This is a genomic window from Vibrio sp. 970, from assembly GCF_033339075.1.
In genome coordinates this window covers 288,357-346,027 of sequence record NZ_JAWOTW010000004.1, presented here as the reverse complement: position 1 = coordinate 346,027, position 57,671 = coordinate 288,357, and the positions used below count along the sequence as shown (strand labels likewise).

Below are 57,671 nucleotides of genomic sequence, written 5' to 3'. Positions count from 1 at the left end.
CTCTATTCGTTGAGGTGTCAATTCATATTCGCTATACAGTAAATCTTCGACAAGAAGATCATCTTCAAACGCTTCGGTATGCTGGTAGTTGGCGAGGGAATCAACGCGGGTCGAGTATGGAACTTGCCACGCCTCGTCAGTGATCTGCTGAATAAGAGATAATGTGCTAGGAGTAAAAACAGTGCCGCTCTTTGGCGCTATAACCAAAGCAAGACTGTCAGATTTTGCAAAGGTGGTTTGAATTTCATCAAACGCAAGTAACTGCTCATTTGTTCCATCAAAGAAGATGTCGTAATCTCCTCTAAAGTAAAGATTTTTTCCTCCAATAGTTGCTATGACAATCAATAAAACGGTAGCAAGCATCACCAATACACTGTAATTCGTTGGTAGCTTACCCCACCCTGAACGGGCGTATTGTTGAACGTTGTGATGTGGCATCACACTCTCCTTTTGTGACGTTTCGTCAAATTTAAAAACTAAAAAAACAGCAAATGCTGTAAATAACCAGACAAACTCGACATGCAAACTTTAGATCGAATGAATTTGGCTACATAAGTTAGTTTTTAGTAACTTCCTATGCTTCTCGTGATCATTGGCTGAACGCCAACCTTCGAGATTTAATGACGATTCGTCACAATAGTGCGATAAAAAAGCCAACCATAACGTCAGATTGGCCTTTCCAGTTTATTAGCGATTCACTGACTCTAAATAAGCAAGCTCTTCACTAAATAATTCCTGCTCCACTCGACGCCAGGTTTTACGGTAGTCCCATTCTGTAGATAAAGGCGACCAACCTAAACCATCAAGTAACATATTCGCATTGTGCAGTACTGAGAATGGGTCCTGAATTCGCTGAATACATCGACTGTTCGATGCATTTTGCGCCAAAGCGTTTGAACCGAATGCAATAGACCAGTTGGCGAATACAATAGCATCAGAACCAATTGCGGGAGAAAACTTAAGATCACCACATTCTACCGCATTGTTCACCAGCGCATCAGCACCATCTATTACTTGTTCTTCCAAGTTATTCAGTTCATTCACACGTTTAGGCGAAGCCTTCTCTAGAACCCAAGGCGTCTTTGCAACAATCGCACAGGTTGATAGTACTGGCTCCATACGAGCGTAAATACGATAACCTACATGCATCGCAATGATTTTTTCTCTGGTATTACCATTAAATTTGGCGGTACGTTCGAAAAATATTGCTTCGCTTTTCAGCGAATGAATACAAAGCGCAAGAATCACATCTTCTTTGCTGCAAAAATGATTGTAGATCGTCCCTTTAGAATAAGGGCTTGACGCTGTAAGCTTGTCCATCGTTAAGTTGGCAAAGCCTTGCTCTTGAACTAAAGACTTAGCCAATTGAATAAGCTCTATCTCACGATCAGCAATCGCCTGTTGCTTTTTTGTTAGCCCTGAAGACACACGACATCCGTCTTGCTTGCTATATTTTTTACAGCGAAAGTTAAACATAATCCTTTGATCCGTATACCAACACACTCCCAATAATTGTAACACGATTCTTTAATACAGGAACGCAACCAAAGTTGACGAACCGTCATAAATGACACTTCGTCATAATAGATCAAAAAACAAACATTTCAAGTATGAATTTATAATTAGAAGATAAATAGCTACCAATTATGCATACCCAAGTAGCTACTGGATGCTTGGTTCAACGAGAATGGTTTCTTTGTAGAGGAAGCGAGAGAGGCTTTGGGAGGAACAACGAAGGAAATCAGCATGTTAAAAATAACGAAAGTAGATGCTGAACAGGTATTATTCGAAATAAGCCCAAAACACTTTAAGTCTGAATTAAGAGCAAACACCGCTGAATGCCCTACTTACAAAGTATTTGCTGTCTTAGGCTTTTTCTTTTGCAACGCCCTTTCAGAAACTCTCTTCAAAAAAGGCTCAAAATCTATATCGATAGGCTTGGCTTATCACCTGCAGCTGCGATGGCATAACGAATATCATCAATAAATCGCCCCTCTGTCTCAATAATGCCGTCAGAGAATGTGACTGGCTGATGTGGCCCAGCAAGTAGAACAATATTAGTAAAATCAGAGACATTAAAGTTCTCTGCTACAACATTTTTGGAATGAAAATCGATGACGGTCTTTGCGACTTGATCTTCCAGTAACAAAAGCTGTTCTTCGGTAATTTTCATACGCGCCAAAGCAACGCGAACACACTTATCGTGGGTAGTCGTCTGCTCTTTTATGATTTCTGTATATTTGTCGTTGAGCTTGGAGTTCTCTGCATAGCTATAATATAAAGGCCCGTGCAGCGTTATATTTTTATCTTCATCAACGTAAACGAGATCCAACAACTCTAATGCTTTTAAGTAATCGGACATGCTCTGCTCAGACAAGTCATACTTTTTCTTTAAAATAGAATAGCCGTCTTTACCTCGTAACATTCTCAATTCACGATAAAAGTCGTAAAGGTGAGGGAATTGAAAGAATACTTCATCCTGTGTGCGACTAAAGTAATCCTCGTCTTCACCTTGCAATTGATTTGCGAGCTTTTGTAGTTCATCTAACGTGCAATCAACCGCTCTACAATATTCCAGCAACTTATCTAAAGCGAGATTCGTGCTTGTAAGATGTCTCTTAAAGGTAGATAGTGGCATACCCATTTTCTCAGATAGCTCTCGATATGTTAGCCCTTTTGTTTTAATCGCTTGGCGTAATGCGGCTAGCAAGTATTCGGGAGTCAGATCTCTCATCTACAATTCCTTTTGGCAATGTTACAGCTGTATAGTATTTGTAACAATTTAGAACCGCTTGGCAAGGTATAGGTTCATATTTTTATAAGAAAAACATGAATTAATATACCGAAAAGAGAATTCACACAACAAATGAAAAATTCAATATGAATTCAATTTCATTATAGATATAAAATAATATGCAAAATAAAAGTGAAGCAATTACTCTAAATCATCGTGATTAATTTTAATAGTAACGTAAAGTTGAGAATATAAACCTATTCTCTCTACAAAAATCTAGAATAATTAACCTAAAAGGAACAGAACGGTAAATGCATAATAATTCACCGATCTCTATTAGCATTTTTGCAATGCTATTCAAGTAGACTAGTCCGCTAGTTTCACTGCAGTACCAAATGCCAAAATTTCCGAAGAACCATCTACGATTGAGCTTGTGGTAAATCGAATCCCTACTATTGCATCGGCACCTTTAGATTCAGCGTCCGCCACCATGCGCTGTATAGCAATATCACGCGCGTCGGTCATCATTTCCGTGTAACCACGAATTTCGCCGCCAACAATGCTCTTGATACCCGCCATGAGGTCACGGCCAATATGCTTTGATTGAACAACATTACCAGTTACAACCCCTCTGATTTCAGAGATCTGCTTGCCAGGAATGCTTTCGGTCGTTGTGTAGATCATTTTTAATCCCTTATAAACGTAAAAATTTATACCCAAGCTACCTTATAACTAACATAAGATGCTAACCAATAAATTGAGAAGACTGATAAACAATACTCTAAATAGCCAAGCTAAAAGTCATTTGGGTATAAATTTTAGCAATAAAAAAGGAGAGCTAATGCTCTCCTTCTCTTAATCCTAAACTGCTAATTAAAGAGCAGCTTTCGCTTTTTCAACTAGAACTGCAAATGCAGCTTTGTCGAATACTGCGATGTCCGCAAGGATCTTACGGTCGATCTCGATAGATGCTTTCTTCAGACCGTTGATGAAACGGCTGTAAGATAGACCATTTTGACGAGATGCCGCATTGATACGTGCAATCCATAGTTGACGGAATTGACGTTTCTTAGCGCGACGGTCACGGTAAGCGTATTGACCAGCTTTAGTAACTGCTTGGAAAGCTACGCGGTAAACACGTGAACGCGCACCGTAGTAACCTTTAGCTTGTTTTAGAACTTTCTTATGACGTGCACGAGCTTGTACACCACGTTTTACGCGAGGCATTATGCTTCTCCTAAACTAAACGATTGATAACTAAAAAGAATTAAGCGTATGGCAACATACGGATTACTGCAGCCACTTCACATTTTGGAAGGATTGCATTCGGACGTAGTTGACGCTTGTTCTTAGTAGTACGCTTAGTCAGGATGTGACGTTTTGTAGCGTGCTTGTACTTAATACCACCAGCAGTTTTCTTAAAACGCTTAGCAGCACCTTTGTTGGTTTTCATCTTAGGCATGATGAATAACTCCGCATTGAGTAGGTTTAATAAACAACGTAATTAGGGCGAACAAAACCCAGCCATATGCCTTTATATAAAGGAAAGCGGCTAGGTTTTAATTACTTGATGAGCCGTTAATTACTTCTTTTTAGGGGCTAGCACCATGATCATCTGGCGACCTTCAATCTTCTTAGGGAAAGATTCAACTACAGCAATTTCTGCAGTATCTTCCTTAAGACGATTTAGAACGTCAACACCGATGTCTTGGTGTGCCATCTCTCGGCCACGGAAGCGAATTGTTACTTTCACTTTGTTGCCTTCTTCAAGGAAACGCGTCAGGTTGCGTAGTTTTACCTGATAGTCTCCAATATCAGTTCCAGGACGGAATTTTACTTCCTTGATCTGGACCTGCTTTTGCTTCTTCTTCTGCTCTTTAGCAGTTTTGCTCTTCTCGAAGAGGAACTTACCATAGTCCATCACACGACAAACAGGTGGCTCGGCGTTAGGACTGATCTCAACGAGATCCATACCAGCTTCTTCAGCAGCTGCAATGGCTTCTTGAATCGATACAACACCAACTGATTCACCGTCAGCGCCTGTTAGTCGAACTTCACGAATACCACGAATTTCACCGTTGATACGGTGCGGGTTTTGTTTTACCGGCTGTTGGCCACGTCTTCCGCCTTTAATAGCTTATTCCTCCAGATTGAGCTTACGGCTAGAGATCTCGTCTTGGATGTATGCAATAAAATCATCCACTTTAAATTTACCAAGATCTTTACCTTTACGAGTACGCACTGCAATTTCGCCAGCTTCCATTTCTTGGTCACCAACAACAAGCATATACGGTACACGCTTCAAAGTATGTTCGCGGATTTTAAAGCCAATCTTCTCATTTCTCAAGTCCGCTTTAGCTCTAATTCCACTTTTTTGTAGTTTTTGTACTATTTCTTGAACATAACCTGACTGTTTATCAGTAATGTTCATAAGAACTGCTTGTTCTGGCGCCAACCAAGTTGGGAAGAAACCAGCATATTCTTCGATAAGGATACCGATGAAGCGCTCTAGTGAACCTAGAATCGCACGGTGAATCATTACCGGTACAAGACGTTCATTGTTTTCACCTACATAAGTTGCACCTAAGCGACCTGGTAGGTTGAAGTCTAGCTGGACAGTACCACACTGCCACGCACGGTCTAGACAATCGTATAGTGTGAATTCAATCTTAGGACCGTAGAACGCACCCTCGCCTTCTTGAATTTCGTATGGAATATCCATCGATTCAAGAGACTGCTTCAATGCTTCTTCAGATTGATCCCAGATTTCATCTGAACCTACACGTTTCTCTGGACGAGTAGACAGTTTCACTACGATGTTGTCGAAACCAAATGTTTGGTACGTATCGTACACCATCTTGATACAGTTTGTTACTTCTTCTTGAATTTGGCTCTCAGTACAGAAAATGTGAGCGTCATCCTGAGTAAAGCCACGTACACGCATAATACCGTGTAGTGCACCAGATGGTTCGTTACGGTGACATGAGCCAAACTCAGCCATACGTAGCGGTAGGTCGCGGTACGATTTTAGACCTTGGTTGAAGATCTGTACGTGACCTGGACAGTTCATTGGCTTAATTGCGTATTCACGGTTCTCAGAAGAAGTTGTGAACATTGCATCAGCGTATTTATCCCAGTGACCTGAGCGTTCCCAAAGAACACGGTCCATCATAAGTGGACCTTTCACTTCTTGGTAACCGTACTCATCTAGCTTAGCGCGGATGAATACTTCTAGATCACGGAAGATAGACCAACCATTGTGATGCCAGAACACCATACCCGGTGCTTCTTGCTGCATGTGGAATAGGTCTAGTTGCTTACCAATCTTACGGTGATCACGCTTCGCCGCTTCTTCTAGGCGAGTTAGGTGCGCTTTCAGTGCTTTCTTGTCGTGGAAAGCCGTACCGTAGATACGTTGAAGCATTTTGTTGTCGCTGTTACCACGCCAGTAAGCACCTGCAACATTCAGCAAAGTGAAGTGTTGACAGAAGCTCATGTTAGGAACGTGAGGACCACGACACATGTCGATGTATTCTTCATGGTGGTAAAGGCCTGGACGATCATCACGAGATACGTTTTCGTCTAGGATTTCCACTTTGTATGGTTCGCCACGTGATTCAAACGTATCACGCGCTTCCTGCCAGCTTACTTTTTTCTTAACCACTTCGTACTTGGTTTTCGCTAGCTCTTTCATACGCTTTTCAATCTTTTCAAGATCTTCTTGCGTTAGAGATTCGTCTAAGTCGATATCGTAGTAGAAGCCATTGTCGATGGTTGGACCGATCGCCATTTTAGCTTGAGGGTAAAGCTGCTTAAGAGCGTGACCAAGAAGGTGAGCACAAGAGTGACGAACGATTTCTAGACCGTCTACTTCATCTTTAACTGTGATGATTTCAAGGCTTGCGTCTTCTTCAATTAGATCACACGCATCAACGCGGTTACCGTTTACACGACCAGCGATAGTTGCTTTTGCAAGACCAGGACCGATCGATTGCGCAACTTCCATAGTAGAAACTGGGTTGTCAAATTGACGCTGACTGCCGTCAGGAAGAGTAATAATAGGCATGCTATGTCCTTTACAGTGGTGTTGCACACCAAGCAACACATGTTATTCAAATTAGAAGCTATTTGTTGAAAATAGTTGAGAGTCAATAAAGGCCTCTCGGTAACACGAATACCGGACCGTTATCGAAAATGGGATTGTACCTAGCTCACATTTAGAATGCAAAGCGCGATTTTGTTTTGTCATAAGAACTTAACCGCAGACCCGTCACTACAATCTGATCATGCTTTTTTTAAGAGACCGCATAGCTGATGAATGGAATTGCCCCTCAATGAACTTACACAACAAATTACAATATCCCCTATTACGTGTGAACCGATACAAAGCCTAACACGCTGGGCGAGAGCTCAACGTGCGATTTAGGTATATAGTTGTTTTATAGAGTAGTTTGTATGTAGGTATTCATCATGGTCTATTTCAAATCGCGCTTTATGGTGCTTCTAAGCACCTCGATATGTTCTTTGCAAGCCTTCGCATCAAATGACTTATATGGCCCGCTGCGTTCTTACGCACAATCCCCAATGCAAGTGGTTAGTCACACCAACATACTGCGTTCAGGACATAGTCTGCCCTATGGTTTTGTCGAAGCCTATGGTTCAGGAACCGTGGCAAGTGTTTGGGCTCATACTGATGAATACGCACTGGATTATTACCACAATCAAATCGAATTAGGCAGCAAATGGCAAGTCAGCAACCGTTGGCAGTGGGAGCTCAACTATCGATGGGTCTTTGCCGCTGACAACCATTTAGATGGACTGACGAAAAGCTTCCATAAACTTTTCGGTATCGGACAAAATGGGCGGGATAAAGTAGACAGAGATCGTTTTTACATTTCAATGCCGCAATATGATGTGCTTGAAGATGATTTCGAAGGACAAACACTGGCCAATAACCTATCTACTTACTTACAGTATCAAGTGTTCCAAAATGAACATCACGGCCTATCGATTGGCGGCAGTTTGTATTTTAACGATGTGGCTCACGGCACTTTTCAAGGCAGCAGTTTCGAGCAAGGCTTCCAATTAAACTACAGCTACTTAAGTGATGCTCATGCATTTTATTCGATGATTGGCATGACTTTTCGTTCGGATGACCGTGCCTTGCTCGATCTGCCTTATCGACATAATACGATTGCCATTGCAGGTGGGTACCGTTATGCCTTAGAAGATAACCATCACCTGATGTTGGAATATCATTGGTATCAAGGCTCAACAGAAGGACCCACAGAGTTTGCTGATGCCTCTAATGAACTGGTATTAGGCTATCGATATCTAATGGAAAACTCCGCGCTTGAGTTTTTAGCCGTAGAGAACGCACGAAACATGGATAACAGTACCGATATCGCTTTCACAATAGGATATCGGTACATATTCTCATCAAGTTGATGAGAACTATAGATTTAGCGTTGGTGCAACCGCGGCAGCGACTTGAGCATCGGTTGCATTGATCGGCAACGTAAACGAGCGATATTGGTCACCAGCCAAACTGAGCGAACGGTCAATCTCTGCCAAACAATGCATGACCTGCCCTTCCAGAATAAAAGAGAGCTCAATTTCTTTTGATGAGATAAAGCCGTTGTTACGGAACTCTAGCTCTTGATAAATACCAGAGCGAGAGGCAAACGAGCCACCGCGCAAAAAGCCTTTTTCAACATCGGCTTTAACCATAGTGAAGCCAGCTTGCTCGATCGCTTGAATAACCCGAGATGCTACTGGTAGTGGTTTCACTTCAATATAGTCACGGTCACGCGGGTCAATCGCAAAATCAATATCTAACGTCGTCTCGACCCAAACATGACATTGATTCTTAAGTGCGCTAACCGCAGTAATTGGCGTTTCATCATGCAGTTTTAGCTCAAACGGAACCTGCTTTTCTTCATTAGGTTGAATCACAAAAGGGTCAACTGCTTTCAATTGATCGATAGTGAAGGTTTGATAACTTACGCTATCATCCACTTCGACTTTCATTTCCGTGTTCAATTTAATCGTAATAGCATCAATTTGTTGTTCGACGTCTCCACCTTTGATATGAACCTGCCCTTTCAGCGTCGCTCCTTGAAACACGCTCATTTCGTCCAAAATGGTATCTACTTTTGCAGAGCCGATCCCCAGTGATGCTTTCAATTTTTTAAACATATTTTTCCTTTTTTAGCGACTTTTCTTCTAATAATCGTTTGTTTACACAATTGTTTTCTGCTGTGCAAGCAATAGACCACAAGAAAATGTTTGAATTCAATCATCAAGCCAAATAATGCTCAGCAGCAAGAGTCATTCAGCCCTGCTATAGGATTGTTCGGTCACTAAGCGGTACATTCGTCGAGAAATGTTTGCAATTTGTACCTAAATTAAGCAGTATTTGTATAGTCAAATAAAGGGAAATCATTATGTCTGCACCACTCTACATTCAAATTAAACAATTTATCCTGGATAAAATTGATGCTGGAGAGTGGGTAGTTGGTCATCGCATCGCCACCGAGATTGAGCTTACCGAGCAATTTGGTGTCAGTAGAATGACAGTGAACAAAGCAATTCGGGATTTAGTAAATGAGGGCCGATTACAACGTCGCCCACGCTTAGGCACGTTCGTGTGTGATCCTGGTGAAAAGTCAGAATCTCCCCTGCTAGACATTCGAAACATTGCCGAAGAAGTCAGCGATAGAGGGCGAAAGTATGGCAGTAAAGTGCTCAAACAGATTGCCATAAAAGCAGATGACAACATTGCGACAAAACTCGGCGTTATGCTAGGCACGACAGTGTTTTACAGTGAAATTATTCACTATGAAGACCAAACGCCGATTCAATTGGAGCTCCGCTGGGTGAATAGCCAATATGCCCCGAGTTATTTAAATCAAGACTTCACACAAATCACTCCAAATCAATACCTGTCAGATAATTGCCCACTCAGCGCGATAGAACATACTGTAGAGGCAATTGTGCCTGAAAGCCGTATTAAGCAAGACTTAAAAATGCAAGCCAATGAACCTTGCCTTCTCTTGAATCGCAGAACGTGGAGCCAAGATAAGTTAGTCAGTACCGCCCTACTTTATCACCCTGGTAACAAATATAAGCTGAGCTCAAAAGTGCTCATTTAAGGACAAGATTTATCCTCTAGATCTACGTTTTGATCACATTTTAGCAACATCAATCTTGTCAGTGTTCTTATTTTGCTCTATTTATTTGTATATACATTTAATGATACAAATAAACACAGGGACACAAACATGGATTTGCTGATTGAAAACGCACGTCTAGTTACCATGCAATCGGGAGAATGCGGATACCTTCCAACGCCTCCAGCGCGCATTGGTATTAAATCTGGAAAAATCGTTGCGATCAGTACTTGTGCCATTGGTGAAGACGCACCGCAAACCGAGTCTCTGCTGTCTGCCCAACATTACGCTCAGAGTATCGACCTTCAAGGCAAGTTAGTTCTGCCAGGTTTGATCGACTGCCACACTCATCTTATTTACGCGGGCAATCGTGCCAACGAATTTGAAATGCGCTTAAACGGCGTGCCATATCAAGAAATTTCCAAACAAGGCGGTGGGATACTTTCAACGGTGCATGCGACGCGTTCAGCAACCGAAGCGCAATTAGTTGAGTTAGCGTTGCCACGTTTAGACGGGCTACTCGCGAGCGGCGTCACTTCTGTCGAAGTGAAATCAGGCTACGGATTGACACTGAATGATGAAATAAAAATGCTCCGTGCAGCCAAAATGCTTGAACAAGAGCGCAAAGTTAAAATCACCACTACACTTCTCGCCGCTCACGCCATTCCGCCAGAGTTCCAAGGTCGTGCAGATGATTATATTGAGCACATTTGTCAGGACATAATCCCTGTTGTCGCAAAGGAAGAATTAGCTACGAGTGTCGATGTTTTTTGTGAATCGATTGGTTTCAATCTTGAACAAACAGAAAAAGTGTTTGTAGCTGCAAAACGCCACGGCTTAAAGGTTAAAGGGCATACTGAGCAACTTTCTAATCTCGGTGGTACAGCCCTCACTGCGCAATACAACGGTCTGTCAGCGGATCACATCGAGTTTTTAGATGAGCAAGGTGTTAAAGCACTTGCTCGATCAAACACCGTCGCCACTCTATTGCCTGGCGCTTTTTATTTTCTAAGAGAAACTCAGTTACCACCGATTGAGTTGTTGAGAGAGCATAACGTGCCGATGGCAATTGCTACGGACGTCAACCCAGGTACATCACCATTTTCTGATCTCACACTCATGCTGAATATGGCGTGCACGCTATTTCGCCTTACACCGCAAGAAGCATTGCGTGGTGTAACGCAACATGCAGCCAAAGCTCTGGGTTATCAAAACTCACGTGGCGAAATCAAAGTAGGGTTTGATGCGGACTTCTCTATCTGGGATATCGAAAGCCCTGCGGATTTAAGCTATCAAGTCGGAGCAAAACGTCTGGTAGGTCGTATAGTAAATGGTGAATACATTTCACACGGAGGCCAATAATATGTCTCAATTCGACCTACACTCTCCCCTATTTCATTGGCAAGGCCGTCATGATGCCGAGGACGGCAAGCTTGGTCAGCGAATTCATCACGTTGTTCAACGCCAAAAAGCAGATGAGTTGCGTGCCGTTGCGCATGGCGTCTCATTACTCGGTTTTGCTACCGACGCTGGCGTTGCGAGAAACAAAGGACGCATTGGCGCGAAAAAAGCGCCAGACTTAATCCGACGAGCACTCGCTAATTTAGCATGGCACCAAGACGCCCCACTATATGACTTAGGTACTGTGGTGTGTGAAGACGACTTACTGGAAGAGAGCCAAGCTCTATGTGCAGCAACCATTTCAAGCGCACTGCCCCATACGCCAGTCATCGTGCTAGGTGGTGGGCATGAGATTGCGTGGGCCTCGTTTTCCGGCTTAGCGGAATATTTTAAAGCGCACCATCCAGAGAAGAAGCCTAAAATCGGCATTATTAATTTCGATGCGCATTTCGATTTGCGCGCATTTGAGAGCAACCTCACCGACATAAGACCAAGCTCTGGCACCCCCTTCAACCAAATTCATCATTTTTGCCAACGTAACGATTGGGACTTTCATTACGCTTGTATTGGTGTAAGCCGTAGTAGCAACACTAAAGCGCTATTTGAAAAAGCAGATGCGTTAAATGTTTGGTATGTAGAGGACAATCAGCTCTGCTACTTAAACCACAGTTATCACTTAACTCAGCTTCAGCATTTTATTGACGACTGTGACTACCTCTATTTGACCATTGATCTGGATGTATTTCCTGCCGCAACCGCACCTGGAGTCAGCGCACCAGCAGCTCGGGGAGTGAGTTACGACACTATTGCACCCTTTTTAGATCGAATTCTTCATTACAAAAATAAGTTAATGCTGGCTGATATCGCCGAATACAACCCAAATTATGACGTCGATAGTCAAACAGCACGATTAGCTGCCCGTTTGTGTTGGGATATCGCCAACGCAATGGCGGAAAAACAGCACAAACCATAATGCATCCCAGATGCCACTGATTATTACGACCAAGCAAGTACTTGGTCATCACGAGAAACTAAAGGAGTCTGAAATGACACAGCGCCAGGGACAAGATCCACGACTTGATACAAGCAGAACAATTCGTGCACCTCACGGAGATAAACTGCGCGCAAAATCTTGGCTAACCGAAGCCCCTCTTCGTATGCTGATGAACAACCTTGATCCTGATGTTGCAGAACATCCACATTCACTGGTTGTATATGGCGGCATTGGCCGAGCAGCGCGAAACTGGGAATGTTACGACAAGATTGTTGAAGTACTTGAAAGACTCGAAGATGACCAAACGCTTTTAGTTCAATCAGGCAAGCCTGTTGGTGTTTTCCCTACTCATAAAAATGCTCCACGCGTGCTTATCGCAAACTCAAACCTTGTTCCGCATTGGGCAAACTGGGAACACTTCAACGAGCTCGATAAACAAGGCTTGATGATGTACGGCCAAATGACCGCTGGCAGCTGGATATACATTGGCTCGCAAGGTATCGTACAAGGCACATACGAAACGTTCGTATCTGTTGCAAAAAAACACTTTGACGGTGAAGCAAAGGGCCGTTGGATTCTAACAGGTGGTCTCGGTGGCATGGGTGGTGCTCAACCTCTCGCTGGTACAATGGCGGGCTTCTCCATGATTGCAGTAGAGTGTGATGAGTCACGTATCGATTACCGCCTACGTACAGGCTATGTCGATAAGAAAGCGACTTCTTTAGATGAAGCGCTAGCTATCATTAAAGAGTCAGACACACCAGTATCGGTTGGTCTACTAGGTAATGCAGCAGACGTTTTCTCTGAGCTGGTAGAACGTAATATCACGCCTGATGTAGTAACAGACCAAACGTCTGCACACGACCCGCTCAATGGCTATTTACCACAAGGCTGGAGCATGTCTCACGCAGCAGAAATGCGTTTGCAAGATGAAGCAATGGTCGTAAAAGCAGCGAAAAAATCCATGGCTGTGCAAGTTCAAGCGATGTTAGAGCTGCAAAATCGCGGCGCCGCAACACTCGACTACGGTAACAACATCCGCCAGATGGCCTTGGAAGAAGGCGTAGAAAACGCATTTGATTTCCCTGGCTTCGTTCCAGCCTACATTCGTCCTCTATTCTGTGAAGGTATCGGTCCTTTCCGTTGGGCTGCTCTCTCTGGCGATCCTGAGGACATTTATAAAACCGACCAAAAAGTAAAAGAGCTAATTCCAGATAATCCGCACTTACATAACTGGCTAGATATGGCTCGCGAACGCATCCAGTTCCAAGGTTTACCTGCGCGTATTTGCTGGGTTGGTCTTAAAGATCGTGAGCGTCTTGGTCAAGCATTCAACGAAATGGTGAAAAATGGCGAACTTAAAGCGCCCGTTGTCATTGGTCGAGATCACTTAGACTCTGGCTCTGTAGCAAGCCCGAACCGTGAAACCGAAGGTATGATGGACGGTTCTGACGCCGTATCAGACTGGCCATTATTAAACGCGCTACTCAACACGGCGGGCGGCGCAACTTGGGTTTCACTGCACCACGGCGGTGGCGTAGGTATGGGCTTCTCGCAACACTCAGGTATGGTTATCTGCTGTGACGGCAGTGAAGATGCCTCACAACGTATTGCCCGCGTGCTGCATAACGACCCAGCAACAGGCGTGATGCGTCATGCTGATGCGGGATACGATATCGCTAAACAATGTGCAGCAGAGCAAGGGCTAGATTTGCCAATGCTCAACGAAGAACTGAAGAAGCTCAAGTAAGGATGAAAGAGATGTTAAATTTAGCGCTAAAGCCAGGTCATATTAGCTTAAACGAACTACGCCAAGTGAGCCGTTCACCAGTCAACCTTACTTTGGATCCTGAAGCCATTCCGGCCATTGAAGAAAGCACACAGGTCGTAGACCGAGTCATCGCGGAAGATCGAACGGTTTACGGAATTAACACTGGTTTTGGGCTATTGGCTAACACACGAATAGCACCAGAAGATTTAGAAACACTGCAACGCAGTATCGTTCTCTCTCATGCGGCAGGTATCGGTGAGTTTATGTCAGATGAAACGGTTCGTCTGATGATGGTATTAAAAATCAATAGTCTGTCTCGTGGCTTTTCTGGGATTCGCCTAAAAGTCATTAATATGCTGACCGACCTAGTCAACGCACAAGTTTACCCTTGCGTACCTAAAAAGGGCTCTGTTGGCGCATCAGGTGACTTAGCTCCTCTAGCCCATATGAGCACAGTATTACTGGGAGAAGGACAAGCTCGCCACAACGGTAATATCATTTCCGGGCAAGAAGCTTTAAAAATCGCAGGTCTAGAGCCTATCACTCTGGCGCCAAAAGAAGGCTTAGCGCTACTAAATGGGACTCAGGCATCCACAGCGTTCGCATTGGAAGGCCTGTTTATCGCGGAAGACCTTTTCGCGTCAGCAACCGTTTGTGGTGCAATGTCTGTTGAAGCCGCTCTCGGCAGCCGACGTCCATTCGATCCGCGCATTCACCGTGTACGTGGTCATCGCAGCCAAATGGACGCAGCACTCGCATACCGTCATTTGTTAGACACATCGAGTGAAATAGGTGATTCGCACACTAACTGTGAAAAAGTACAAGACCCGTATTCTTTGCGCTGTCAGCCTCAAGTGATGGGTGCGTGTTTACAGCAAATCCGCAATGCGGCGGAAGTACTACAAGTAGAAGCGAATTCCGTATCAGATAACCCGTTGGTGTTTGCTGAAGATGGTGACATCATCTCTGGCGGTAACTTCCACGCGGAGCCTGTTGCAATGGCAGCCGACAACCTAGCACTTGCGATTGCCGAGATCGGCAGCTTGTCTGAACGTCGTATGGCATTACTTATCGATAGCGCGCTATCAAAACTGCCACCGTTCTTAGTCGACAATGGTGGTGTGAACTCTGGTTTCATGATTGCTCAGGTTACCTCCGCTGCGTTAGCAAGTGAAAACAAAACACTCGCTCACCCAGCGTCAGTAGACAGCTTGCCAACATCTGCAAACCAAGAAGATCACGTCTCAATGGCAACATTCGCGGCTCGCAGATTGAAAGAAATGGGCGAAAACACTCGCGGTATTCTGGCTGTCGAATACCTCTCAGCAGCACAAGGCCTAGACTTTAGAGCGCCAAACAAGTCCTCTGAGCGTATTGAGATTGCGAAACAAATGTTGCGTGAAAAAGTATCGTTCTACGATAAAGATCGCTACTTTGCTCCAGACATTGAACAGGCAAATACTCTGCTTAAGCTGGCTATTCACAACACGCTCATGCCAGAGAGCTTGTTACCAAGTGTTCAATAACCAAGCATAACTGGATTTCATCGAATAAACAGATAATGACTTGAAGGCTCTACGTTCTGCGTGGAGCCTTTTTATATACGATTAAACATATTGATGGCACTATTTATGAACGCCTGTCTACTTTGATGGCTATACTTTACAAGATAGGCGAGCGAAAAGGTCGTTGTTTATTGTTTTCACAAATAAAAGCGTTGCTAAAGTATGCGTTTTTAACGGTTTATCCGCCGAAATAGTGTCTTATTGTTAGGATACGGTGAAGTTTTCACTGGATGGACCATTGCTACGCAGATATTCGCATATAATCCCACACAGTTTTGGTTACTACGTAAAAATTATGTTTCTAACACCTTATTTTTCAAACACTAATCACCAGTTTCAGTTCACTCGCGAACAAGCAAGCCACTTTGCAAAACGTGTCGCAGGTGACTACAACCCAATTCATGATGAAGACAACAAACGCTTTTGTGTCCCTGGGGATTTACTTTTCGCTGTGCTTCTCAGTAAAGAAGGCGTTAGCCAAAAGATGCGTTTTAACTTCTCTGGCATGGTAAACGATGGTGTAGCACTTCATATTGAAAATAAGTGTGACAAAGAAAGCGCTGTTGTTGACGAGGCAGGTAAAGAATACTTACACATGTCCCGTGAAGGTGAAACTAACCACGATCCGGCATTTATTGAGCATGTAGTGACAAATTACGTGCAATTTTCTGGTATGAACTTCCCTCACATCATGGTTCCTCTTATGGAAGAGAAGCAAATGATGATCAACTGCCAGCGTCCATTAGTTATTTATGAAAGCATGGAAGTCGAATTTTCACGCTTAGACCTTACGCATCCAGAGGTGGATTTCACTGGCGCAACATTCGACGTAGAAGGAAAACGAGGTGTAGTCACCTTAAACTTTGCGTTTAAAGAAGACGGTGAAGTCGTTGGTAAAGGTATTAAGCGCATGGTTGCAAGTGGCTTGAAGCCATATGACCAAGAAGCGGTTGATGACCTTGTACGCCGCTTTAATGAACGTAAGGATGCATTCCTAGCAAAGTTCGTTAAGGCAGCCTAGTAGACTGCCCTATCAGAAGCGCACAAAAAACGTGTTTACTAAAAGAAAGCCCAACGTCGACCGTTGGGCTTTCTTTTTATGTCTCATCCAAACAAAACTAAACGCAATGCTTAGAGCCAACGACGAACATGGTTTTTATAATCCACATACTCTTCACCAAACAATCGCTCTAAAACGCGTTCCTCAGGCTTGATTTGAAACCGATTCATATAACTGACAAATATCACGCCACAAAGCACCACACTCAAGTGCTGCCACCACAAACCAGTTGCTATGATTAGAAGCAATAATGCCATGTACATAGGGTTGCGTGAAAAGGCAAACACACCAGTTCTTACAACAGAAGATGCCGCTTCAGGTTTTACTGGGTTCACTGTGGTTTTTACTTTGCGAAATTCATACACGCCAGCAATGCCCATGTAGCCAGACAACAAAGTTAATACACCTACTACAAATTCAACAAAGGGTACTCGAATGTTCATGCTCGGCGTCAAAACTTTAAGTCCGTACATCAAAAGTATGACTAGCAAAAACACCACAACAGGTGGGACTTTGAGTTCAAGTTTTCTCAAGATTCATATCCTTTGAAAGGGTCTAAATACGGTTTCTAAAAAGCCCAGTAAAACTGGGCTTGATCTAGTCCGATTACAACAAAGTTAACAATGCCTGAACGGGATGCTTGGGCTTCGTTCCTTCAAAGCGTTTCACTTGGCTGCGGCAAGAATAGCCTGTAATCAAACATCTCTCGTTATCCAACTTATCTAAGCTTGGCTTCCAGCTTAAATTGTAAATATCTTTCGACATCGACAACTTATCAACCTCATGACCAAACGTACCCGCCATACCACAACAACCAACAGGTACCGTATTCAAAACTGCACCAAAGTGAGCAAAAATAGCGCCCCACTCTTTTTCCGCATTTGGCATTTTGGTTTTCTCAGTACAGTGCGCAAACAGATACCAAGGTTCCTGCGCCTTATGCTCTCCGCTTTCAAACGCTTCTAGTCTTGGGTAAAGCCATTCGTGGGCTGTTAGTACATCGAAATTACCTCGCTTACTGCCAAGCACTTCAGCGTATTCATCTCGATAACACAGCACCAAAGCAGGATCGACGCCAACTAATGGAATATCCAGATCCGCTACCATCGCCAAGAACTTCGCTGTGTCGGCTGCTGTGTCCTTAAACTGACGTAAAAACCCTTTAATGTGTTGTGCTTTACCATTCGGCTTAAACGGCAGAAGCACCGGATTCATACCCAGCTTTTTCAATAACTTAACGAAGTCTTCAACGACATCAGCGTCGTAGTAACTAGTGAATGGGTCTTGAACAATTAAAACATGCTTGCTCTTTTCAGACGAAGACAAACCACTGAGCGCTTGCAGATCATAAGGCGTTGTCAGCGACTCTACTCGTTGTTTCAAGGTGGGTACTGATAACAACGGCGCATCGACATACCCGACCGTAGATGCCGTTAAACTTTTCACCCACGACTGCTTCAAAACACCATTTACGACACCTGGCGCTTTTGCCATCATCGGCAGCATAGTCTCAATGTTCGCAACCAGATAGTCTTTTGCAGGACGTTGATAACGAGAGTGATAGATGTTTAAAAAGCGTGAGCGAAAACTCGGAACATCGACTTTAATCGGACACTGGCTCGCACATGCTTTACACGCCAAACAACCATTCATCGCTTCATACACTTCGTGGGAGAAATCGTATTCGTGACGACGATTGATAGAATGACGTACACGGTCAATCATGGTTTTGATTGATGTTCTGTTTTCTAGCGTTTGCTTTTCTAAGTCAAGGATATCAATGCCTTGTTCAGTGAGCTGACGCAACCACTCGCGAACCAAACCCGCACGACCTTTCGGTGAATGACGACGATCGGCTGTTACTTTCATCGATGGACACATTGGCGAGCTAGTATCGTAGTTAAAACACAAACCGTTACCGTTACATTCCATCGCTTGTTTAAAGCTGTCACGTACTTGAACGTCAATCTGACGGTCATAGTAACCACGTTTGGTATCGGTAACTTTGACAAGCTCTGCATCACTATCCAGCGGTGTACAGATTTTGCCCGGGTTCATTTTGTTGTGTGGATCGAATGCCGCTTTCACACGTCTCAGTTCAGTAAACAACTCGTCGCCGAAAAACTCAGGGCCATATTCTGAACGGAAACCTTTGCCGTGTTCACCCCACATCAAACCACCGTATTTCGCCACCAGCTTGACCACTTCATCAGACACTTCGTGCATCAATGCTTCTTGGTGCGGGTCACACAAATCCAACGCAGGACGTACGTGAAGCACCCCAGCATCGACGTGACCAAACATGCCGTAATTCAGAGACTTGCTGTCTAACAGCTCTCGAAACTCTACAATAAAGTCCGCCAGGTTTTCTGGTGGCACACAGGTATCTTCAGCGAATGCGACCGGTTTAGCACGACCTTTTGCTGCGCCTAACAAACCCACCGCTTTTTTACGCATGTTGTAAATACGCCCAATGCTCGCTACATCATTACAAACTTGGTAGCCGATAATGCCCGCTTCTTCTGTTTCCAACATGGTATCGAGCTTGGCGGTCAACGCTGCAACCTGAGCAGCAACTTCCTCTTCGTCCTGACCTGCGTATTCCACCATATTGATGCCAAGCATCTCTTTATTTGGAACATCGGTAAGTAAATCGCTCACGGTGTGCCAAACGATATCTTGCTTCGCGAGATTAAGCACTTTTGAGTCAACGGTTTCTACAGACAGCGCTTTCGCCTCTACCATAAACGGTGCATTACGCAGTGCAGAATCAAAGCTGTTGTATTTAACGTTAACCAAAGTACGTGCTTTCGGAATTGGCGTCAGGTTAAGCTTTGCTTCGGTAATAAATGCCAATGAACCTTCCGCGCCGCACAGTACTCGTGTGATATCGAAACGGTCGTCGTCTTCATTCAAGGCATTTTTTAAATCGTAGCCCGTTAAAAATCGGTTAAGAGGAGGAAACTTATCTACGATCTGCTGGCGTTTTTCACGACATACGGATTCCGTTACTCGTAGCGCCTTGGCAGCAAACTCGCCTTCTTTTGGGTAGCCGTTGGACAGATCTGATTCTAAAACTGAGCCATCAGCAAACACCGCTTGTAGCGACAAAACATGATCGGATGTTTTCCCGTATTTCAGAGAACCTTGACCAGAAGCATCGGTGTTGACCATGCCGCCAATCGTTGCACGGTTACTGGTAGATAAGTCTGGAGAGAAGAAGTAGCCATAAGGGCGAACTGCGTCATTTAACTGGTCTTTCACTACACCAGTTTGTACACGAACCCAGCCTTCTTTCTCATTAATCTCAAGCACTTTGTTCATGTGGCGAGACATATCCACCACAATACCTTTGGTTAGCGACTGACCATTGGTCCCCGTGCCGCCACCACGAGGTGAAAAGGTAATTCGTTCGTACTTTTCTTTATTGCTCAGTTTCCCGAGGAGAGAAACATCTTCTGTCGTTTTGGGATGAACGACAGACTGAGGAAGTTGCTGGTAAACACTGTTGTCAGTGGCAACCGCTAGTCGACTTGAATATTGGCTTTCGATATCACCAGTGAATCCGGCGTGCTCAAGCTCTTTCAGAAAACTAAGAACAAGAGGATCGACATCAGTTTGCGAGTGTAATCTTGGTAACATTTGCTTCCTGCCCCTACGACGCTGATCCGATCAGCTGCGGGTTGTGTAATCATTTGCTCACTTCTCATACAAATTGGCGCTAAGCGAAAAAACACCACAAAAGAGTTAGTGAAGTAATATTCTTTGAATTTCGTCACTTTACAACATTTAAAAAGACGAGCAAATCAGAATCTCGATACAATAATTAAACTTATGCTTTATTTTTTCACGCTTGATGCCTTACATTGGGGAACGAATCGCGTTTCTAGATGAGTTTTCAGAATGAAAAAAAATAAAATTGTGACCACTGAAGATATCCTTCTCAAACTTTGCCAGTCTGTTTCTGGCGTACTTACTTCGGCGACATCTTCTCAAGTAAATTATTCAGCAATGGTGCAAAAAATCCACAAGACTAGCCTCAAACCAGATTTTGGCTGTTTTGTTCTGTTTGATGGCGGATTTACCGGGCTAGTTGTGATTAATTTTACGGCAAAAGCCGCACTGGAGATCTACACCAACTACATGCGTAATATGGGCATGCCAGAAGAAGAACTGGCAATATCTCATACTTCTGACGAGGTAGGCGATGTTCTGGGTGAACTCATGAATCAACTGGTCGGAGACTTCACTAATAAAATTCGTAAAGACCTGCAAACGAACATCACACAAAACCAACCAAAAATGCTGGCGCTGAATAAGCAAGTTATCTTACAAGTTGATACCAACCTTGACCGCCCTCAAGCGCGCAGAGTGACGTTCTCCACCGAAAACAACAATATTTTCTATCTCGAGCTAGCAATGGATAAAACTGAGTTCATCCAACTGGAAGAGTTTGAAGTTGCTGAAGACGAAAACCCAGACGACATTTTAGAGGCAACACGTAAACAGTTGGCTGAGAAAGAATCTAAATCGTTGGGATCAAACGATGATGCCGATGACTTGCTCAACCAGCTCGGGTTGTAATTCTAACGAATCTTAATGAAGAATGGCTTCTTAGACACAAGTACGGCTTCATACTGATTACGACGAACTAAAACGCCAGCCTCGCTTAATGCGAGGCTTCTTTTTATGTGCAGAAATTATCTTCAGTCCCACCTTGTATTTCGTTTTTATGTCAAAAAAGGTAATATATCTGACTTCATAAATTTTCTGCTTTCGTTACTGGTTGTCGATGGATAAACAAAAAGCTCTGAAAAAAATCGCCAAGTGCTTAGAACTGGGCAATTCCGCTAATGTTAATGAGGCTGCCAATGCTATCAAAATGGCACATCGCCTCATGCTTAAATATGGTCTCGATAAAGACGATATTGAGTTCATCAGAATGGGAAAAACACAATCTTCTCATCTGCTACCAGCGAACATCAGTTCTACCATATTGCGAGTGATTCGCGGCATTAACACAAAATTCGGTGTCGAAGCAGTATTGTTGAATCACAAAGGGCTCAAACGTGTCGAATTTATCGGTGAAGCAGATCGCGCTATTTTTGCTGCATTTGCTTTCGATATTGTTTATCGCGAGATGAACGAAAGTACCGGACAATTCCGAAACAGCTTTGCTGGCACCGGCACCTCTTCTCAGGAAGTGACTCGCCGTGTGAACTCATTTGTATCTGGCTGGGTGGAAGGCGCGATTGAAAAATTGCCAATTATTTCTCCAGATGAAGAGTCGGCCAATAAAATTAATGACTATATTGATAAAGAATTCCAAAACATTGACCGCGAAACGTTCAAGAAGCAATTGAAAGAAGCGATGAAAAACCTAACTGAAGACTACGAAGTGGGCTTAAAGAAAGGTAGAAAGGTTTCAGTTAACCGTGGAGTGGGCGGCGAACAAGCACGCAAAATGTTGGGCGATTCATCGAAATAGCCAGAATAGTAAAGGATTCACATAAGCACCCATGACTTCGATGTCTATAGGGCTTACTTTGAGAGCTTTGGCAGTATTGATAGGAATTTTCTTACAGAAACTCTTATCAATCTTACTTTCTCATAACAAATATTAATGCTTGTTTATTCATAATTCGCATCCCATTATGAGGCATGGTTTCGCCTCAGTTTTATACGGAGATTTTCCCTTGAAAAAGATGCCTATTGCACTAGCTCTAGTGCTAGCTCTTACTGGCTGTCAAGCCACTCAACGCCAAAATGCAACAACGGGTGAATACGAAACTAACTCCACCACGCAAGGCGCGCTTATTGGTGCGATCGCTGGCGCAGCAATCGGCCTAGCAACGGGTGATGATGCTAAAGAACGTCGTCAGCATGCACTCATTGGTGCAGCCGCAGGCGGAGCGACTGGCGCTGGCGTTGGTTACTACTTTGACCAACAAGAAGCGGAATTACGTCGCGCTTTGCTAAACTCTGGCGTACAAGTTCAGCGTGTTGGTGAAAATCAGCTTTTACTGCGTATGGAAAACGGTATCGGCTTCTCTTCAAGCTCTTACCAGCTTGATGCTAGTATCCATAACACTCTACGCGGTGTTGCTCGCATCCTAGTTGAGTACCCAGATACCAGTCTCGTTATTGACGGTTACACGGATAGCACAGGTAGTGAGTCATACAACCAAACGTTGTCAGAGCGCCGTGCAGAGTCCGTACGTCAATTCCTAGTATCTCAAAACGTTGCACCTGGTCGTGCAATTGCACGCGGCTACGGCGAACGTAACCCAATTTGCTCAAACCAAACTTCTGAAGGTCGTGCGTGCAACCGTCGTGTTGAAATCCAGATCTTGCCACTGAAGTAATTTGGTTGCACCATAACGGTAATAATAAAAAATTACCGGAGCAGGCCTAACCATTATCGTTAGGCCTGACATATTAATGTCTGTCAAAACGTCTGCCCTACTCTGCTTATTTAGCCTCAGCTTTTCTGGCTACTCACTTGCCTCTCAAGCTCCAAATGACCCCATCGAACAATACGAGTACGCACAACAATTATTGGCATCAAACGAAGCTGAAGCCTCACCAGAAACGCGCTACTGGCTAGAGCAATCCGCCAACCAAGGTTACCTCCCTGCACAAAAACAGCTCGCGAACGACTTTGCTAAAGGGATAAATGGCGAAAAAAATGAAACACAAGCGTTATATTGGCTAACCTCTATCGCACTCAATGACCCAACCGATCGTGGCTTTCTTCTCGCCGATTTTATTCAGCGCAATCCAGATAAGGTCACAACTTCTCAATTGACTGAAGCCTTGTATCAAATGGCTTCTCAGCATAATCCAGCAGCAGAACAAGCTTATAATCAACTGTTAGAGCAGCGCTTCAACCAACTGCGAGCTAAACAAGTCTCGCAAATAAAGTCGCTCGATAAAAAGGCTGAGCAAGCACAGGAAGAGAAAAGCACAGTTGCAAACCCCAAAGTAGAACACTCGCAGTTTTTATGGCTGATCTGGCTAGCGGCGATACTCATCATCAGCGGCTTAAGTTTTCTCGTAATCAAGAAACTTAAGCAGAATAGAAAAGCGCTTGAAGCCAAAGAGGAAAGCCAAAATCAACGAATGGCGAAAAAAATAAAAGAGCTAGAGTTTACGAACAAGCAACTGAAACGCCAGCTAGAGAAAGTATTCAAAGAGTTTAAGAAATCCAAAACCCAGGCAGAGAACCATAAGCTAAGCGTCGCGTGTGCTATGTTTGGCTACACACCACAACACATCCCTGATTTACAAGCAATCAAGCTACGCTATAGACAGCTATCAAAGCTTTATCATCCTGACACAAGAGGCAGTGAAGAAGAAATGAAGCGACTCAATCATGCCTTTAAGCTCGTCTCACAAAATGTTACAAAACAGTAAAAATAGGTCAGGATACTTTGGCTAGCATGCTTTTAGACCTATATAATCAAGCGCCGCAATCGATCTCCCTCTCAAACAAATTAACAGACATTTAACTTAAGTCGCGCTTTTATGCGATAATGCCCGGCGCAAAATAACACCTAACGACTCAAATTAATCTAGGTGGGGAGAAAATCAATGTTCACTGAAGAAGGCACCTGTGATTGGTGTAAAAAACCTAGCCTTGTAACTCGTCACGATTATTTAGATGGCAAGCACCACTACTCATGTAAAGCTTGCTACGATATGGCGAAAATCGACGTGCGCCTATTTAACCAAGGCGAATTACAAATGCGCGAACGCTTGCAACGAGCGAGCTAAGCAAGACGGAATCAACGGAACTGATTTTCAAAGGCGCCTTTTAAGGCGCTTTTTTGATCGGCCAAGCCCTATTTCCAATCTCTATCTCGTATTCCCTCCTATCTTACATAGCACGTCGCATCGGTTATCAGCCCTCTCCCACTGTATACAAACCATTGTCCGTGAAAAACACCTGTATATACAGTAGTAAACCCCTGTATGTCTCTCGTCCAGTTTTCTACTCACCTCACATTTTTAAATTGATGTTAGACATATCAAAAATGAAAAACAACCACATAAATTCAATTACTTAGAATCAAATCCTTTTATTTCCTTCTCAAAAAACCGCAAATAACTTTTGAGAAACTGGTTGATCAGGTCACCAAAACAAACTACTGTATACACATACAGCATGTATAAAGGAACAGTAAGATGCAGTTACAAAGTCAATCTCATACATACTCTCGTTACAACGTATTGGCACAAGCAACTAAGCCCATGGCCGTTTCGGATCAGCTTCTATCTAAGCTGGCTGTTTTATCGCAGCAGAAACAATGGATTTTGTTTACAGCAGACTGCCCTCGTCCAGACTTTGAACAACTCACTGCTTCTAATATTTGCTGTAAAAACGTTATTCAAATGAAGCCCTCTCAACAGCTTTCAGAAGTCGAGATCGTGATCAAAGCCATCCGATCAGGCAATGCCAGTGCTGTTGTTGCATCAAATAAAATTGCACTTATGAATCAATCTATGTTGCGCGACATGGCGCAGCGCTATCAGTGTGAAGTCTTTTTCGTCGAAGGCAGAGTTAATAAGTACCACTAATAAGTTCGACGTTATCCATCCTGCATCTCGCCTCCTTTTTAAGGGGGCATTTTTTTGTATTAAAGAAAACAAGCAAACGTTTGCTTTTTCTCTGGCGAGTTAAAATAGTTCTGGTATGATGCCCACATTCGATTTATTCAGCGCCCACATTTTGCTGAATATCTTCTCTTTCTGACGTTTGATTAAGATGATAGGAATGTCGCAATGAGCCTTGCTAATCAAGTACTTGCCGTCAATGACGACCTGCCAATTCGCACCCATAAACCCGTTCATAGTGGAAAAGTTCGTTCAGTTTACTGGTTAACTGAAGAAGACAGCGCCCGACTGATCAAAGAAAAAGGATACGATGTCGCTCCAGATGCGCCTTTGGCTATCATGGTGATTAGCGACCGAATCTCTGCATTCGATTGTATTTGGCATGCTGAAGGTGGTCTTAATGGTGTCCCGGGTAAAGGGGCTGCGCTTAATGCGATTTCTAATCACTGGTTCAAACTGTTCAAAGAAAATGGCTTAGCAGATAGCCATATTCTAGACATTCCTCACCCTTTTGTTTGGATTGTACAAAAAGCCAAACCGGTAAAAATCGAAGCCATCTGCCGCAAATACATCACGGGTTCGATGTGGCGCGCTTACGCAAATGGCGAGCGCGAGTTTTGTGGAATCCAACTTCCTGAAGGGTTAGGAAAAGACAAAGCACTGCCAGAGTTGCTAATGACCCCATCCACAAAAGGCATTCTAAAAGGCATTCCCGGTGTGCCAGAAGCGGATGACGTAAATATTACTCGTCAAAACATCGTAGACAACTACGAAGCATTTAACTTCTCAAGCGCTGACGATATCGCACTCTACGAAAAATTGCTGAAAGAAGGCTTTAACGTTATCAGCCAAGCGTTAGAAGAAATCGACCAAATCTTTGTCGATACCAAATTCGAATTTGGTTATGTTCATGATGCTGCTGGCAATGAAAAGCTGATTTACATGGATGAAGTGGGTACACCAGACTCGTCTCGTATATGGGATGCTAAAGAGTACCAAGCAGGTCACATCGTAGAGAACTCAAAAGAAGGTTTCCGCCAGTTCCTACTTAACCACTTCCCTGACCCAGATATCTTGCTAAACAAAGAACGTATGCCAGAGCGTGAAGCACTCGCTCGTGATAATGCTTTACCCGTCGAATCTTTGATGGCGATTTCGAGCACCTACATTGGTATTGCCGAGAAGATTACAGGCAAGCCGATTCATTTGAGTGAGAATCCGAAAGCGGAAATCATCGAAGTTCTGAGCAAAGAATACGGATTGATTGACTAGCACTGTCGCTAGATTGCTAAACGCTTTCCAATAAAAAGTCCGCACTAGCTTGCGGACTTTTTTCATATTAGGTTCAGTTTAGCTGATGTTTAACGTAGTGCCATCTGTTGTAAAGGCTGACTTAGTCGTCACCTGATATGTTTTGTCTTTAATCGTTGATACGAAATACCAGGTCGACTCTGCCTTGTCGGGCGTAAAAGTAACGCGCATAAAGCCACGCTGTTTGATGTCTGCCCACTGTAATTCTGACACTAAGTGCGGCAGCGTGTATTCCATTTGAGCGATCGCGACAGGGTCTAACGCGAGGTAGGCCTCTAACCCAGGGGAACTCACCGAGCTAGTCGCAAACTCTACCCCGATAGGATGCTTAGATATGTCTTTAAGCTCACTTGCCCATGCGTTGTGCGTATCTCCTGCCAAACAGACAAAGTTACCACTGCTGGCTTTGGCCAGTTGATAAACGCTCTCTCGCTCAACGTAGTAACCATCCCATGCATCTAGGTTATATGGCAAAGCAATGGTATCTAAACTTGGGTCAGAGAGATAACCCGTAATCGCAGAGTTTACCGCTAATAACGCCTCTGTTTTTTGTTCTTCAGTGGCAGTAAACAATTGAAACATCGCGGTCATAACCGAACTTGGCAACTCCATACGAGACATTAACACTTGTTGCCCTAGCACATTCCAAGTTGCGTCGTGCGTACTGAACACATCCATCAGCCAAGCGAGTTGGTCAGCGCCTAACAGCTCTCGGTCTTGACTGCGCGACTGAGCAACTAAACCGCCAATAGCTTCCATCGTTGGTGAGCTGAGCGAGAAATAATCCAACGGTTTATCACGCCCCACAAGTCGCGTGTCGAGCATCATCAAATTGACTAAACTTCCAAACGAAAACTGACGGTAAATCAGCATGTTTGAGAAAGTGTTTTCACGAACGGGCAACCATTCTGTCCACGCGGCAGCCGCAGCTGCACGACGATCATTAAAACTGCCTTCCTCTTCTTGATGGTTTTCCGCACCATTTTTCCAAGTATCATTTGCAAGCTCATGGTCATCCCAGACAGCAATCATTGGTAGGCTCGCATGTAACGCTTGCAGATCAGCATCTTGGCGATATTGCGCATACCGTTTTCGGTAATCATCTAAGGTAATGCATTCAGTGCCTTTGCTTGGCTCTCGCCCTAGTGCCTCAGCATCTTCATTAGCGTAGCCACCAGCACCATACTCATATATGTAATCACCGAGATGAAGCACCACATCAAACGGGTCTTGCTCATGTTGATTTAAAATCTCTCGGTACACATGGAAATAGCCAGCAGGATAGTTTGCACAAGAAACAACCGCCATGGATGCCTTTTCTACACCATCTTCTGGTAATGTTTGAGTTTGCCCGACTTCGCTAGTGACATCACCAACCATGAATCGATAGTAGTAACGAGAATTTGCGTTGAGATTTTGAACATCGACTTTTACCGTGAAATCTCGGCTCGTGTCTGTGGCAAAAGTGCCACTTTGCACGATATCAGTAAAATTTTCGTTAGATGAAACTTGCCAGCTTACATCTGCGTAGCTCGCTGAGGTTGTAACACGAGTCCAAATGATTACTTGTGTTTGAGTAGGATCTCCACTCGCCACTCCGTGCTCAAAGGTAACCGCAACAGATTCACTAGCATCGCTACCACAGCCCACCAGCCCGGTAACAATCGCCGTTGAAGAGGCAGCTTTCATAAAGTCTCGACGAGACAAAGACATATTGACTTCCTTTCTTATTGTGTTTGTTTTTATGCCCAAATGACGTGGTGACTCAATCATCCTTGTGTGCCAATAAGGGACGTTAATTCGAACTTACAGTACCAACCACTTAGTCGGTAATTTGTCCTAAAAACACAAAGTTAGAAGCTAGTTATGACAATTGCATTTCCAAACGTTACATTTTTGTTAATTTAAGTGCAAATACTCTATATTCATCACACTTCCAAGACCTGTGACAAAAACCTCAAAATAAAAAAGCGACCTACTTTGAGGTCGCTTTTCATTGCACTATTGTTAAGTGGTACATCGATGAAGTGGAAATGCTCAGCCTAAAACTTGATGTTAAGGACATCTTGTTCTGACGTATCCACCTTCAACTGACTGCGAGATTCTATGTACTCGATTTGCTGAACATCGAGCGAATATGGCATAACGACTCGCAATTCATTGATCCCTTCATGTTTAGCTAGCTGGGTTAAGCGGACCAAATTGGATTCATCACTTTTACGAGAAGACATCGATTTTAATGCGGCATCCCACAACCGATCTTCAGGCTTGCGCAATTCCGCAATGTTCTGTTTCCACATCAAACCGAAAATAGGCGCGATGGTGGCAAATGCCTCTAAAAAGGTCCATTTTTTACTACCTGTCGCTCCTAAAAAGCTAGTGTAGTCGAATTCAATGCACGTCTTTCCTTGTTGATCCATTCTATGCCCCCGACACTCGAAAATGAGATATACCAAATATCGTTCAACTGTTTTGATATAGCAATGGGATATAAAACATTCGTCTTTTATGCCCTAATTTACATACAAAAGGAAATATTAAAACCAGCTTTGTAACAACTGATGTACAGCTTCGCCATATATAAGCATTCAATTGATTAATATTTCAATTAAGAAACTAAAAACAACACGCAAGTAACGCTATCAATATGAAATTATTATAGATTCACCAAGAAAATATCAATTCTTGTCACAACGTCATCCGCCGACCTACTTTACATCAATCACTCGACTGGCCTTTTTATACTGTATCTTCCAACCCGCCCAACGTGGCAGCTCCCAACGCTTCGGGTCTCCCTTACGGTTTCCCTCTCGATAAACGACCTGTACCAGCTTGCGAGACGCGTAATACTCGACATCTAGTTGGAGTTCTGGCAGCAAAAGTTCTAAAGGGTACTGCTCCGTGAAATCGTCGTATTCCCATTCTGGAACACCGTTAAATGTTAAGTCTTCTGGTTCAAACAACGCCATATCATCGATGTTTTCAACGCCTAATGTTTCCAACTGATCCTTTAACCAGCTAGAAAATGTCAAGGAGGCCAAGTCGTTAACCTCTTCTCCTTCGACATTAAGGCCCAATGCGTTGTAGAGTTTCCAGTGTTGGATTTGCTGTTTTCTTTGAGAAGCAAAACCTGGTAACAGTGTCTCGTCTTCTATCATTTCGACAATAGAATGAACAGCAACATCACCTTTTAACGCTTGATGTTCAGTACAGATTGTTCGCCCGGCGTAGACCAAGTGCATTGTTGCTCTTGGCGTATCTTCTTCATAATTCGTCTCACCTTGTTGCCACTCCCCAAATTCAAGTTCGCGTAATAATGTCAGCGGGATAGGCATCATAACCGATGCGAGGTTCAGTGTTTGCTTAACGCCTCGTCCTGGCACGCTATGGCTGTCTAGCACGATTGCCGCTTCTTCTTTGTCAGGAAAGCGGCTGTTACGCCCAACCAGCATCTCGACTACGCCATTTCCTAGAGCATCCCTTCGACGAGCTCGTCGGACAAACACAAGCTCAGGGTGCAATGAGGCGATGGAGAAAAAGAGCGCTTCACGTTTATATCGAGAGGCAACGTCAAGTTCCGGTAATTCAAATACTTCTCGCATTTGTTTCGCTAAACCTTGTGCCTCTTCGAGTGCGCTGGCATCAATGACAATGCCCGGAAGTCGCTCCCCCCGAACCAAACGGATCAACAAAGAGGCATCACATCCGTATGGCTCCTCTTGAGATAGAAGCTCAGCAACTTCACCACTTTGTCGCTGATAGAGCTGCGCAGGCACAGATAAGGCGGCAGCCAAATCAATCATTGCTTCCTTCTCTGGCTTCGCTTGAATTCTGGTAACGAGATCGGCAAACAGTGCATCAATGGGTAGTGGATATACTTTTCTCCCGTGCTGCGTGACATTGCCATCCTCATCAATCGCTTCCATGGATAACAACGTCGAATGAGATGCCTCTAGCGACTTTTCTGGAATTGAGTCGAGAAAATCGAGTGTTGAGAGACGGTACCCACAACAAGCCGCTGCCAGCATGGGCTCGACGAGCTCTTCTCTGTGTAATTCTGGAGGTGTCACCAACTCTAAAGGCGCGTGCTCACCATATAGACGAATACAAGCCCCTTCGGTAACGCGACCTGCTCGCCCCATTCGCTGCGCGGCACTGGCCTTAGAAATGTTGGTTAATGTCAGTGCTGTACGTCCATTTCGTTGTACAGTTCTGCGCTCTAAACCACTATCGATTACCACACGGATATTAGGAATGGTCAGAGAGGTTTCCGCGACGTTGGTTGCCAATACGACTTTCCGTTGCTTTTGTACCGTCAACGCACGATGTCGTTCTTCATCACTGACCGAGGCATGAAGTTTAACCACCATGACATCACTGCTGCTTTGTAGCATCTGCGCGCATTGGGTGATCTCTTTGCGTCCTGGGAGAAAAACAAGAATATCGCCATCTTCATCTTCCAGTGCTTCTTTTACCGCTCCGACAACCTCCTGTTCACATCCCTTTTTGTTCGGTAAATAGCGGCTGTCTGTAGAACGATGTGTCACCGTGACTGGAAAGCAACGTCCCTCCGAACTCAGGCGCTTAGCATTCAGGTAACGAGCAAGCTTTTCGCCTTCTAAGGTAGCGGAAGTGACGATCAATCGATGTTGATTTTCTTGCTTCAAAATGGCGGTTAATAGATCAATATCCCAGCGTCGCTCGTGAAATTCGTCCACTATCACGACATCAAAGTCTGCTAGCTTGTTTTCCGAAAACCAACGCAGTGCAACCCCCGGAGTCACAAATACAACTTCGGTTTTTTCATCAAAGTAGGCATGAAGCTTGATCGCGTAACCGACTTTGCGACCCATTGGCTCTCCTGATTGCTCCGCAAGAAATTCAGCCAGCGAGGTACAAGCAATTCGACGTGGTTCAATAACCAGAACGCGTCCGTGTTTTGCCGCCCACATGGGCAAGCGGGTAGATTTACCCGACCCGGTTTCGGCTTCCACCACAAGATGGTTAAGGCTTACATGATGGTCAAACTCGGCTTTCAGGCTGTCGATAGGTAGTTGAAACATAGAAATTGGATTTGATTTGATGATGCAAAACATTATACCCAAGTAAAAAAATCCTGCTTTAGGTATCTCTAAACAACCAATATTGCCGATATTTTCGTCGGTATCTGAATTTTTTTGCGACATTACATTGATGTGCATCAACGCATGTTTACAACTAAATAGTGAACCCGTTAAAATTTGGTGCGCATCCTTCAACCCTACATAAGGCACCCAATGAACAACGATAAACGCCCACTATATATTCCATATGCGGGTCCGGCTCTTTTAGCAACCCCTCTTTTGAACAAAGGCAGTGCATTCTCTGCTGAAGAACGTAGTTCATTCAACTTAGAAGGTCTGCTTCCAGAGTCGACCGAAACTATCCAAGAGCAGGTGGAACGTGCCTACCAGCAATACAAAAGTTTCGAAAGCGATATGGATAAGCACATTTATCTGCGTAATATCCAAGACACCAACGAAACATTGTATTACCGCCTAGTGCAAAATCACATTTCTGAGATGATGCCTATCATCTACACACCGACTGTTGGCGCAGCATGTGAAAACTTCTCTAACATTTATCGTCGTGGTCGTGGTCTGTTCATTTCATACCCGAACCGTGACCGTATTGACGACTTGCTGAACAACGCAGCAAACCACAACGTTAAAGTGATTGTTGTGACAGATGGCGAACGTATCCTTGGCTTGGGTGACCAAGGTATCGGCGGCATGGGTATTCCTATCGGTAAACTGTCACTATATACCGCGTGTGGTGGTATCAGCCCTGCTTACACGCTACCAATCGTGCTTGATGTGGGTACCAATAACCCGCAACGCTTAGCTGATCCGATGTACATGGGTTGGCGTCATCCTCGTATTACGGGTGCAGAATACGATGCATTTGTAGAAGAGTTTATCCAAGCGGTACAGCGCCGTTGGCCTGATGCTTTGATCCAGTTCGAAGACTTTGCTCAGAAAAATGCGATGCCTCTTCTTGAGCGTTACAAAGACCGCGTGTGTTGCTTCAATGATGATATTCAGGGTACTGCTGCTGTTACTGTTGGCTCTCTACTTGCAGCTTGTAAAGCAGCAGGAACTCAGCTTTCTAAACAACGTATTACCTTCCTAGGCGCAGGGTCTGCTGGTTGTGGTATCGCAGAAGCGATCATCGCACAAATGGTATCGGAAGGAATTTCTGACGAGCAAGCTCGCTCACAAGTTTACATGGTTGACCGTTGGGGTCTGTTACAAGAAGGCATGCCTAACCTTCTTGATTTCCAACAACGCTTGGTGCAAAAGCATACCAATACGAAAGAGTGGGAAAATGAAGGAAATGGCTTCTCACTACTCGATGTTATGCGTAACGCCAAGCCAACGGTACTAATTGGTGTTTCTGGTGCGCCTGGCCTATTTAGCCAAGAAGTCATCGAAGAAATGCATAAACACTGTAAGCGTCCGATTGTCTTCCCACTGTCGAACCCAACAAGCCGCGTGGAAGCGACACCGAACGACATCATTCGTTGGACAAATGGTGAAGCACTGGTTGCAACAGGTAGCCCATTTGAGCCAGTGGTTCATGAAGGTCGCACTTACCCTATTGCACAATGTAACAACAGCTACATCTTCCCAGGCATTGGCCTTGGTGTACTTGCTGTCAATGCAAAACGTGTCACTGACGAGATGCTAATGGAATCAAGCCGCGCGCTCGCAACATGTTCTCCTCTAGCAATCAACGGTCGTGGGGCTCTACTTCCACCACTAGAAGAGATCCACTTAGTATCGAAAAAAATCGCATTTGCCGTTGGTAAAAAGGCAATTGAACAAGGTGTCGCATTAGAAATTACTGATGAAGCATTGAACGTGGCGATTGAACAGTCGTTCTGGCAACCTGTTTACCGCCGTTACAAACGCACTGCGTTCTAAGCTTGAGACAATTCGTTTAATAATTAGCCCCTACCATGTAGGGGCTTTTATTTTTTTATCATCCTAACCAGATTTTGGCATAAATGGGCTTCTCTCTTTTTGTTTCTATCAGATATGATGAGAACTACATTTTTAGTTAAGGATATAAAACGTTTTGTTGTTTTCTCGCATAAGATCAAAGTGGAAGCTGAAATTTTCCTGGAAGCGATTTGCTTTGATTTTGTCGATCTCTGCACTTAGTCTGCTTGTTTCTGTTATTGCCATCGACCGGTGGGTGGTTTTACAAGCCAAAGAGAGCATTTTCACTGAATACGAGCAAATCCCTCAACATGAGGTTGCCGTAGTTCTTGGTACCAGTAAATACATCGGAAAGATCCTCAACACTTACTACACTCATCGCATTAATGCGGCGATTGAGCTTTACAACCAAGGCAAAGTAAAACAGTTTTTATTGAGTGGTGATAACGCCCACCGTTCATACAACGAACCGTGGACAATGAAACGCGACTTACTTAAAGCAGGCGTGCCTGAAGAAGTGATTCACCTTGATTATGCTGGCTTTCGTACCTTAGATTCGATTGTACGAGCAAAAAAAATTTTTGCTTCGGAGCGATTTCTGATTGTGACTCAGCGCTTTCACTGTGAACGCGCACTGTTCATCGCTGATGCTTACAGCATTGATGCGCAGTGTCTCGCGGTAGCAGGGCCGACGGCCAACAAGCAAAAAACATCGATGCGTGTTCGAGAACTGCTAGCCCGTGTGAAAGCGTTTTTAGACCTGTACATTATCAATACGCAGCCTAAGTTTCTTGGCCCTCAAGAACCTATCGTCGCAGTAAAAGAGCCAAATAAAGCAGCTAACGAGCCTCTTCAAGTCCCCGTCGAATAGAGGAATAACGTGGCTCACAAGCCTAGTAACATTTCTATAAAACAAATGGGTAGTTTTCTACCCATTTCCAATTCTCAACATCACACTTTCTAATTTGCTCTACGATTCAGGCAAAACTCTTTTTCGCATTCAAAGTAACATTTCATCAATAAATAACTACAAGTCAGTTACTTTGCCATAAAAAAACCGACAAAAGGCAATGCAAAAGGAGCACTACCCATGACCGCACTCGCTGTGACATTGAAGAATTGGTTCTTCACTCGCAACAGCATGATTTTGAACGCGAATATCCTATTGTTCATTATCTTGTTTAATACCTTACCCTTTGAACCACAAGTAGTAACCGGCCTGAGCATCTTAGTTTTTGTTGCTATTTTGTGGCTAACCGAAGCGATTCACGTCAGCATTACTGCGCTGCTCATACCACTACTTGCGGTATTTTTGGGTGTGTTCAACACTCAAGCCGCACTGAATAACTTTTCCAACTCCATCATTTTTCTATTTTTGGGTGGTTTTGCACTAGCTGCGGCTCTACATAAACAAAAGTTAGATCAAGCTATTGCAGATAAAGTACTATTGCTGGCAAGAGGAAAAATGTCTGTCGCTGTATTCATGCTATTTGGTGTGAGTGCTGGCCTGTCAATGTGGATTTCAAACACCGCCACCGCCGCGATGATGTTACCGCTTGTGCTGGGTGTGATGACAAAGCTAGACGCCAAGAAAAACCACAACACCTTTTTGTTTGTTCTACTCGGTATCGCTTACAGTGCTTCAATTGGTGGTATTGCAACACTGGTTGGTAGCCCACCAAACGCAATTGCAGCAGCTGAAGTTGGCCTTAGCTTCACTGAATGGATGAAGTTTGGTGTACCTATTTCCCTAGTATTAATGCCAATCGCTATCCTCGTATTGTACACGATGACTAAGCCTGACCTTAGCCACAAGTTTGACCTTGACCATCAACCAGTCGAATGGACAAACGGCAAAATGATTACGTTGGCGATTTTCTTACTGACCGTGACGTTGTGGATATTCAGTAAGCCTATTAACGCTATGCTGGGTGGCTTCGCGAAGTTCGATACTCTTGTAGCCATTGGCGCCATCCTTCTACTTGGTGCTTCTCGCGCCGTCGAGTGGAAAGATATTGAGAAAACAACCGACTGGGGTGTGTTAATCCTATTTGGTGGTGGTATCTGTCTGAGTAACGTCCTAAAAGCAACCGGAACAAGCGTATTTTTGGCTCATAGCTTGTCAGGCTTCCTTGAGCAAGCCGGTATTCTCTTAACGATTCTTGCAGTGGTTGCTTTTGTTGTCTTCTTAACTGAGTTTGCGAGTAACACCGCCAGTGCTGCGCTACTTGTCCCTGTATTTGCGACCATTGCAGAAGCCTTAGGCATGTCTCCGGTTATTCTCTCTGCACTGATTGCCGTCGCTGCATCTTGTGCATTTATGTTACCTGTTGCAACACCTCCAAACGCGATTGTGTTCGGTACGGGTCATATCAAGCAAAAAGAAATGATGCGAATTGGTTTCGTATTAAACATTGCCTGTATTGCTGCACTAACGCTTTTCGCTTGGTTGTTCTGGTAAAAATAGCAAGTTCGATTAGCATTACACTGCTGCTCACGGTAATCGTATCGATAACCCAAACTTCCCCCCCTAAGTGGTGTTCAGCAGTTTCCCTCTTGGTGGCCAGTTGGCCACCTTTTTTCTTTCCTTTTAGTGAACGACTATCAGGCTTGCTTCTTTTCGCAAGCAAGTAAACCATAATGAGCTTCCACTCGGTTGCGACCATTGCGCTTCGCCTGATACAACACTTCGTCAGCTCTCGCCATGGTTTCTGAGACGCGTTCATTCTGCATTTGGGCAACGCCAATACTGCAAGTTAATGATTCACCGTGCACCCACAAATGATCCTCCACATTTTTGCGAATCATTTCTGCCTTCTCTAGCGCTTGTTCAATATTGGTATCAGGGCAAAATACGACAAACTCTTCGCCGCCCCAACGAACGAGTCGATCGTCTGAGTAAATAGAAGTCGCTACCACCATGACAAATTCGCGCAATATGTCATCCCCCATTTGGTGCCCAAATTTGTCGTTCACCTTTTTAAACTTATCCAAGTCCAAATAGAGAATACTGAAGGTGTTATGCCCCCAGCGAACCTGACGAGATTGTTGTTCCAGCCAGTGTTGCACAGCATATCGGTTCATCGCGCCCGTCAAAGCATCTCGATGCGCTAACTCTGCAAACTCATAGTTTTGAGCTCGCAAAGTATCATTCACCTTTTCCAAATGACGGTGACGCTTTTGCGCTTTTTCATAAGCCACTCTATTTTTTCGTAACTCATGCAGTGAAAAAGCCAGTCCAAGCGCCATCCAAGAGAGTAATAATGCATACAACAATGTTTCTTGCGCAAGGTAAGCGCCTTCAAACTCAATTTTATCAATCACAATTCTATGTTTACCAAGTGCCGCACCAGACCCAGTTGCAATATCAATACGTGTGATGTTTGAAAATTCAGGTGCAGAGTGCTCAATCGCGACTCCGTTATCCGCTAACCACCAGGTCATCACCTGAAGATTTTTAATCGGAATTTCGACAATATCGCTCGAACCCGACGGAGAAAACTGCATGCCATTATATTTAATGGTGTACTCGTCGTCCGGCTTGGAATACTCAGAATTATAATTGCGAAGATACAAACGTAGGTCGTGGCTAGGGTTAGCCCCTATTCCTGCCTCTTCATATCGCACCTTCAATCGAATCGTATGGTAGTTGGAAAGGTCAATACCCTGTGTTGGCGTTGCTGAATCGGTATAAACCGAGATTCCGCAGTAAGGCCAAGCATACGAGCTCTGCTTTAGTTCACAGCTAAGAACTAGGCTTTGCCGATCGTATGTGATATCAGCCTCACTCACACCTCCTTCACTGGCATCTTTAGTTGCATAGATATTGAAATGCTCAGGTGTAATGGTCAGCTTTCGCGTATCGCCAAGCACACTATAAAGGGCAACCAAACTGATAGTGCAAATAGAAAGAGCAAAGATAAAGTTATGGATCCACTTCATGGGCAAGTGACCTGCTGAGATTATATGCAATACGTGAGGTTCAATAATTTCAAAAAATGAAATCAAGGTGATTTATCAAGAAATAAAATCACTTTCTCATTCAATTCTTAGTTTCGACACATAGTAACGGATTTTGAACCGTTATCACGTTTTAAAATTTCTAAAAAGTGCAGCTCAACTTCTATTTGCGAAGCATTTCACAGCCATAATTTTTAGAAAATAAAACACGATGCATAATAATTTAGTGCAAGACATTTACTTTAAAGCTCCTGTCAACCCTGCATCTCTTCTCCACTTCAGTATATACTGTGCAAAAACACAATAATGAGTAATGTCATGTCATTAATTGCAACTGGCACGCTAAACAAAATGCGTGCTTCTCTGGACGGTGCCGTCAACTACCGTCTTCCTGTCGGTGAGGAAGAAATCGACTTAACTCCGTTTCTGGGTAAAACGCTCACACTGACTCACACTGGCAATATTTTTTGTTGCTCATGTGGAAAGAAAACGAAAAAGAGTTATTCGCAAGGCCACTGTTTTGTATGCATGAAAAAGCTAGCAAGCTGCGACATGTGTATCATGAAGCCAGAGACCTGCCACTACGATCAAGGGACTTGTCGCGAACCACAATGGGGTGAAGAGAATTGCATGGTGGATCACTTTGTCTACCTGTCCAACACATCCAGCTTAAAAGTTGGTATTACTCGTCATACTCAAATCCCGACTCGTTGGATTGACCAAGGCGCGACTCAGGGCTTGCCAATTTTTAAAGTAAAAACTCGCCATATCTCCGGTTTAATTGAAGTTGAACTGGCGAAACATATCGCAGACAAGACCAATTGGCGCACACTGCTTAAAGGTGACGGTGAACCTATGGCATTGCAGGACCGTTTTGCTGAGCTATTGCCTTTAGTCGAAGAGAAAATTGCCGAGATAAAACAGCAATTCGGCGAAGATGCCATTGAAGTATTAAACGAAAGCATTACCGACCTTAGCTACCCGGTACAACAGCACCCAACGAAGATCACTTCGCATAACTTCGATAAAAACCCGGTTGTTACTGGCACTTTGCAAGGCATTAAAGGTCAATACCTCATCTTTGATACTGGCGTTATTAATGTAAGAAAATTCACTTCCTATGAAGTTGAAGTTAGTGAGTAATCGCTTGTAAAACGCGTTGATTCAAATAAAAACGAAAAAAGCTCGAGTTTGACTCGAGCTTTTGTTTTTCTATTAGGAAGAAATCGTTAGTTATGCGTCAAGGATGCTTTCTAGCACATCGAATAACATATCGACTTCTTCTATTGTGTTGTAATGCATACAACCAATTCGCACTACACCACCCGATTCTTCTAAACCAAGTTGACGAACTAAGCCCAACGCATAAAAGTGACCATTCCATACACAAATGTTATGTTCACCCAGTGTTTTCGCGATGAACTCTGGAGAATATCGGTCAAACGTTAGCGCAAAAGTTGGCGTGCGGAGTTGGCTATCTTCCTTTGCGATACCGAATAGATTGACACCATCTAATGCATTCAAACGCTGTAAGAAACGCTCACTCAAGCGCTGTTCATGTTGTTCATACAGTTGGTAGCTTTGCTCCAACCGTTGGCGAAGAGGTAAACCGACTTCACCAAATTGAGCCAGATACTCAACCGCAGAAACGACACCAGCAAGACCTTCAAAACTTTGCGTTCCTGTTTCAAATCGACCAGGGCCTATATTAGTGGCAGGCTCGACTTTGTAAGGGCGAATACTGTGGAGCCACTGATCGGCTATGTAAGCAATACCAACGTGCGGTCCGAAAAACTTGTAAGCTGAGCAAGCTAAAAAGTCACAACCTAACGCTTGAACATCAACCAAATGATGAGGCGCATAATGGACGGCATCCACATAAACTTGTGCCCCAACATTGTGCGCCATGCTGACTACTTGCTGTACATCCACAATAGAGCCCGTCGTGTTCGATGCATAAGTCACAGCGACAAGGCGCGTTTTATCAGAAAGAAGGCGGCTTAAATGCTCCATATCCAGCGTACAATCTTCTTCGTTGATACGAACTTGATGAACCGTAACGCCTTTATCTTCTGCCGCTTGCTGCCAGCTGGATACATTTGAATAGTGATCCAAAGCGGAGACAATGATCTCATCTCCTGCTTGCCAATCTCGACTAATCGCGCGACTAAGCTGAAAGGTTAGTGAGGTCATATTGGCACCGAAGACAATATTGCCAGATGAAGGGGCATTAAGTAGAGCCTGAGCCGACTCACGCGCATTTTGCATTACGTCAACGGTCACTTGGCTAGAAAAATAATGCCCGCCTAAGTTAGCGTTGAAACGACCTAAATACCCAACCATGCTGTCTAGTACTGATTGAGGCACTTGTGAGCCACCTGGACCATCAAAAAACGTCACGGGCTTGTCGTTGTGGTATTGAGCCAACGCCGGAAATTGCTCTCTGATCTGATTAAGATTGAAGTTCATTACGCTTATCCGTAGCCGTGAGTACAAATACATCCATATGGCCCGCTTCGTCATCAATAACAGAGCGGATTGGGCACGCGTTATGCCACAGCTTGCTATCAGCCAAGATTGCGACCTCTCCGGTTTCTAGCACTTTACGGAAAAATGGGGCTTGGTTATGGCTGCTGTACAGCATGATGTCGCCACCGATGATGTTATGGCGTCCCACACCAACCATTGCAATGTGATCAAAACCGTCTTGGTGCACACCTTCAGGTGCTACTTGGGTTTCTTCTTCCAGTGCCCTGATACGGATTTGGTGAATTTCTATTTCTTGACCGTTTGGCAGATGATTCGCATTGACAAACAATTCACACATTTCTCGAAATCCATCGCTGGTAAGAATATCCTTCTCAATTGGCTCGAATTGTCTTACAACATCACCTTGAAATCGGTTGATATCAGAGGATTGAACAAAGCTATTTTTATTTAAGTCGATGACTTTGCCGTTATCAAAACCAACCACAGAATAACGTCGTAGTCGATACTGACCATCTGCATGTTCGGTACGAGGCAGTTCTTCAAACGATGGGGAAAGCTGCTCAATTGCTGCCATGCTGAGCTGTGTTAAATGTAGAGTATTCTCACGTGAATGTAACATCATTTGCTCCTTTAATGAGGCACATTAATTAACATTTAATTTACACACTAGGTTACGCAAATATTCTGCAATTACCAGCTTTTAACGTTGATAGCTTCAACAAAACGACGAAAACAACATAACAAACCAAACCAAACCACAAAAACAGAGCCATGTTTCAGTTTTACGCTTTGACAATATTTGAAACTAGACTTCTCTACTACGAATAGAATTTTATGCTAGAAGTCAACGTTCTCAATCAATATTTAGTGGGTTCTAATCTATAACCAATTATTCGATCACAATCGTTGTTTATGCTTTTAAAGCACTAAGAATTTCCATACAATCGAGGGAAATGTTACGCCCTTTTTGGAGCCATAATGAGCGACGTAAAACACTGTAAATTATTAATTCTTGGTTCTGGTCCTGCAGGATACACAGCTGCCGTCTACGCAGCGCGTGCAAACTTAAACCCTGTGCTTGTGACGGGAATGCAACAAGGTGGTCAGCTAACCACCACAACTGAAGTTGAAAACTGGCCAGGCGATGCTGAGGGACTGACAGGTCCAGCATTGATGGATCGCATGAAAGAACACGCCGAGCGTTTCGAAACTGAAATCGTATTTGATCACATCAATGAAGTAGAGCTATCACAACGCCCATTTCGTTTAAAAGGCGACTCAGGTGAGTACACTTGTGATGCCTTAATCATATCTACCGGCGCATCAGCAAAATACCTTGGCCTTGAGTCTGAAGAAGCATTTAAAGGTCGCGGCGTTTCTGCTTGTGCAACCTGTGACGGTTTCTTCTACCGTAATCAGAAAGTTGCAGTTGTGGGCGGTGGTAACACGGCTGTTGAAGAAGCGCTATACCTATCTAACATTGCGTCAGAAGTTCACCTGATCCACCGCCGCGATTCATTCCGCGCAGAGAAGATCCTTGTGAAACGTCTGATGGATAAAGTTGAAAGCGGTAATATCGTTCTTCATACCGATCGCACTCTCGATGAAGTACTGGGTGACGATATGGGCGTAACGGGCGTCCGCATTAAAGACGTGAACAGCGGTGCGACAGAAGATATCGATGTAATGGGTGCATTCATCGCAATTGGTCACCAGCCAAACACACAAATCTTTGAAGGCCAAGTAGACATGAAAGATGGCTACATCATCGTTCAATCAGGTCTTGAAGGCAACGCAACACAAACTAGTATCGAAGGTGTATTTGCAGCTGGCGACGTAATGGACCACAACTACCGTCAAGCGATCACCTCTGCAGGTACAGGTTGTATGGCTGCATTAGATGCTGAACGTTTCTTAGACTCACTTGGTGACAAATAACTTTTCACATTTGTGTCATATCCTTAAAGCCCAGCGGTATTCCCGCTGGGTTTTCTTTTGTATACTACCGCCTCATTAAAACAATTATCATTAAGCCTTCACGATGGATAAGAAAAAGCAAAGCAGCTTGAATAAGTGGCTGAAGCAACAAAGTAAGTTAGCCAAGCGCTGGCTTATGATTGCGATAGGCCTAGGCGTACTTTCAAGCGTGTTTTTATTGGCTCAAGCAGCCCTGCTCGCCTCCATTCTGCACCAGTTAATCATTGACCAAGTCGACAAAGCCGAGCTCATTTGGCATTTTGTTGGGCTCGGTGGCACGGTTATCGGTCGAGCTGCTTGTACCTGGGGTCGAGAGCTTGCCGGTTACCGTTGCGGGGAGCAAATTCGAGTTTATATTCGCCAACTCATTTTAGATAAAGTTCATAAGCTTGGGCCAGCTTACATCAAAGGCAAACCTGCTGGCAGTTGGGCAACGCTCATCTTAGAGCAGGTAGAAGATATGCAAGATTTCTTCTCACGCTACTTGCCTCAAATGTCATTATCGGTACTAGTGCCTTTCATCATTTTGGTTGTCGTATTCCCAGTAAACTGGGCAGCAGGCTTGATCTTCCTGGTCACTGCACCACTGGTGCCTATTTTCATGGCACTGGTTGGGATGAAAGCCGCAGAAGCAAACCGTAAAAACTTTAAAGCGATGCAGCGTTTGTCGGGTCACTTTTATGACCGCTTGCAAGCAATGACAACCATTCGCTTATTCGATAGAACAAAATCTGAAACTGAGACGCTAAAGGGTGCTTCAGAAGTCTTTCGTACTCGTACCATGGACGTTCTGAAAATCGCGTTTCTGTCTTCTGCGGTGTTAGAGTTTTTCACTTCTATTTCTATCGCAATTACCGCTGTCTACTTTGGCTTTAGTTATATCGGGGAGCTCGATTTCGGCTACTACGGCACGGGTGTTACGCTCTTTGCTGGTTTGTTCATTCTGATTCTTGCGCCAGAGTTTTATCAGCCATTACGTGATTTGGGCACGTTCTATCATGCGAAACAGCAAGCGGTTGGCGCAGCAGAAAGCATTGTCGAATTTCTGGATTTGGAAGTCGATCAAATCAAAGATGGTACCCAAGCGTTAGATAAAAACAGCCCTATCCATATTGAAGCGGACCAGTTAACCATTTTTAGTCCGGAAGGTAAGCAGCTCGCAGGTCCCCTATCCTTCTCTCTTGAAGCCAACAAAAGTACGGCTTTAGTTGGACCAAGTGGCGCAGGTAAAACAAGCTTGGTAAACACCATCCTCGGTTTCATGCCTTATCAAGGTAGCTTGAAGATTAATGGTTGTGAATTGTCGCAACTGGATCTAGCCACATGGCGAGAGGCAGTAAGCTGGATTGGTCAAAACCCGATGCTATTACACGGTAGCATTCGAGATAACATCACACTAGGTAAGCACAATATTCAGGATGCAGACGTACATTGTGTGTTGAATGACTCTCACGCTGCTGAATTTGTTGAAATGCATGGGTTGGATTATCCGATATCTGATCGTTCTGGTGGTTTATCTGTCGGCCAAGCGCAGCGTTTAGCACTGGCTCGCGCCATGCTACAAAATGGTCGTTTTTGGTTATTAGATGAACCAACCGCAAGCTTAGATGCTCGCAGTGAAAAACTCGTTATGGAAGGCATTAACAAGTATGCGCATGCCACAACGAATTTGATGATTACTCACCAACTTGCGCCTTTACAAAACGTATCGCAAATTCTTGTTATGCAGGACGGCCAGATTGTTCAACGTGGTGATTACGCCACACTGTCGACAGAATATGGCTTATTTAAAGACATGTTGGAAGCGAACCTCGCACAACGTGAAACAGACAAGGGGAACTTAGATGCGTGATTTACTCCCTTATCTAAAACTCTATAAGAAACACTGGTTTGGTCTTTCGCTAGGTATGCTACTGGCATTTCTGACCTTAGCGGCGTCTATTGGCTTATTAACGCTATCAGGTTGGTTTATTTCAGCCGCAGCGGTGGCAGGCTTGACGGTTGCTCGTGAGACCTTCAACTACATGTTACCAGGTGCCGGGGTACGCGGCGCTGCAATGGCTCGAACCGCAGGTCGATGGGGAGAACGTGTAGTTAGCCACAATGCAACGTTCAAGCTACTTACCGATCTACGTATCTTCTTCTTTAAGAAACTTGCACCACTGATTCCGGGTCGTGTTTCTACGATGCGTGATGCCGATCTGCTCAACCGCCTAGTAGCGGACGTAGATGCGATGGATCACGTTTACCTTCGACTTATCAGCCCTGTCGTGATTGGTGTTTTTGGCATATTGAGTTTAACGGCTGTCCTGGCGTTCTTTGATTGGCATCTCGCCCTACTGCTTGGCTCGATTCTTACCGTCATGTTGTTTGTATGGCCAGTACTGTTCTATAAACTGGGTAAAAACAATGGCGAGAATCTCACTCATCATAAAGCGCAATTGCGAGTGGCGACACTGGACTGGCTTCAAGGCTACAGCGAACTGAGTATCTTTGGAGCAGAAGAACGTTATCGTAATCTCATTCTAGAGAAGCAGAAGCAGTTGCTGTCTAACCAATTTGTGAACGCGAACTTAACGGGCATGGCTTCAGGCCTGCTTATGCTGGTGAACGGCATTACACTGGTTGTGATGCTTTGGTTTGCTGCAGACGGCGTAGGTGGTCGTGCTCCTGATCCTTGGATTGCGCTGTTTGCGTTTGCAACCATGGCGAGCTTTGAGATTCTGATGCCTATCGCAGGCGCATTCCAGTATCTCGGTCAAACGTTGACCTCTGCTCGTCGTTTAAATGAAGTAATTTTGGCTGAACCTGACGTTGTCTTCCCTGAGCAGTCGAAACATAAAGACACAACGTTAGACATTGAATTCGACAATATAGATTTTACTTACCCTGACGGTCAGCAAAAGGTGCTGAAAGACTTGTCACTCTCACTACCGTTGGGCACTAAAACTGCAATTGTAGGTCAAACAGGTTCAGGTAAATCAACACTGATTCAGCTTCTTTGCCGCTACTGGGATGTTAACCAAGGTGAAGTTCGAATCGGTGGTACAAAACTGCAAGATTGGAGCGAGTCGGACCTGCGATCAGCAATGACTGTGGTCAGTCAACGCGTAGATGTACTAAACGGGACACTACGTGACAACTTACTCATGGCCGCTCCGGATGCAAGTGATGAGCAACTGTCTACTATTTTACAAAAAGTCGAGCTTGGCGGACTTCTTGAAGAGCCGGGGTTAGACGCTTGGTTAGGCGACGGCGGTCGTCAGTTATCTGGCGGTGAGAAACGTCGAATCGGTATTGCTCGAGCATTGCTACGTGATGCCCCAATCCTACTCTTAGATGAACCGACTGAAGGCCTCGATAAGCGTACGGAACAAAAAGTGATGGCGCTTTTCAATGAACACTTTGCTAATAAGACAGTAGTATTCATTACACACCGACTGATAGAGCTAGAAAGTATGGATAGCATCTGTTTGATGGAACAAGGTGAGATCATCGAGCAAGGCGACCATCCAACGCTACTCGCTCAAAAAGGTCGTTACTACCAGCTATTACAATCTCTATAATTCGATTTTCAGTGACGAGAAGGGCTCATCAAATGATGAGCCCTTTTGTTATTCCTGTATTATTAGTTACCTAATTAAGCACGTATACAGTGCTGATTTACCGACCAGATTTTTTGAGATAAGCCGCCATTTCATCTTCCGGAACCATGCCCCCACCTGTTGCCCAAACAAGATGTGTTGCGTTTTTGAGTTTTTCTTCGTCAAATTTCATTCGAGACTGGTAAGCATGGTTATTCGAGACGTGCACTGCACCAATCATACCGGCTAATGCAGAAGGCTCTAGATTAATACCTTCCAGTTCACTTAACTCACCCAAGTGGTGATACATACGAGCGTCATCAATGGTGTAAAAACCATCAAGTAGCCTTTCCATCGCTCTTCCGACAAATCCCGAGGCACGCCCGACTGCCAAACCATCAGCGGCGGTGATGTTATCGATACCCAAATCTTGTACCGAAATATCGTCATGCAAGCCTGTATGTACGCCCAACAGCATGCACGGTGAGTGCGTTGGCTCTGCGAAAATACAGTGGACATGCTCGCCAAATGCTACCTTCAAGCCAAATGCCACCCCACCAGGTCCACCGCCAACACCACAAGGAAGATAAACAAACAATGGATGATGCTCATCAACCACGATTCCCAAGTCATCAAATTGCTGCTTAAGACGCTCACCCGCAACAGAGTAACCTAGAAACAGCGTCCGTGAGTTTTCATCATCGATAAAGAAACAGTTGGGATCTTTTTCTGCCTCTTTACGACCTTGCTCGACAGCAATACCATAATCTTCTTGGTGCTCTACGACATTAACACCATGTGACCGGAGCTTATTTTTCTTCCATTCCCGCGCATCCGCAGACATGTGGACTGAAACTGAAAAACCCAGCTTCGCACTCATGATGCCGATGGACATACCAAGATTGCCGGTTGAGCCAACCGCAATACTGTACTGCTTAAAAAACTGCCGAAACTCATTGCTGAACAATTTGCTGTAATCATCGCTTTCACAGAGCAAGCCGGCATCAAACGCCAACTTTTCTGCATGAGTGAGCACTTCATAAATACCACCTCTCGCTTTGATCGAACCAGAAATTGGCAAATGACTGTCTTTTTTGAGCATTAAATGGCCCAATATTGGCGTGTCGTATTGCTGCTCCAAACGCACTTTCATATTGGGAATATCCACCACTGCGGACTCAATAACGCCACGCGACGTTTCCGTTTCGGGAAACGCTTTCATCAAATAAGGCGCAAATCGTGTTAGCCGTTCACTCGCCGCTTGAATATCTTTTTCATCTAACCCGACATGAGGTAAGCCTTCCTCCAAGGAAGTGATATGGGGGTTGAACCAACAAACCTCTTCAAGATCAATAAGTGCAGCCAAGAGTGGGAACTGCTTAGTCAGCGCTTCAATATTTGCCTTGGTCATTTTACCTTCCTGGAATGATGTGAGTTGAGATAAACAAAAGCGCCGCAATAGCGACGCTTTGGAGAACAACTATCAGTTTGAGCTTACGCGTAGTTTTTCTCAAACTCTTGCATGAAGTCTACTAACGCTTGAACGCCTTCAAGCGGCATTGCGTTATAAATGGATGCTCGCATACCACCAACTGCTCGGTGACCTTTTAGCGCTTTCAGCCCTTTAGAGTCTGCTAACTCAAGGAAGGTTGCATCCAGTTCAGGCTTAGCAAGTTGAAATGGAACGTTCATCAAAGAACGGTTCGCTGAGTGCACGCCATTACGGTAGAAATCAGACTGATCGATGTAATCATACAGTAGCGCGGCTTTAGCGCGGTTCACTTGCTCAATCGCTTTTACTCCGCCCTGTGCCTTCAGCCATTTGAAAACAAGACCAGACAGGTACCATGCAAAGGTTGGTGGCGTGTTGAACATTGATTCTTTTTCTGCCAAAACAGTGTAATCCAAGATACTTGGTAGAACCTGCTTCGCCATACCTAATAAATCATCGCGCACGATAGCAATAGCAATGCCGGAAGGACCAATATTTTTCTGAGCGCCCGCGTAAATCACACCGTATTTAGACACATCGATCTCACGAGAAAGAATTGTCGAAGACATGTCAGCAACAATCGGTTTGTCGGTGATAGGAAGATCGTTAATCTCAATACCATCAATGGTCTCATTTGGACAGAAGTGAACGTAAGCCGCTTCTGGAGCAATTTTCCATTCACTTGCAGGTAGAACCGCGACTTTCCCGTTGATTTCTGTTTTTGCATCAAACACGTCTGGTTCGCAGTATTTTTTCGCTTCAGCTACCGCGCTTTCAGCCCAATAACCACCATCGATGTAAGTTGCCGTATCGGCATCACCAAGTAAGTTTAGAGGAACAGCAGCAAACTGAGCACGAGCACCACCTTGGCAGAACAGCACTTTATAGTTGTCCGGAATATTCAGAAGATCACGTAAATCCTGCTCGGCTTCTTCTGCAACTTTGATGAACTCTTTGCTTCGGTGGCTGATTTCCATGACCGAAGTGCCAAGACCTTGCCAATCGATTAGTTCCTTTTGTGCTTGCTGCATAACTGCTTTAGGCAGACCTGCTGGCCCTGCACTGAAGTTAAATACGTTGTCCGTATTTTGTTCCATGATGCTCATTGCTCCTGCTATGTAAATATTACGAAATTAATATCACGTTTTCGCAGTGATAAAAACAAGAAAAGAGGTCTTACGACCTCTTTTTAAAGACTAAGCGTTGAATTGGAACAAATTCGCAACAACACGAATTACTGTTGTTGCATCAAAGCAGGCATAAGTAGAGCCACCAATGGGAACTCATGCCCATTTTCGAACTTCAATTTGCCTTCACCAATTTCTGCTTTTAATTGATAACCGCCCTCTACTTTTTCGATCAACTCCATAATAAGGAGCTCATCAATCCCTTCTTGAATAAATGGGTAATGCGTTACTAATTCATCAGAGAAGTAAGTGCTAAGTTCACCAGTAGTGGCCGTCACCAACTTCATTGGATCTTGAGTAATATGCTCAGTACCTTCAGGGATGGATAGTTGCCACTCATTGTGGAACTTGCCGTCACCGAACGCGAGTGAAAGCTCGTTCACGGATAAATCAAAACCTTTGCTAAACAGCGTATCGACATGCGGCAATAAATTCGCAATTTCCTGCTCATCTAACATAGGAGAGCTTTGATAGATAGACATAATTTGATCAAAAGACTGGCTATCCACATCTGCAATTGAGAAATCCAACTTAAAGTTATCGACATCCGTCCCATCAGTTAAACGTAGTTTCTTAGCATCTAGGTTTAATTGACTGTTCAGCTTATCACCAGACTCACTCATCGTAGTGTTACCACGGTAGCTCGCATTTTCAATCAAAAAGACATGCGTTAAGTTCGCATCAACCACATCTAGCTTCTCTAGAGAGAAAGATTGCTCGCCTAACCAGTAGCCTTTTGCTTGCTTTCCTTTACCTTGCCCTGTCAATGCATTCAGATGAAGCTCTTCACCGTTTTCAAAATCCACTTGAACAGAAGGAACGGAAACTTGGTAATTGAGATCACCCAATACCGTCACATCACCTGTTACTTTTGCAGGGCTTGTAGAAACAGAAACGCCTTGCGCTTCGTTACGATAATGCCAACTGTCTAGGTCGAGGATAAATGCTGTATTGCCATTTAGTTGAGTCTGGCTATGCATCGTGAGAGGCAAAAAGTCATTGTCCACCAATTTTGAATCTGCTGTTAGGCTTGTTAGACCGTGGCTAACATCACTGGTTACGTCAAACGTCGTTGGCATACCATCACGCTCTAACTGCGTTTTAAGCTCAGGATCAACAACTGAATAACGAGTCAGCACGACTGAAGACAAATAGCCACGCTGATATTCGACCACTTCGCCTTTAATCATTTCATCATTCATATTGGTAATACCATCTTCAATGATGGACTGACCAATTTGTCCGACAGCCAATGGCCAACACAGTGCTAATGAGATAGCACCACCAATGGCGCCGATTTTTTTAAGATTTTGCATAACGTCACTTATTAGATATTTTCGGTCAGTCTACCCCAAACCACCTGCGGAGAAAACATTGAGACAAATCAGACTATTGATGCTTATTCTAGTCCATTAATCAGGAATCATACTTGGCTCCCACTCATCATGTCCTTTTATTGTTAAAGTTTGCGTGGCGAAGTTTTAACCGGAGCTAAAACATCTGTGAATCGTTATGCTGTGTTGTGTCTCGACAACAACCCAATCAGTGCTGAACAGTTTCGATTGGAGCTGTCTGCCTTCTCAAGTAAGTTTGATATTTTTTCTGTCGAATCGATAGAAGAGGCTCAAAGCGCTTTAGAGTATCTAGAAGAAAGAGAACAGACTGTTGCTTTAGTTATAGCGAGCCATCACGCTCATTTTAACGGCGTGGATTTTCTTATTGGTTTAGACCGGATGCCACATACCGAGCAAGCAAGAAAAATTCTTATTAGCTGCTCGTCTGATATAGAGGCAATTCTCACTGCCGTTAATGAGGGCAGGCTCGACCACTGCCTCACTAAACCTTTGCCAGATCACGTCTTATTTAACACAGTGCAAAAAGAGCTGACCCAATTTATCTTGCGAAATGGCAAAGAAGACCTGCTAAGTTACAGTCAGATATTGGATCATCACAGCTTGTTGCGAGCGCACATCAATAACCAGATGAGCCATTATCAAGCCGGATTCTTACACGACTACCACTCGATGTCTGATGCCGAGTTAGCCGAGCAAGTGATCTCCGCTCTCCAGCAATTTTTCAAAGATAATGACGAAACAAGAGCTTGCCGTACATACTCACCTGAACACTTATTAACCGTGGAAGGCGAGCCAAATTGCTTTTTGTGGTTTATCACCGAAGGTGAAGTGGCTCTGTACAAGCGCGATGAGCAAGGCATGCAGCGAGAGGTTGTACGCCATAACAAAGGGAATATTGTCGGAGGCATGTCGTTTGTTACTGGGGAATGTTCTTTCTCGACAGCTCTAACACTAACCAAAACAGAAGTTATCAAACTCGATCGCAACGTATTCAATAAAGTGATGCAAAGCGACTCAAACTTACTGCCTCTTTTTACAAACTTGCTTTTACGCCACTTCAACCGCCGATTGCAAAGAAGCATCAACACCAAACTGCAACTTCAAAAAACGCTCGAATCTTTAGAATCAGCCCACCAGCAGCTCATTGAAAGAGAAAAAATGGCGATGCTTGGTCAATTGGTTGCGGGAGTAGCCCACGAACTAAACAATCCAGTAGCCGCGATATTGAGGGGCGTAGAGAATTTAACGCATACGCTAGAACGATTACTTAACGATGCGCCCAGTTCCGATATACAAACCAAAGGCATTGAATTACTGAACAAAGCGCAAACCTCAAAACCCGCTTCAACCGCCGAGCTCAGATCACGCGTAAAAGCGCTTAGCCATACTCTTCCAGACCGAGCGTTGGCAAAGAAAGTGGTGAGCCTTGGTTTAGAATCCGATCACGAGCTACTTACCCAACTAACGAGAAAGCAGCAAGCGTCTTATCATGCTCTCAATACACTAGAGCAATACCACAAAGCAGGTTCTACACTTCGCTCAATTAATGTCTGTGCAGCACGAATTGCTGATATGGTAAAAAGCCTGAAAGGATATGCTCGGTCAGATGATGAGACCCTGCACTATGCCGATATTCATGAGGGCATTGAAGACACCTTGGTGATTTTCGAGAACAAATTAAAAATGCACCAAGTTTCAACCGACTATGCAAACTTGCCTTCCATCCTTTGTCAACCGATCGCACTCCAACAGGTGTGGACGAACTTGGTCTCTAACGCCATTGACGCATTTCCAGAGAAAGGTGTGTTAAACATACAAACACGCCTTGTAGAAAAAGAGCACACACATTATGCCGTTATCTCATTTGAAGATAATGGATGTGGCATTCCTGAATCGCAAAGAGACGCCATTTTCGAGCTGAACTTCACCACAAAAAAAGAAGGTAATTTTGGCTTAGGCATCGGGCTGTCCATCTGCCAGCAAATCGTAACAGCACACAGAGGGTGGATTGACGTCGAATCAGAGATCGGCCAGTTCACACGAATGACCGTCTGGTTACCAGTCATCGAAGAAGGAGATGAAACATGACCAAGTATCTAATTTTATGTGTCGATGACGAACGAGAAGTCTTGGATAGCGTGCTCCAAGATCTTGCTCCCTTCGAGGAGAACTTTGTCGTCGAAGGAGCGGAATCGGTGACTGAAGCTCGGCAAGTGATTGAGGAGATGGCGGAAGAAGAAGTTCAGCTTGCGCTCATTTTATGTGACCACATTATGCCGGAACAAACTGGGATCAGCTTCTTAATCGAACTCAGTCAAAATGGTGACACAAAAGCAGCGCGCAAAGTTTTACTCACAGGACAAGCTGGTTTGGAAGACACCGTAGAAGCCGTAAATAACGCGAGTCTCGATTATTACATTGCCAAACCTTGGAAAGGTGAAGCATTGAGAAAAGCAATCGTGTCTCAGCTTACCGCGTTTGTGATTGAGAATGATGATAACCTGCTATCCTGGACTCAAATCCTTGATTCTGAGGCAATCCTCAACGCCATGGCAGAAAGAAGAGCAAGCTTTGGCGAGTAATAAAGTGTTTGGTTCTAACTTGAACTCAACGATGCTCATTGCACCACCTAACCTCGCATAGTCGAATGAGGTTAGAAAAACATCGTTACTTGTCCGAGTGAAATTCTCGGACACTACGTATATGGCGTAGTTTTTGCTTAAACCAAGGAACTATTAAGTTAATTGACAAAACATCGACACATTTTTGTTGGTCGTGGACCTTCCTTTTTATTATGATGTCGGACAAATCAGATTACGGTTCAAGTGGTTGCTTGAATCCATGGAAATAATGAACAAGGTTTATCGTTAGTTATGCGTAAAACACTATTAGCCGCTGCCTTACTAGTGGCATCAAGCCATGCCCTAGCTGCAAACGATCGCAATGCGCCAGCAACTATGAGCAACTTTAGCTACGACTATTTCGAAGCACGTATTGGCGCAAGTCCTGTGACATTTGGTGCTGGATTCAGCAAATCAATTCACCCGAACGCGCATGTTATTGCTCGTATTGACTCTGAGTTTGAAAGTGATTTTGACTCAGCTGCAGGCTTTGGCTTCCATTCTCCGCTAAACAACTGGGCAGATCTTACTGGTGAAATGCTAATGCGCGTTGTGCAACCTTCGAATGAGAGCAGCACAGATGTTGGTATGGAGCTTAACTTAGGTGTTCGCCAATGGTTGGGCCCTCAATTAGAAGTAGGCGGCAAAGTCGGCTACGTTTCTATCGATAACGATGACGATTGGACTGGCTCTGCCTACGCTCGATTCCACTCAACAGAGCTTTTCTCTTTGGGTGCTGAAGCACGTATCAACGATTTTTACGGTGATCAGGTAATGTTCACTACGCGTTTTAAGTTTTAAGATTTGTGCTATAAGAAAAGAGCAGATTAAAAAAACAAAAACCGAGGTCTCTGCCTCGGTTTTTTTGTCTAATTTAATGACTAACTCAATGAAGTGGTAAAAAACTTCAACGTCCTTTTTCCGCTTTTCACACTTGCCTTTACGACCCGCTAACTCCATCGAAACGAGTCAATCATTGTGCGATCAGCTTCGCTTAGTCACACAGTGCCAATAACTGTTTTTTACGCGGCTCTTGGATCAGTTTCCAATGTACGCCATCAGTTGCACCAGCAAATTTCCACAGTAGCTTTACATCAACATCATTACCGTAAGCCGTTTTAACTTTGTTGAAGACTTTTACAGGTCCAAGTTCTAAAAAGGTTTCTACGTCATCAACACCGGCTTTCTTGACCATACGTTCAAGGGTTAGTTGCATGTTGGGTAAGTCTCTTAAGCGTCTACTGGCAGAGGACTTTTGATATTTCCGTTCCTTAATTGAGTATTCAATTGATTTCTGTACCAGTTCATCAAGCCCTACATATCCGGATTCGAATAAATCGGTTACATCATAATAATTTACGGTTGCCGTCGTCTGTTTTTTGACGTGCTTATACTTCTCACAGCTCAGTTGAGTAAACACTTCATCTAGCCCATTACCACCACGTAAGTAGCAGCAATCATTGCTGACAAGCGCAAACATAGCATCATCGGTGAATAAACCAATACCACCGAACATAGAACGTTTTTGGTACTCACTGAAGGTGCGTACATATTTAAAAAAAGCTTGGTCTGTCATGTCCATTGACCTCTTTAATCTGAATAAATTACCCCGATTAGCGATGTCACCAGATAAACAGCAGCTTATAGCGAATTATAAATGTCGATTTGTTGGCGATATTTTTGTGAGTTGTGCTCACCAACTTGCTTAATCATACTTAACGTTGAAAAATAAGTTAGGACATAGGTCACATATAAAAAAGTATAAATTCTGCATACGTGATTAGTTTCACACTTATTGTTTGTGTGGTGATATTTTTTTGACGCATAGCATGCCTAAAACACGCCATCATTATGATCTCGCTGGCAATTACGGGCACATAATACGCATTTAATTGATAAAGAATACGCTGTAAGGGTACACTGTACGAAAGATCTCAAGTACAGCGTCACAATGGAACATTTATCATTTTTTTGGCTGCCAAATAATAAAGATAAGCTTATAAACGCACTGGAATCCGAGTTTGCTCAGCTGGTAGAACAGTCCATCGCCACGGGTAAGATTTCGTTACCTCCTATTCCTGATGTCGTGCTTAAAATTCAGCAGTTATGTGTCGAAGAACACACCACGATTGCCGATGTTGCTAACTGTTTATTGGAAGATCCCGGATTAGCAGCGGTCGTTTTACGAGTCGCTAACTCTGTGATTTTCAATCGCAGAAATATCACCTGCAACGACTTAACTACAGCGGTATCTCGTCTCGGAATACTTCGTGTACGTGATATTGTTACCGCACAAGCGATCGAGCAACTTAAACACTCAGTTAATCTCACTAAAGAATGCAATGCCATCTTGGTGAAGAGTGCAGCGATATCGCGTGAGCTCGGTGCCGTCATGGTGATGTTGGTTCAATCGTTTCGTAGCCACGAGCCAGGCACTTATGGTCATCTAGAGCAAGAAAAGGCGTTATTGGTCGGTCTATTAGCCGATATTGGGTTATTTTGCCTAATTAATGAGTACCACTTGTACTTAGATAGGGGCAATTACTTAGACCCAGATATTGCATTGCAGATCTTCCAAACACGTTGTTCTGCCACAAGTAAACTGGTACTTGAGCGTTGGGGGTTTGACAACGACTTCAGAGAAGTATCCTCAAACGAAAAATACGAGTTAACGCGACCAGAAGTGAGTTATCTCGACATCGCTAGAATTGCGCATCATTTATTGATGTTCCGCAATCACGATGAACGCATTGACGAACATGAAGTTGAATTCAACTTAACTGGTGCAGAAGTCTTGTATGAACTTAGTAACATGAGTGATACTGACTTCAATGATCAAATCCGTGCTGTACTCAATGCTAGCGGTTTGTAATTTATCGCTTTCTGATAATACCTTATCCGCGATAAAACGATTCGCTCAAGGCTGAGCTGTGTGTGGTGAAATGTCTCTAATTTCAACCGATAGATAATTTGATTTATGCGTGTTGATGTTATCTCAAAAAGGAATCATTGAGCTTTATGTTCTCAGGGATGCTATTTATTTTCGCTCCGCTTGTGGTGGGGTATCTAATTCCTATATCTCGATCTTCGTTATTGGAGAAGATCAATCAGTCAACGTCCTACCTTATTTACGTCATTTTGTCGTTGATGGGTCTTAGTTTGGCGGCGCTCGATAATTTAAGCAGCAACTTACAAAGTATTCTCCTCTATGCGAGTACGTTTTTTTTGTGTCTAAGTGCCTGCAACCTGTTGGCTCTGCCTATTATTGATAAAATTATTCCACTCCAGACCAATCAGAATCAAAAGAAGCTACCGTTATCTTCGATGGCTTTAGAGTCAGTTAAGCTTATCGTGGTCGTTGGCGGAGGGTTAGTGGTTGGCCTGCTGTTACCCATTGATTTGAGTTGGGTAGATACAGCAAGCGAATGGATACTCTTTCTACTTCTATTTTTTATTGGTATTCAGCTGCGCAATAGTGGACTTACTCTGCGTCAAATCCTATTAAATAAACAAGGAATGGCCATTGCGGCTGTTGTCATCGCAACATGTATGCTTGGTGGCGTTCTTGCAGCGGTGCTTTTGGATCTTCCTCTTTATCAAGCACTCGCAATGGCTTCAGGTTTTGGCTGGTATTCACTCGCAGGTATTTTAATGGGTGACGCTTTTGGTCCGGTATTTGGTGGCGCGTCGTTCTTGATTGAATTGATGAGAGAGTTAGTCGCACTGGTTGCCATTCCTCTCTTTATTCGTAGCTATCCGTGCACCGCAATTGGTTATGCCGGTGCAACAGCAATGGACTTCACCCTACCCGTTATTCAAACTACCGGTGGTGTGCGTTGTGTTCCTGTTGCTATCGTTAGCGGCTTTATTTTGAGTTTATTGGTACCAGTTATGATGCTTTTCTTTGTATCACTTGCTAGCTAGATCTCAGGTTTTCGCTTTAACATCCATTACAATACGGCAAAAATTTAAATACCCAGTTAACGTCAAAGTGGTCAATATTTTTTGGCAAGACCCCTCTTTCTTTTCGTCATTCAGCCCAACGATTTGTCACGACCAAATAGAAAGAAGGGAGAAACATCAACTGATGTGCATTGCGTTAATAAAGGGATAACAACCAGAAGGAAGAAGAATGAAACGCTTTGTCGTTGCAGCGCTCCTCGCTACAAGCTCAACTTTTACGCTTGCCGCAGATCAACAATGTCTTGCTAGCAAATACGATGGCTACGTCGATGCCTCACTACAGTGGTATCAAGATCTTGTTGATTTGACGGTTACCCAATATCCAGATCTGAAAGAAGTGAGTCAATGGTTCTTGGATGGACGTAAACATCACTTTGAATTAAACCGCGAAGCGGTTCACTACTTTCTAGAGAACGACCCTAGCCGCGTTGCGACGGAACAGCCAATCGAAGCATGGTTAAAACTAGAGCAACATGACGTTAAGCAGTTAGCGACCCGAAGCGATAAGTTAGGTGAAGTTGCAAAACAGACATTTAGCGACCGTCAATCAACTAACCACCCCAAAAACTACGAGCTTCGTTCAGCATTCGCTGATCTGCTTAGTCATCCCCAACAAATTGATACCGCACTTAATAAGTACAATCAGTCAATAGAAAAGATTGAAAAGCAGAAATGTGACTAAGGTTGCTCGCATTAGTCGTTGATTAGCATTCAAAAACACTAGAATGTTTTAACGTACTCAATCTAGAATTTTTTAATGTGAATATCGTAACCTTCACCTAAAATTTTCATTTCTACAACTTGGGTTTCAACAATTAAAACGGGACTTTGCGCCCGTTTTAGTTTAGATTGTGCCGCTCGCATTACCAAAATAACTACAAAGATTCTTTGCTATGGTTAAGGAACAAAAAACCGCTGATGTTAGCTTTGAGAGCTTGCTAAAGATCTTCACTGTCCCAGAAGGTCCGGACTCAACGTTAACTAAAATTGACGAGAGCCTCTCGCGAAATCTAAATCAATTTCTTCGTGAACACATCGTGGCAGAAGAAAAGCCTTTACGCGAAATCGAAAAAGACTTTTCTTCTGCTCAGATTCCTGAGCAGCCAGAGTTCGTGTCAGATCATACAGAGCACTTACTCGACACTTTGGTGTCGCACTCAGTTCACACATCTTCACCAAGCTTCATTGGTCATATGACATCGGCACTGCCTTATTTCTTGATGCCACTGTCAAAGATCATGATCGCCTTAAACCAAAACCTGGTAAAAATAGAGACTTCCAAAGCCTTTACGCCACTTGAGCGTCAAGTTTTGGGTATGCTGCATCGCTTGATATATGGTCAGAATGATACGTTTTACAATCAGTGGATGCACAGTGCAAACCACTCATTAGGCGCATTTTGTTCCGGCGGCACCATTGCCAATATCACTGCGCT

General features: G+C 44.0%; 49 protein-coding genes (2 of these 49 cut by a window edge). 28 read left to right on the top strand and 21 right to left on the bottom strand.

Annotated features, from left to right (window positions below; genetic code table 11):
* From R7Q11_RS08565 to thrS, 8 genes are all read right to left on the bottom strand, one after another.
* On the bottom strand, window positions 1-438 hold the start of the coding sequence (locus tag R7Q11_RS08565) for an efflux RND transporter permease subunit (protein WP_064353837.1). It extends 1,941 nt beyond the left edge of the window; 438 of the gene's 2,379 nt are visible here — the first part of the coding sequence; the start codon lies at window positions 436-438; its stop codon lies off the left edge, out of view.
* Window positions 439-687: 249 nt separating this feature from the next.
* On the bottom strand, window positions 688-1,476 hold the full coding sequence (locus tag R7Q11_RS08560; protein ID WP_005377913.1) for a TetR/AcrR family transcriptional regulator: 789 nt from the start codon (window positions 1,474-1,476) through the stop codon (window positions 688-690).
* A 448-nt stretch (window positions 1,477-1,924) separates the two neighbouring features.
* Window positions 1,925-2,734 (bottom strand): helix-turn-helix domain-containing protein, encoded by an 810-nt coding sequence (locus R7Q11_RS08555; protein WP_005385480.1) that lies wholly within the window; start codon window positions 2,732-2,734, stop codon window positions 1,925-1,927.
* 366 nt (window positions 2,735-3,100) lie between these two features.
* Window positions 3,101-3,418 carry a heavy metal-binding domain-containing protein gene (locus R7Q11_RS08550; protein WP_005377919.1) on the bottom strand — a complete coding sequence of 106 codons (318 nt, stop codon included), beginning with the start codon at window positions 3,416-3,418 and terminating at the stop codon, window positions 3,101-3,103.
* Window positions 3,419-3,607: 189 nt separating this feature from the next.
* Window positions 3,608-3,961, bottom strand: a complete 354-nt coding sequence (gene rplT / locus R7Q11_RS08545) for a 50S ribosomal protein L20 (protein WP_004727974.1) — start codon at window positions 3,959-3,961, stop codon at window positions 3,608-3,610.
* A 40-nt stretch (window positions 3,962-4,001) separates the two neighbouring features.
* Window positions 4,002-4,196 (bottom strand): 50S ribosomal protein L35, encoded by a 195-nt coding sequence (rpmI, locus tag R7Q11_RS08540; protein ID WP_005377932.1) that lies wholly within the window; start codon window positions 4,194-4,196, stop codon window positions 4,002-4,004.
* A 120-nt stretch (window positions 4,197-4,316) separates the two neighbouring features.
* On the bottom strand, window positions 4,317-4,868 hold the full coding sequence (gene infC, locus R7Q11_RS08535; protein WP_080276913.1) for a translation initiation factor IF-3: 552 nt from the start codon (window positions 4,866-4,868) through the stop codon (window positions 4,317-4,319).
* Window positions 4,869-4,871: 3 nt separating this feature from the next.
* Window positions 4,872-6,800, bottom strand: coding sequence for a threonine--tRNA ligase (thrS, locus tag R7Q11_RS08530; protein ID WP_005395892.1), 1,929 nt, complete (start codon window positions 6,798-6,800; stop codon window positions 4,872-4,874).
* Window positions 6,801-7,204: 404 nt separating this feature from the next.
* Here thrS and R7Q11_RS08525 point away from each other — a divergent pair, with 404 nt between their 5' ends.
* Complete coding sequence (locus R7Q11_RS08525) at window positions 7,205-8,182, top strand: DUF3187 family protein (protein ID WP_025766827.1); 978 nt, start codon at window positions 7,205-7,207, stop codon at window positions 8,180-8,182.
* A gap of 6 nt (window positions 8,183-8,188) precedes the next feature.
* Here the strand turns inward: R7Q11_RS08525 and R7Q11_RS08520 are convergent, their stop codons facing one another.
* Window positions 8,189-8,932, bottom strand: a complete 744-nt coding sequence (locus tag R7Q11_RS08520; RefSeq protein ID WP_225466355.1) for a sporulation protein — start codon at window positions 8,930-8,932, stop codon at window positions 8,189-8,191.
* A gap of 248 nt (window positions 8,933-9,180) precedes the next feature.
* On the opposite strand from R7Q11_RS08520, the gene hutC reads away from it, so the two are divergent.
* The 6 genes from hutC (at window position 9,181) to R7Q11_RS08490 (ending at window position 16,658) form a co-directional block, all read left to right on the top strand.
* Window positions 9,181-9,888: a histidine utilization repressor gene (hutC, locus tag R7Q11_RS08515; protein ID WP_005385493.1), complete on the top strand. Its 708-nt coding sequence runs from the start codon at window positions 9,181-9,183 to the stop codon at window positions 9,886-9,888.
* A 129-nt stretch (window positions 9,889-10,017) separates the two neighbouring features.
* A complete protein-coding gene (hutI, locus tag R7Q11_RS08510) occupies window positions 10,018-11,268 on the top strand; it encodes an imidazolonepropionase (RefSeq protein ID WP_054576441.1) in 1,251 nt (416 codons plus the stop codon).
* 1 nt (window position 11,269) lies between these two features.
* Window positions 11,270-12,280 carry a formimidoylglutamase gene (hutG, locus tag R7Q11_RS08505; RefSeq protein ID WP_054576440.1) on the top strand — a complete coding sequence of 337 codons (1,011 nt, stop codon included), beginning with the start codon at window positions 11,270-11,272 and terminating at the stop codon, window positions 12,278-12,280.
* A gap of 73 nt (window positions 12,281-12,353) precedes the next feature.
* Entirely contained in the window at window positions 12,354-14,051 is a 1,698-nt protein-coding gene (gene hutU, locus R7Q11_RS08500; RefSeq protein ID WP_054578031.1) for a urocanate hydratase, read from the top strand.
* Window positions 14,052-14,062: 11 nt separating this feature from the next.
* Window positions 14,063-15,598, top strand: coding sequence for a histidine ammonia-lyase (gene hutH / locus R7Q11_RS08495; RefSeq protein WP_054866110.1), 1,536 nt, complete (start codon window positions 14,063-14,065; stop codon window positions 15,596-15,598).
* 334 nt (window positions 15,599-15,932) lie between these two features.
* Window positions 15,933-16,658, top strand: a complete 726-nt coding sequence (locus tag R7Q11_RS08490) for a DUF3581 domain-containing protein (RefSeq protein WP_017821813.1) — start codon at window positions 15,933-15,935, stop codon at window positions 16,656-16,658.
* 110 nt (window positions 16,659-16,768) lie between these two features.
* On the opposite strand, the gene R7Q11_RS08485 is transcribed toward R7Q11_RS08490, so the two are convergent.
* Both R7Q11_RS08485 and R7Q11_RS08480 read right to left on the bottom strand, forming a co-directional pair.
* Complete coding sequence (locus tag R7Q11_RS08485; protein WP_054576439.1) at window positions 16,769-17,230, bottom strand: methyltransferase family protein; 462 nt, start codon at window positions 17,228-17,230, stop codon at window positions 16,769-16,771.
* Between the two features lie 73 nt (window positions 17,231-17,303).
* Window positions 17,304-20,339, bottom strand: coding sequence for an FAD-binding and (Fe-S)-binding domain-containing protein (locus R7Q11_RS08480; RefSeq protein ID WP_138939963.1), 3,036 nt, complete (start codon window positions 20,337-20,339; stop codon window positions 17,304-17,306).
* A gap of 261 nt (window positions 20,340-20,600) precedes the next feature.
* Between R7Q11_RS08480 and R7Q11_RS08475 the strand changes: the two genes are divergently transcribed.
* The 7 genes from R7Q11_RS08475 to R7Q11_RS08445 all read left to right on the top strand — a co-directional run bounded on the left by R7Q11_RS08475 (window position 20,601) and on the right by R7Q11_RS08445 (window position 26,585).
* A complete protein-coding gene (locus R7Q11_RS08475; protein ID WP_005377953.1) occupies window positions 20,601-21,281 on the top strand; it encodes a DUF3334 family protein in 681 nt (226 codons plus the stop codon).
* 208 nt (window positions 21,282-21,489) lie between these two features.
* A complete protein-coding gene (locus tag R7Q11_RS08470) occupies window positions 21,490-22,185 on the top strand; it encodes a DUF2786 domain-containing protein (RefSeq protein WP_005377954.1) in 696 nt (231 codons plus the stop codon).
* Between the two features lie 217 nt (window positions 22,186-22,402).
* Entirely contained in the window at window positions 22,403-23,062 is a 660-nt protein-coding gene (locus tag R7Q11_RS08465; protein WP_005377956.1) for an OmpA family protein, read from the top strand.
* 76 nt (window positions 23,063-23,138) lie between these two features.
* Entirely contained in the window at window positions 23,139-24,113 is a 975-nt protein-coding gene (locus R7Q11_RS08460; RefSeq protein WP_017634859.1) for a molecular chaperone DnaJ, read from the top strand.
* Window positions 24,114-24,290: 177 nt separating this feature from the next.
* Window positions 24,291-24,473, top strand: a complete 183-nt coding sequence (locus R7Q11_RS08455) for a hypothetical protein (protein ID WP_005377960.1) — start codon at window positions 24,291-24,293, stop codon at window positions 24,471-24,473.
* A gap of 411 nt (window positions 24,474-24,884) precedes the next feature.
* Window positions 24,885-25,277 carry a SulA-like leucine-rich domain-containing protein gene (locus R7Q11_RS08450; RefSeq protein ID WP_005377962.1) on the top strand — a complete coding sequence of 131 codons (393 nt, stop codon included), beginning with the start codon at window positions 24,885-24,887 and terminating at the stop codon, window positions 25,275-25,277.
* A 204-nt stretch (window positions 25,278-25,481) separates the two neighbouring features.
* On the top strand, window positions 25,482-26,585 hold the full coding sequence (locus tag R7Q11_RS08445) for a phosphoribosylaminoimidazolesuccinocarboxamide synthase (protein WP_085569567.1): 1,104 nt from the start codon (window positions 25,482-25,484) through the stop codon (window positions 26,583-26,585).
* A 78-nt stretch (window positions 26,586-26,663) separates the two neighbouring features.
* Here the strand turns inward: R7Q11_RS08445 and R7Q11_RS08440 are convergent, their stop codons facing one another.
* The 3 genes from R7Q11_RS08440 to R7Q11_RS08430 all read right to left on the bottom strand — a co-directional run bounded on the left by R7Q11_RS08440 (window position 26,664) and on the right by R7Q11_RS08430 (window position 31,687).
* On the bottom strand, window positions 26,664-28,337 hold the full coding sequence (locus R7Q11_RS08440; protein WP_138939964.1) for an alkaline phosphatase D family protein: 1,674 nt from the start codon (window positions 28,335-28,337) through the stop codon (window positions 26,664-26,666).
* 329 nt (window positions 28,338-28,666) lie between these two features.
* The gene (locus tag R7Q11_RS08435) at window positions 28,667-29,044 is read right to left on the bottom strand and encodes a hypothetical protein (protein WP_005388859.1); all 378 of its coding nucleotides are present in this window, start codon (window positions 29,042-29,044) and stop codon (window positions 28,667-28,669) included.
* Window positions 29,045-29,332: 288 nt separating this feature from the next.
* Window positions 29,333-31,687 carry a helicase-related protein gene (locus R7Q11_RS08430; RefSeq protein ID WP_225466354.1) on the bottom strand — a complete coding sequence of 785 codons (2,355 nt, stop codon included), beginning with the start codon at window positions 31,685-31,687 and terminating at the stop codon, window positions 29,333-29,335.
* Between the two features lie 213 nt (window positions 31,688-31,900).
* Here R7Q11_RS08430 and R7Q11_RS08425 point away from each other — a divergent pair, with 213 nt between their 5' ends.
* The 3 genes from R7Q11_RS08425 to R7Q11_RS08415 all read left to right on the top strand — a co-directional run bounded on the left by R7Q11_RS08425 (window position 31,901) and on the right by R7Q11_RS08415 (window position 36,068).
* Complete coding sequence (locus tag R7Q11_RS08425) at window positions 31,901-33,589, top strand: NAD-dependent malic enzyme (RefSeq protein WP_005377977.1); 1,689 nt, start codon at window positions 31,901-31,903, stop codon at window positions 33,587-33,589.
* Window positions 33,590-33,743: 154 nt separating this feature from the next.
* Window positions 33,744-34,478 carry a vancomycin high temperature exclusion protein gene (locus tag R7Q11_RS08420; protein ID WP_005388862.1) on the top strand — a complete coding sequence of 245 codons (735 nt, stop codon included), beginning with the start codon at window positions 33,744-33,746 and terminating at the stop codon, window positions 34,476-34,478.
* A 219-nt stretch (window positions 34,479-34,697) separates the two neighbouring features.
* Window positions 34,698-36,068 carry an SLC13 family permease gene (locus R7Q11_RS08415; protein WP_017634863.1) on the top strand — a complete coding sequence of 457 codons (1,371 nt, stop codon included), beginning with the start codon at window positions 34,698-34,700 and terminating at the stop codon, window positions 36,066-36,068.
* A gap of 143 nt (window positions 36,069-36,211) precedes the next feature.
* Here the strand turns inward: R7Q11_RS08415 and R7Q11_RS08410 are convergent, their stop codons facing one another.
* Window positions 36,212-37,549 (bottom strand): GGDEF domain-containing protein, encoded by a 1,338-nt coding sequence (locus tag R7Q11_RS08410; protein WP_031781257.1) that lies wholly within the window; start codon window positions 37,547-37,549, stop codon window positions 36,212-36,214.
* A 336-nt stretch (window positions 37,550-37,885) separates the two neighbouring features.
* Between R7Q11_RS08410 and R7Q11_RS08405 the strand changes: the two genes are divergently transcribed.
* Window positions 37,886-38,710 (top strand): DUF2797 domain-containing protein, encoded by an 825-nt coding sequence (locus R7Q11_RS08405; RefSeq protein WP_005377984.1) that lies wholly within the window; start codon window positions 37,886-37,888, stop codon window positions 38,708-38,710.
* A gap of 90 nt (window positions 38,711-38,800) precedes the next feature.
* Here R7Q11_RS08405 and R7Q11_RS08400 read toward each other — a convergent pair whose 3' ends face one another.
* Both R7Q11_RS08400 and R7Q11_RS08395 read right to left on the bottom strand, forming a co-directional pair.
* Window positions 38,801-40,036 carry a cysteine desulfurase-like protein gene (locus R7Q11_RS08400; protein ID WP_085569570.1) on the bottom strand — a complete coding sequence of 412 codons (1,236 nt, stop codon included), beginning with the start codon at window positions 40,034-40,036 and terminating at the stop codon, window positions 38,801-38,803.
* A complete protein-coding gene (locus R7Q11_RS08395; RefSeq protein ID WP_005377989.1) occupies window positions 40,020-40,676 on the bottom strand; it encodes a 2OG-Fe dioxygenase family protein in 657 nt (218 codons plus the stop codon). The genes R7Q11_RS08400 and R7Q11_RS08395 overlap by 17 nt, the downstream gene beginning before the upstream one ends.
* Window positions 40,677-41,035: 359 nt before the next feature.
* Between R7Q11_RS08395 and trxB the strand changes: the two genes are divergently transcribed.
* The 3 genes from trxB (at window position 41,036) to cydC (ending at window position 45,600) form a co-directional block, all read left to right on the top strand.
* Entirely contained in the window at window positions 41,036-41,995 is a 960-nt protein-coding gene (gene trxB, locus R7Q11_RS08390; RefSeq protein WP_005377991.1) for a thioredoxin-disulfide reductase, read from the top strand.
* 103 nt (window positions 41,996-42,098) lie between these two features.
* A complete protein-coding gene (gene cydD / locus R7Q11_RS08385; RefSeq protein ID WP_225466353.1) occupies window positions 42,099-43,886 on the top strand; it encodes a heme ABC transporter permease/ATP-binding protein CydD in 1,788 nt (595 codons plus the stop codon).
* Window positions 43,879-45,600 (top strand): heme ABC transporter ATP-binding protein/permease CydC, encoded by a 1,722-nt coding sequence (gene cydC, locus R7Q11_RS08380; protein WP_213868395.1) that lies wholly within the window; start codon window positions 43,879-43,881, stop codon window positions 45,598-45,600. Before cydD ends, cydC begins: the two co-directional genes overlap by 8 nt.
* 97 nt (window positions 45,601-45,697) lie before the next feature.
* On the opposite strand, the gene R7Q11_RS08375 is transcribed toward cydC, so the two are convergent.
* The 3 genes from R7Q11_RS08375 to R7Q11_RS08365 form a co-directional block, all read right to left on the bottom strand.
* Window positions 45,698-47,029: a D-serine ammonia-lyase gene (locus R7Q11_RS08375; protein WP_053349523.1), complete on the bottom strand. Its 1,332-nt coding sequence runs from the start codon at window positions 47,027-47,029 to the stop codon at window positions 45,698-45,700.
* A gap of 83 nt (window positions 47,030-47,112) precedes the next feature.
* The gene (gene serC, locus R7Q11_RS08370; RefSeq protein WP_031781349.1) at window positions 47,113-48,207 is read right to left on the bottom strand and encodes a 3-phosphoserine/phosphohydroxythreonine transaminase; all 1,095 of its coding nucleotides are present in this window, start codon (window positions 48,205-48,207) and stop codon (window positions 47,113-47,115) included.
* 137 nt (window positions 48,208-48,344) lie between these two features.
* Window positions 48,345-49,613 (bottom strand): DUF945 family protein, encoded by a 1,269-nt coding sequence (locus tag R7Q11_RS08365; RefSeq protein WP_225466352.1) that lies wholly within the window; start codon window positions 49,611-49,613, stop codon window positions 48,345-48,347.
* Between the two features lie 186 nt (window positions 49,614-49,799).
* Between R7Q11_RS08365 and R7Q11_RS08360 the strand changes: the two genes are divergently transcribed.
* The 3 genes from R7Q11_RS08360 to R7Q11_RS08350 all read left to right on the top strand — a co-directional run bounded on the left by R7Q11_RS08360 (window position 49,800) and on the right by R7Q11_RS08350 (window position 53,074).
* Entirely contained in the window at window positions 49,800-51,740 is a 1,941-nt protein-coding gene (locus R7Q11_RS08360) for an ATP-binding protein (RefSeq protein ID WP_025998638.1), read from the top strand.
* Window positions 51,737-52,234 carry a response regulator gene (locus R7Q11_RS08355; protein ID WP_005378005.1) on the top strand — a complete coding sequence of 166 codons (498 nt, stop codon included), beginning with the start codon at window positions 51,737-51,739 and terminating at the stop codon, window positions 52,232-52,234. Before R7Q11_RS08360 ends, R7Q11_RS08355 begins: the two co-directional genes overlap by 4 nt.
* Before the next feature lie 291 nt (window positions 52,235-52,525).
* Window positions 52,526-53,074 (top strand): hypothetical protein, encoded by a 549-nt coding sequence (locus R7Q11_RS08350; protein ID WP_005378006.1) that lies wholly within the window; start codon window positions 52,526-52,528, stop codon window positions 53,072-53,074.
* Between the two features lie 193 nt (window positions 53,075-53,267).
* Here the strand turns inward: R7Q11_RS08350 and R7Q11_RS08345 are convergent, their stop codons facing one another.
* Window positions 53,268-53,855: a TfoX/Sxy family DNA transformation protein gene (locus R7Q11_RS08345; RefSeq protein WP_005378007.1), complete on the bottom strand. Its 588-nt coding sequence runs from the start codon at window positions 53,853-53,855 to the stop codon at window positions 53,268-53,270.
* A 369-nt stretch (window positions 53,856-54,224) separates the two neighbouring features.
* On the opposite strand from R7Q11_RS08345, the gene R7Q11_RS08340 reads away from it, so the two are divergent.
* The 4 genes from R7Q11_RS08340 to panP all read left to right on the top strand — a co-directional run.
* The gene (locus R7Q11_RS08340; RefSeq protein WP_005378009.1) at window positions 54,225-55,145 is read left to right on the top strand and encodes an HDOD domain-containing protein; all 921 of its coding nucleotides are present in this window, start codon (window positions 54,225-54,227) and stop codon (window positions 55,143-55,145) included.
* Between the two features lie 146 nt (window positions 55,146-55,291).
* Window positions 55,292-56,197 (top strand): lysine exporter LysO family protein, encoded by a 906-nt coding sequence (locus R7Q11_RS08335; RefSeq protein ID WP_005378011.1) that lies wholly within the window; start codon window positions 55,292-55,294, stop codon window positions 56,195-56,197.
* Window positions 56,198-56,405: 208 nt separating this feature from the next.
* The gene (locus tag R7Q11_RS08330; RefSeq protein WP_017634875.1) at window positions 56,406-56,918 is read left to right on the top strand and encodes a hypothetical protein; all 513 of its coding nucleotides are present in this window, start codon (window positions 56,406-56,408) and stop codon (window positions 56,916-56,918) included.
* Window positions 56,919-57,129: 211 nt separating this feature from the next.
* A protein-coding gene (panP, locus tag R7Q11_RS08325) for a pyridoxal-dependent aspartate 1-decarboxylase PanP (RefSeq protein WP_025766849.1) crosses the window boundary here: on the top strand, window positions 57,130-57,671 show its 5' portion. Its footprint extends 1,105 nt past the window's final position; only the first 542 of its 1,647 coding nucleotides appear in the window; its start codon is at window positions 57,130-57,132; its stop codon lies off the right edge, out of view.

Bases quoted from the DNA above. Each gene is read 5' to 3' on its own strand.
- R7Q11_RS08560 (WP_005377913.1), bottom strand. From the start codon at position 1,476: ATGTTTAACTTTCGCTGTAAAAAATATAGCAAGCAAGACGGATGTCGT.
- R7Q11_RS08555 (WP_005385480.1), bottom strand. From the start codon at position 2,734: ATGAGAGATCTGACTCCCGAATACTTGCTAGCCGCATTACGCCAAGCG.
- R7Q11_RS08550 (WP_005377919.1), bottom strand. From the start codon at position 3,418: ATGATCTACACAACGACCGAAAGCATTCCTGGCAAGCAGATCTCTGAA.
- rplT (WP_004727974.1), bottom strand. From the start codon at position 3,961: ATGCCTCGCGTAAAACGTGGTGTACAAGCTCGTGCACGTCATAAGAAA.
- rpmI (WP_005377932.1), bottom strand. From the start codon at position 4,196: ATGCCTAAGATGAAAACCAACAAAGGTGCTGCTAAGCGTTTTAAGAAA.
- thrS (WP_005395892.1), bottom strand. From the start codon at position 6,800: ATGCCTATTATTACTCTTCCTGACGGCAGTCAGCGTCAATTTGACAAC.
- R7Q11_RS08525 (WP_025766827.1), top strand. From the start codon at position 7,205: ATGGTCTATTTCAAATCGCGCTTTATGGTGCTTCTAAGCACCTCGATA.
- R7Q11_RS08520 (WP_225466355.1), bottom strand. From the start codon at position 8,932: ATGTTTAAAAAATTGAAAGCATCACTGGGGATCGGCTCTGCAAAAGTA.
- hutC (WP_005385493.1), top strand. From the start codon at position 9,181: ATGTCTGCACCACTCTACATTCAAATTAAACAATTTATCCTGGATAAA.
- hutI (WP_054576441.1), top strand. From the start codon at position 10,018: ATGGATTTGCTGATTGAAAACGCACGTCTAGTTACCATGCAATCGGGA.
- hutG (WP_054576440.1), top strand. From the start codon at position 11,270: ATGTCTCAATTCGACCTACACTCTCCCCTATTTCATTGGCAAGGCCGT.
- hutU (WP_054578031.1), top strand. From the start codon at position 12,354: ATGACACAGCGCCAGGGACAAGATCCACGACTTGATACAAGCAGAACA.
- hutH (WP_054866110.1), top strand. From the start codon at position 14,063: ATGTTAAATTTAGCGCTAAAGCCAGGTCATATTAGCTTAAACGAACTA.
- R7Q11_RS08490 (WP_017821813.1), top strand. From the start codon at position 15,933: ATGTTTCTAACACCTTATTTTTCAAACACTAATCACCAGTTTCAGTTC.
- R7Q11_RS08480 (WP_138939963.1), bottom strand. From the start codon at position 20,339: ATGTTACCAAGATTACACTCGCAAACTGATGTCGATCCTCTTGTTCTT.
- R7Q11_RS08475 (WP_005377953.1), top strand. From the start codon at position 20,601: ATGAAAAAAAATAAAATTGTGACCACTGAAGATATCCTTCTCAAACTT.
- R7Q11_RS08470 (WP_005377954.1), top strand. From the start codon at position 21,490: ATGGATAAACAAAAAGCTCTGAAAAAAATCGCCAAGTGCTTAGAACTG.
- R7Q11_RS08465 (WP_005377956.1), top strand. From the start codon at position 22,403: ATGCCTATTGCACTAGCTCTAGTGCTAGCTCTTACTGGCTGTCAAGCC.
- R7Q11_RS08460 (WP_017634859.1), top strand. From the start codon at position 23,139: ATGTCTGTCAAAACGTCTGCCCTACTCTGCTTATTTAGCCTCAGCTTT.
- R7Q11_RS08455 (WP_005377960.1), top strand. From the start codon at position 24,291: ATGTTCACTGAAGAAGGCACCTGTGATTGGTGTAAAAAACCTAGCCTT.
- R7Q11_RS08450 (WP_005377962.1), top strand. From the start codon at position 24,885: ATGCAGTTACAAAGTCAATCTCATACATACTCTCGTTACAACGTATTG.
- R7Q11_RS08445 (WP_085569567.1), top strand. From the start codon at position 25,482: ATGAGCCTTGCTAATCAAGTACTTGCCGTCAATGACGACCTGCCAATT.
- R7Q11_RS08440 (WP_138939964.1), bottom strand. From the start codon at position 28,337: ATGTCTTTGTCTCGTCGAGACTTTATGAAAGCTGCCTCTTCAACGGCG.
- R7Q11_RS08435 (WP_005388859.1), bottom strand. From the start codon at position 29,044: ATGGATCAACAAGGAAAGACGTGCATTGAATTCGACTACACTAGCTTT.
- R7Q11_RS08430 (WP_225466354.1), bottom strand. From the start codon at position 31,687: ATGTTTCAACTACCTATCGACAGCCTGAAAGCCGAGTTTGACCATCAT.
- R7Q11_RS08425 (WP_005377977.1), top strand. From the start codon at position 31,901: ATGAACAACGATAAACGCCCACTATATATTCCATATGCGGGTCCGGCT.
- R7Q11_RS08415 (WP_017634863.1), top strand. From the start codon at position 34,698: ATGACCGCACTCGCTGTGACATTGAAGAATTGGTTCTTCACTCGCAAC.
- R7Q11_RS08410 (WP_031781257.1), bottom strand. From the start codon at position 37,549: ATGAAGTGGATCCATAACTTTATCTTTGCTCTTTCTATTTGCACTATC.
- R7Q11_RS08405 (WP_005377984.1), top strand. From the start codon at position 37,886: ATGTCATTAATTGCAACTGGCACGCTAAACAAAATGCGTGCTTCTCTG.
- R7Q11_RS08400 (WP_085569570.1), bottom strand. From the start codon at position 40,036: ATGAACTTCAATCTTAATCAGATCAGAGAGCAATTTCCGGCGTTGGCT.
- R7Q11_RS08395 (WP_005377989.1), bottom strand. From the start codon at position 40,676: ATGTTACATTCACGTGAGAATACTCTACATTTAACACAGCTCAGCATG.
- trxB (WP_005377991.1), top strand. From the start codon at position 41,036: ATGAGCGACGTAAAACACTGTAAATTATTAATTCTTGGTTCTGGTCCT.
- cydD (WP_225466353.1), top strand. From the start codon at position 42,099: ATGGATAAGAAAAAGCAAAGCAGCTTGAATAAGTGGCTGAAGCAACAA.
- cydC (WP_213868395.1), top strand. From the start codon at position 43,879: ATGCGTGATTTACTCCCTTATCTAAAACTCTATAAGAAACACTGGTTT.
- R7Q11_RS08375 (WP_053349523.1), bottom strand. From the start codon at position 47,029: ATGACCAAGGCAAATATTGAAGCGCTGACTAAGCAGTTCCCACTCTTG.
- serC (WP_031781349.1), bottom strand. From the start codon at position 48,207: ATGGAACAAAATACGGACAACGTATTTAACTTCAGTGCAGGGCCAGCA.
- R7Q11_RS08365 (WP_225466352.1), bottom strand. From the start codon at position 49,613: ATGCAAAATCTTAAAAAAATCGGCGCCATTGGTGGTGCTATCTCATTA.
- R7Q11_RS08355 (WP_005378005.1), top strand. From the start codon at position 51,737: ATGACCAAGTATCTAATTTTATGTGTCGATGACGAACGAGAAGTCTTG.
- R7Q11_RS08350 (WP_005378006.1), top strand. From the start codon at position 52,526: ATGCGTAAAACACTATTAGCCGCTGCCTTACTAGTGGCATCAAGCCAT.
- R7Q11_RS08345 (WP_005378007.1), bottom strand. From the start codon at position 53,855: ATGGACATGACAGACCAAGCTTTTTTTAAATATGTACGCACCTTCAGT.
- R7Q11_RS08340 (WP_005378009.1), top strand. From the start codon at position 54,225: ATGGAACATTTATCATTTTTTTGGCTGCCAAATAATAAAGATAAGCTT.
- R7Q11_RS08335 (WP_005378011.1), top strand. From the start codon at position 55,292: ATGTTCTCAGGGATGCTATTTATTTTCGCTCCGCTTGTGGTGGGGTAT.
- R7Q11_RS08330 (WP_017634875.1), top strand. From the start codon at position 56,406: ATGAAACGCTTTGTCGTTGCAGCGCTCCTCGCTACAAGCTCAACTTTT.